Source organism: Psychrobacter sp. AOP5-GZ1-6, assembly GCF_052376345.1.
Taxonomy (GTDB): domain Bacteria; phylum Pseudomonadota; class Gammaproteobacteria; order Pseudomonadales; family Moraxellaceae; genus Psychrobacter.
Window position 1 is genome coordinate 1 of the sequence record NZ_JBQSVP010000007.1, and the last position, 57671, is coordinate 57671.

Below are 57671 nucleotides of genomic sequence, written 5' to 3' on the forward strand. Positions count from 1 at the left end.
AAATAAAATAAATACTTGGTAATAAGTTATATTTTTATCGATTTCTGTTTTGCCTTAACATAGCACAAGCATGTTATATTGTAATCTAAAATTATTATTTTAAATAAATAGCACTTCTAACGACAGAGTACCAATATGTCTTTTCCCCTCTTGCTCATTCTACTTAGCTTAATTGCGATCGTACCCATATTCTTTGTGATGAAGGAAAAATCTAAGCACACTCAAAATAACTCTATACAACGCCATCAAGAGTATTTAGCATCGGCGCATCATATCGCGGTTCAGTCTCAAGCAGAGTCAATTAAAGAGTCAGTAGGTAATGAACAAGATAGCACTCTTAGCGTAATTAATTTTTCAGCTCATCATCCATTTGTACAACTGCTATATAACGAGCAAGTGCCTAAGAATTTTCGAGTTACTATGGATGCTATTGGTCAGCAATACGAGTCCACGCATCACGATGAAATTACTGAATCACAGTTATTCACCTTCAATAAACTCATCGCTACCCGTGTGCCAGAATTGATTACTGACTATCTAAGCCTTGACCAAAGCTATGCAAAAACAGTCGTTATTGATACCGATCGACAAAATACCAGTTATGACATTGTATTAGAACAGTTGAACTCAATTTTAGATTTTTCGCAAAAGCTTAATACCCAAAGCCAAAGTGGTGTCGTTGACAAACTGCTTGCCAGTCGCCGATATTTGGACGATGTCTACAAAGAAAGCGGTATGGCAGCCGACAGTTTAAAGATAAAATAAATTGCTTTTGGCTCGTCATCAAACGCCTCTTACCTTACTCACTAAGATAGTGGACACTTATAACAGTCAATAATTAATACAAAAACTGACTCACATAATTTACTGTGCGTAAATAAAGCACGCTTATTGGATAAAGATCTACTCATGAATTATTTTAACTCACACTCGCCAACTGCCAAATTTTTCTATCGGATAGTACCTGTTGCTTTTTTTAGTGTCTTGCTACTGGCAGCTTGTCAAAAAGGCTCAGAACCTGAGTCAGATAATGACACACAGACCGAAACAGCCGTACAAACAACGCCCGTCACGACCAATATCAACGCCCCTGACACTGGTGCTGACGCTGATGCAAACTTAGACAACAATACCGACAATACGACAGCACAGCCAACAGATGCAAATAGTGATATTAGTTTAGAACAGTTAGAAGGTGACGTTGAGGCGAACAACTCAGCACCACCCACGACTGAGGTAAAACCTAACCCTGAGCAAGCGATCAAAGGGACACAAATCACCGATGTCCGTTATGAAAACGCAACAGGTGAAACGCTATCAGTGATATTCGAGACCTCAGCGGAAGGTACGCTAAATGCTATTGTCACAATGTCCAATAAACCAAAGATGACGCTAAGTGCACCAAAAGGCCAAGGTAATAACCCTACTTATCGCTCGAAGGATGGTAGCCTTGAGCTGGTCAGTCATGCTGGCGGTGGTACTATCGACCTTGTCCAAAATAACAAAGTCACTAGTTTTGATGCGGTCAGTGCAGAAGCAGAAGTCGTCACTGAGTAATGCCTAAGCCTTACTATTTATCAAAATCTGCTATAAAAAATTGCCATAAAAAAAGCGGCACACGTTAAATAATAGCGTGTACCGCTTCTGCTGCTGATTGTTTTGTTTTAGCCAAACCCAGTAGCTTTCCCAAATAGACTGACCAACCAGCTCATCATTACCCATAATCCCCAGCCAACCACCACAATGACAATCAATCCTAAAATATCAGGAATATGCAAATACAGCCAAGCAATAATAGGGATTCGCCAAAAGCGGCTGTGCTGCTGCTTGTCTTCTAATGACTGATGTAAGAATGGTCGATCCATGTGCATGGTTTCAGTGATGCCATACTCATCATGCAGATGCCCGTGCACGATACCCAAGGTTTTACGGCTCGGACGAATAAATATGTCAAACAATGTGCCAATACCAGGCACGATACCCACCACCATATCGATAAGCGCCAGTCTGACAGCAGGCGTCATCTTATGTGCAGGCACACCCAATTGACGACCCAACACAAATGCATAACTGGTCAAAGCCAGTCCCGCCAAATCACCTGCCAGCGGAATAGTCGATAGCGCAGCGTCCGCACCCATGCCTTGTTTGGTAAACGGTATCCGTACTAACGAATCCATGGTATTGGCAAATTTTGCCAGTTTACGCTCCGTTGCGATGACTTGCTCGCGTGTGAGGCCCTGCTCAGCCAATCGTGCCTGATAATCGATAGCAGACGTATTGGTATCAAAGATTTTTTTCGCTTTTAACCTTGATACCTTATTTAACTCATCCATTAACCGTTGTCCATATACAAGCGATGGCAATGAGCGCAAAGATGTAACGTCCCACCCAAATATTGGCCAAAAATGCCTGAAAGCAAGCGCGCGCGTTGTAACTAGCACAAGCACTGTTTTGCTTGGTAAACATCATGGCTACTAATGCCAAACCAAATACTGGCGTAATGCCTAAAGTGGTCGGTGAAAAATAATGCCATATGACCACGCCCATAATTAGCAAAAATAACGTCTGTAGTAGCGAGATGATAATCACATCATAGCGACCAAATAATATCGCCGTTGATTTTACACCAATTTTTAAATCGTCCTCGCGGTCAGCCATGGCATACTGTGTGTCATAAGCTACCGTCCAGCACATATAGGCGATAAACAACAACCAACACCAAATGTCAGGCGTGCCTTGTATCGCCACATAGGCCATCGGTATCGCCCAACCAAAAGCCGCTGCTAAAAACACTTGTGGCAAATGGGTGTAGCGTTTCATAAATGGATAAATAAACGCCAATACAACCGCACCAAGCGACCAATAAAACACAGCAATGGGTAGGAAGAATAGTAAACTGGCACTTAATAACACCAACACCAAAAATGCAGCAACGGCTTCCTTACCTGATAGGCGTCCATCCGCTAATGGTCGTCCCTTAGTACGAGTCACATGACCATCGACTTTTCGATCAGCGAAGTCATTAATGGCGCAACCAGCTGCCCGCATAAAAACCGCACCAAGCGCAAAGATTATAAATATCTTAAAACTCGGCAGTGCTGCTGGCGCGCCTTGTTGCTGAGCCTGACCCATCTCAGCCAGTAGCACACCCCATAATGTTGGCCATAACAATAGCTCAATGCCCACAGGTTTATCAAAGCGGGTCAATTGAATATAAGCTTGTAGTTTATCTTTAAATGTCATGGTTATTTATTATCATCAATAGAATATGTTATATACGCGCTCATAGTCTTTGCGAAAAGCGACTAAAATGACTGTTAAGTGATTTGGCTAGTTACTGAATTGTCTGGTTAATGAATTAGCTAGTTAATGAATTAGCTAGTTAATGAATTAGCTAGTTACTGAATTTGTTTCCACAATTGGTTGGCTTCTACTAGTGACATCTCAGGATACTGTTTGCGCAAAGCTTTCAGTGCAGGGACTTTATCTTTCTGTGATGCTTGCTGACGCAAAAAATCCAGCTGCTCTTGTGGATTGCTTAGCTCTTTTAGACGTGCTTCGAGCCGCAGGATTCGAGTACGCAAAATGATATTAATCAATAATAGCGCCGCACCCATCGCCCAAATAATTAGCGTTGACATTCCTTGCTCCTAAATCCATTTTTCTTGTAAACAATCACTATCAAACAGTCACTAGTAAACAGTTACTATCCAACAATCTCTAGTAAACAGTCACTATCAAGCAAAATAACCGTCAAAGCGCACTGCCTCATTATGCCAGCTTTCACTAGGTTGTTGGCTTGCTAAAAATGGGGCCTGCTGAGGACGTTTTACGACCACACGACCAGAGTGCTGTGTAGATTGACTAACGATAGATTGTGCTGACTTGAGCAGCTGACACTCTTCTTCTACTGTTGGCGGGCTTGCTAGTTGATGTAATGCTTGCATGTGCTTGCCCACTTTAGCACCTTTTCCTGTCTTGCTGTCTTGATAGCTGTCCTCTGGAAACATAGGATCCAGATATACGACATCAATAACCTTACTATCACTGGTCATTGGTTCCGCTTTGAGCATTTCAAAATAACTCAGCGCATCAATATTTACAATTTGTAGACGTGACATTAGCTTTTGCCAGTTCGGCAACGCACTCATACGCTGCTGCTCTACCAATAATAGCAATGCCATTAATGGTTGCTGCTCTAGCATGGTGACCTGTGCGCCAGTACTACCCAATATTAGGCTATCATGACCGAAACCAGCCGTCGCATCAATAACATTACTATCCGATGTGATCTTAGCAGCCTGCAATAGCAACTCGGACTTTCGTCCTGCACTCACCACACGGCGTTGTAGTTTGTCCCACTCTGGCGTCACACTCAGACCATCACTGAGCCATGATAGCTTATCTTTATTATCCAATAATAAGATAGGTTGAGTGGCGCTATGACTTAATTGCTGGCGACGTTTTTGTGTTAATTTATCGACAGACAACTCAGCGTTTAATATGATTGGTAATCGGTGCTGTTCTATCAATGCTTGCAACATATCCACTTGACTGTGCTGCGACTCGCTCACGTAGAGTAGCTGGCACTGCATAAAGGCGATAGCCTTATTAGAAACTGTATCCAACCTACTCATGACTACCCTCTTTACGACTGCTAATAACGCTATAAGTCATAGCAACAGCTAACCTGCCATTTGATAACCAAAGCCCCAAGCAGCGATCAAAACAAGCACACCTGTGATAATACGTAACCAAGCAAAGATGGTAAAATCACGACGGCTCACCCATGCCACAAGCAAACGAATACAAAGTAAAGCGACGATAAATGACACCACCGTGCCAACGCCCAGCACTAGCCAATCGTCACTATTGGTCAGTACGTCGCCATGTTTGATTAAATCTAATAGTGCCGCACCTACAATAACAGGAATACCTAAAAAGAATGAAAACTCTGCTGACGCTTTGCGCGAGACACCAAGCCACAGGGCACCAATGATAGTAGCACCTGAGCGTGATGTTCCTGGTATTAGTGCCAAGCATTGAAATAACCCAATCATCAACGCTGTTTTTAGGCTGACATCTTCAGCTTCATTTGCAATGACCGCTTTAGGACGACTCTCAACATAGAATATCAACAAACCACCAATGATGAGCATAATTGCGACAGTAATCGGATTAAATAAATAGGCTTTAATCTCATCAGCGAAGGTAAAACCAACGATCATTACAGGAATAGTAGATACAATCAAACTCAGTCCAAGTTGCCTTGGGTTATTCATGCCTTCTGCTTTACCCGTTAGCAAGCCCATGAGCGCTTGCCACAGTCTACCCCAATAGTCATAAATAACGGCCAAGATAGCACCCAATTGCACGACAACGACGAACAAATCGACTTTTTCTTTGGTCCAAAAACCCATCACATCTGCTGATAAAATTAGGTAGCCCGTACTAGAAATGGGTAAAAACTCAGTGATACCTTCAACGATACCCATGATGACAGCTTGAATTAATAAAATAATATCCACGGTGGCTTTCCTAGATACAAACCTATTGGTTAATACAGTTTTTAGTGTGTTGTTATATTTTGCATAGTACGACAAATGACTGAAAACAACTATGCTTTGCCTTGCTCTTTCAGCGTTTTCCAAGCTTGGTTACGTAAGTACTTTGGTAAAGCTTGTGACGCCTCTACTCCACCTATCGCCATAAATTGCGCGATACCGAGCTGACCGATGACCACCGCATCCGGTGACACGTATTCATGCCATGCTTGTGTATCATGCAAAGTCAATAAACCTGCGCCATTACCGACTACTGGGATATCAAGGTCAGTTTGGCTGTCATAATCCAGCAGCTGCTCGGTGCTATCATTATCAGCAATCAGTACTGGCTGCATAATGCCGGCTTCACTATCGATTACTGCGTACTGCCCAAAATACACTTGCTGCATACGAGCATCCAGCGCACTATAGACTTGTGTCAGACCATATTGGTTATACGCACGCTGCGCAATCGCCTGTAAGCTTGAAACGCCCACACAAGGAGTGTCATGTGCGACAGATAGCGCTTGTACTACCGCTGTATTGATTCTGATACCGCTAAAAGCGCCAGGACCACGGTTAAAGATCAAGGCCTGTATATCAGCCAGCTTTAACTGCGCTTCAGATAAGGCCGCATCGATCATGGGTAGAATCTGCTGAGTCTGCTGACGCTTACCAGTTTCGGTATGACTCGATAGTACCTGACCATCTACATCCAAAATTGCGATCGAGCACTGATCAAACACAGTATCCATTGCTAAAAACATCATCACCTCGGCTTGTACGCTTGGCATCATAAAATAGTGCCTATCATAGCATTTAGGACAAACAAATAAAATAGTGCCTATCATAGCATTTAGGACAAACAAATTTTATGACTTTCTACGTTTTTCATACTTTATCCATGCGTACTGAGTCAGAGTAGAGAAAAAGAAAAAGCCTCAAAACCATATCAGTTTTGAGGCTCCATCAAAAATTATAAGCAGTACAATCAGCTATGGTTTAAAAGCGGGTTTTAAACTTCTTTGGCGCTTGATTTTGCATTTCTTGCATTTGCTTTTGCATCTCTTCAGTGCTTGGCATGTTGTTTGGATCAAGACCCATCTGTTTTGCCATTTGCTCTGGGTTCACATCTTTTGCGCCACCTTGCTGACCACCACCGCCGAATAACGGACCAGCACCACCTGCTCCGCCGCCGCCCATCAAACCTTTCATAGACTTCATCATTTTACTGATGCCTTCCGGCTTAGAGATCATTTTCATCATTTTGGCCATCTGCTTATGCTGCTTTAGCAAACGATTCACGTCTTGAATCTCGCGACCAGAACCTGCAGCGATACGACGCTTACGGCTTGGATTAATCTTATCAGGGTTTTTACGCTCAAACGGTGTCATAGAATTAATCAAGGCTTCCATTTCACGCACTTTTTCTTCTGGCTTGGCATCTTCAACGGCTTTTTGCATATCAGAGCCACCCATACCTGGCATTTTATCTAAAAATCCTGCCATGCCGCCCATATTTTTCATTTGCTGAAACTGCGTTAACAGATCCTCAAGGTCGAATTCACCGCCCTTTTGCATCTTTTTCGCCATTTTTTCGGCTTTATCGCGGTCGATTTTTTGCTCGACTTCTTCAACCAAGCTCAGTACATCACCCATACCTAAGATACGCTGAGCAATACGCTCAGGATGGAACAGCTCTAGCTCGTCTAGTTTCTCACCGCGACCTAAAAACTTGATTGGCTTACCTGTGATGGCACGCACAGAAAGTGCAGCACCACCGCGAGCATCACCATCTGTCTTGGTCAGAATAACACCTGTTAATGGCAATGCATCATTAAAAGCTTTTGCGGTATTGGCCGCATCTTGACCGGTCATCGCATCGACGACAAATAGTGTTTCAGATGGACTGACGGCAGCCGTTAACGCCTTAATCTCATCCATCATCGTGTCATCAATATGTAGACGACCAGCGGTATCAATGATTAAAATATCTTGATACTGGATTTTTGCTTCTTCGATCGCACGTTGCGCGATATCGATTGGGTTTTCGTCAGTGCTTGAGTTCACAAACTTAGCATTTACCTGACCTGCTACTTGCTCAAGCTGCTTGATGGCGGCTGGACGATAAACATCCGCCGAAACCAACATGACTTTTTTCTTATGACGCTCTTGTAAGAACTTGGCCAACTTACCCGCGGTAGTCGTTTTACCTGCACCTTGCAAACCTGCCAGTAAATAGACAACTGGTGGCTTACCTGTCATTTCTAACTGTTGATTGGCACTGCCCATCATTTCCGTCAGCTCGTCATGGACGATTTTGACAAAGGCCTGTCCTGGAGCCAGCTCTTTTAGAACTTCTGCACCCAGCGCTTGCTCTTTAACACGTTTAACAAAGTCACGAGTGACAGGTAGCGCCACATCGGCTTCGAGCAAGGCCATGCGCACTTCGCGCAAGGTATCTTTGATGTTATCTTCGGTTAGCTGTCCACTACCCACGATATTTCGCAGGCTTGAGGATAGTCGTTCTGTTAAAGTATCAAACATAAATAACTCTCAGTTAAAAATAATTCTTAGTAAAACCTTTTGAAGGGTTTATAAACAATATTCGGGCATAGCATGAAATATTAGATCAGCATTTATAAAATAATGATAAAAACAGCATATTATCAACACTATAGCATCAAGTAGACTCAAAAATTGATAAGCTTTTTATAAAATTATTGATTCGCAAATATATTTTTAAGCCAGGGCATTGTGTTTGGTATACCCTAAGTCTTTATAAGTAATACGCAATATGGTACTCAATTGGCTGTCATTTTATGATAAATTAAACAATTATTCTAATCATTCCGATAATACCATTTTAGCATCAATCTGAGTGGCCGTTTTACACTCAGTATGAGACGAGGCTTTATGTCTGTGAACCTTGCATTCTTACTTGCTAGCCTAGCTTATCTCTTAGTCAGCGTTTACATTGGTTGGGCGTTAACTCGAGGTAAATCCATTCATAAAGGCATCAGTCTGGGATTATTAACAATCGGTATGATGGCACATGCAGTGCTACTTTATCCTTATGTCGTAACCCTTTACGGTCTGAATTTTAATCTATTTAATATCATTAGCCTGATCAGTTTGTTTTTCTTATTTTTCTATGTTCTGTTTTGTCTCTATCGCCCTATCATTAGCCTTGCTATTTTAGCAGCACCTACGGCATTAATAGGTATGACTGTTGGCTATATCGGTCGCGCCCCTTATCAACCTATTACCAATATCAGTGTTGGGCTTGAGGCGCATATACTACTATCTTTGGCGGCCTATTGTGTGCTGCTGATGGCCGCGGTGCAAGCGCTATTTTTACGCTTACAAATTCGTGAGCTAAAACATCACACGATCCATCGCTTTTGGGTCAATAAGCTACCCTCATTACAAAGCATGGAAAGCTTATTATTCGACATGCTATTGGTTGGCTTTGTCTTACTCAGTATTGCGCTAGGTATTGGCTTTATCTATGTACACGACTTGATGTCTCAACATATTGTTCATAAAACCGCGTTTAGTCTACTCTCATGGTTATTGTTTGGCACGTTATTAGTAGGTAGTTGGCGTGCAGGCTGGCGTGGTAAAAGGGCTGCCAATATCACTATTTATGCCTTTATTCTACTGGCTATTGGTTTTATCGGTAGCAAATTCGTTTTAGAAATGCTGTTATAAAACAATAAAAAGCATAGCGTTCAGCAGTTATAACCACTGACGGCTATGTTTTTATAAAAACTAACTGTCGAATGTTTTAATTAAAAACCACCGTCTTATTACCCGCTACAATCACACGATTTTGCACATGCCAATTGACCGCACGCGCCAATACATTACGCTCAATATCACGCCCTATAGCACGCAACTCAGTCACACCTTGACGATGCGTCACGCGATGCACATCTTGCTCAATAATAGGCCCTTGATCCAATTCAGCAGTAACATAATGCGCCGTTGCACCAATCAGTTTCACGCCTTTATCATAGGCCTGACGATAAGGGTCCGCTCCCACAAAGGCTGGCAAGAATGAGTGATGGATATTGATGACTTTCATCGGCCAACGCTTCACAAAATCAGATGATAATATCTGCATATAACGCGCTAATACGAGCAAGTCATTGCCCGCCATCAGCTCATGAATTTGCTCTTCTGCCTCTGCTTTATTGGCTTTGCTAACAGGCACATGATGAAAAGTGATACCGAAGTTTTCTACCGCTTGACGCAAATCAGGGTGATTACTAACCACACAAGTAATATCACAATCAAGCAGACCACGCTGATGCCGCCATAACAAATCTAACAACGCATGATCAAATTTCGATACCAAAATACCAACCTTGGTTTTGATCGCATTGTTATGTAACCGCCATTCCATATTATAACGTCTAGCCACCGTATGATTGAAGCTGGCTTTAAAATTATCAATGATATCGCTCAATCCTGCCAAGGCAAACTCTAAACGCATAAAATACTGACCGCCTTCATGAGCAGTGGAATATTGATCAAGCGTAATAATATTAGCACCATAACGATGAATAAACTCAGATACCGCTTGCACGATACCCGCCTGATCTTTGCACTTAATCAGTAATGTCGCGGTATCGATAGCAGCCGTTGTTGGCGTATTAGGAGAAGTACTACTAGGCTGCGTGTTCGATGGCGAAACAATATTTGTATTATCTGACATAGTAAACCCAATTAAAAAAATGAAACCTGCTACTAAAGCCAAATGCTAGAGCATAGTAAACTGGTTATTTTAGTCTTTTTTTTGAATCTTTGCTGAATGAGTTGGTTGTTTTTTATAACAATTGCATAAATAACAGGTTAACTGAAAAATAATCTTTACTATTAGATAATCAACAACATAGCCGCTGCATTTCGAGGTATAATAACCACCCTTAAAACCACAATAATCATAAAAATATTTGAGTATTCATCTCTTTTATGGTATAAATGTCGGCTTTAAAATTTTCTGAATTGGTACGCCTGTTATTTGCCTTTAGATAACAACAATGCCAACTCAACATTCATATAGTTTTGTTTGGTGCAAAGCTGCCGCTTGCTGTGTCCATGCCGCAAAAACGTGCAACTTGCCCAGACTGGTATGAGAAAAACTCATACCTCATAGATTAGGAGTTCGCCATGTCTCGAGTTTGCCAAGTGACTGGAAAGCGCCCTATGGTGGGTAATAATGTTTCGCACGCAAACAACAAAACCCGTCGTCGCTTTCTACCAAACCTTCACAACCATCGTTTTTGGGTAGAGTCTGAAAATCGTTTTGTACGTCTACGTGTGTCTACCAAAGGTATGCGCATCATTGACAAACTTGGTATCGATAAAGTGCTAGCAGATATGCGCGCACAAGGTCAAAAGATTTAAGTTGAGACTTGCAGCTTAGTGTATTGATAATTTTCAACCGTTAAGCTGCCATTCTGCTACCTTTTATATAGTTATTTTATATAATCACCTTGTGTAGCCACTTAACCTTTTAGATCCGTACCTATCGTTTGAAGACCCCTCATTTACAGGAAAGCTATCATGAGAGATAAAATTAAGTTAGTATCAACTGCTGGTACTGGGTATTACTATACCACTACCAAAAACAAGCGCACTATGCCTGGCAAAATGGAAATTAAGAAATACGATCCAAAAGTACGCCAGCACGTTGTTTTTAAAGAAGCTAAAATCAAATAATTTATTGTTTAAATAAATTATTTGTATAAAAAAGGGTTTATCAATTGATAAACCCTTTTTTTATTGCTCATTGATTTTAATTGAGGTATCCATTGTCACATCAGAATTTGTCACACCAAAATTGTGATTATCAAAATCACTTCTCTGTAATATCAATCAACTGTAATGCGCTGGCTCTTTGTCATAAACATGTGCATGCCACTGACTCATCTGCTTTTGCATAATGACTTGAATCGCCGCATGAATCATATGCTGACCAATCGCTTGCGTATCAGTACCCAGTATTTCTTTCAGTTTTTCAGAAAAATCTATCGTCATCAGTGGCGCTTCATCTTGTTCCGCATCACGCAATAACAACCTACCGTCTTCGGCTTCTACCAGCTCCAGTGTGGTTTCTTTCGCAAATCCTGCAAATTGGTCAGTACTCTCATTATCTACTTCTATATCATTATCGATATCATATGGCATTAATTTTTTCCTTATTATCCCGTCTAATTATGTATAAAGACAATTGCGTGTAAAAACTTAACCTCTTACAGCAATACGGGGAGATCATCGTCCTTATACAATGGACGCTTTGGCCATCAAATTCAAGTGCTGTCACATAAGTCTTCTCTATAGGTAACCACTTAAGCATAAAACTTATGAAAAAATCAGCGCCAGTAACGCAGTTTTCCTAAAGTAAATAAGAAAGCGACGAACATCCCCAAATAATAAACCAGTTTTAGCTCAAGAGTTGGATCGCGATATTTAAAAGGCAGTGCCACCGTGGCGGTAGCAGTAGGCAGTATCAACAGCATAATCAGCCAATTTTCCATGACATTGAGCCAACCTTGAAAGTCCGTACCATGACGCAACGAGGATAACCCTAGTAGCAAACATGCTATGATCAAACTAGTAAACAAACCATTTGGTAAGTCTTTTGGGTAGATAATATTGGCAATATTAGTAGGCATGATTCGCATGTGAAATTCCAGTCATGCTTATAGAGCATGACTTAGTGGTTAAAAAGTGTGTAAAAAACTTATAAAAACATCATATTAATTATGCAGCAGTATCAGTGATAGCATCATAAATAATCTGTATAGTTGGCAGCATGTCTAATTTATAAAGTACTGACTATAAAATCATTCAACTATAAGTGCCCATCAACCATAGCATCGAGATACAAGACGTTAAATAACCCAAACTAATCGCATTCCATCCCTCTATATGCATGCCTTTAATCTTGTTAACTATACGTGAGCCTACCCAAAAAAACAGGGGAATACCAATCATAAACGAGGGTACTATCACGGCTGCATGACGTACTACCTCTCCTACATCATCGCCTACCATCAAGCGAAAACCATACCCTGCTAGACTAAGCACAAGTGCAAACATTGCTAAGCCAATGGTAATACCTCTCGGTACCAAACTGCGTTGTATTGGCTGTTCCTGACGTTGCTGTGCTGAGCTTGTCTCTGATTCAGACGGCGTTGACAAGTCGGTTGAATTGTTTGTATTCATACTTCACCTTTGTGTAACTCGCTATCATATATCATTGTGAATCGTACTTCATAATGAACCATACTACGTCATTAATCGTGGGGCGTATTTGATGGCCATATATAAGCATATTTTTTGAGTGAGTTTTTGATGCGTCCATAAATCAGGTCAAAAAACATGCTATGTCATTTGGCTATAACTACTGACTACAATTACTTACCGTTAGCCAGTGCCAGCTCTGCGCGCATCTCATCAATAGCATTTTTATAGTCTTCTTGATTAAATATCGCAGAACCTGCAACAAACATATCAGCACCTGCTTCTGCAATCGCACGAATATTATTGGCTTTGATACCACCATCCACTTCTAGTCTAATATCACGACCGCTTGTAATAATACGCTGGCGAACTTGGCGAACCTTCTCTAAGGTACCTTCAATAAATGATTGGCCACCATAACCAGGGTTGACGCTCATTAGTAAGATTTGATCCACTTTATCCATGACATAATCTAAATAATGCAGCGGAGTCGCTGGGTTCAATACCAAACCACACTCTGCACCACCATCTTTAATCAATTGTAACGAACGATCAATGTGTCCACTCGCTTCTGGGTGAAAAGTGATAACGCTCGCACCCGCTTCTAGAAATTGCTCAATCATGCTATCAACTGGTGATACCATAAGGTGTACATCAATGGGAGCATCAATACCATAATCTCGCAATGCCTGACAAATCATACTACCAAATGTTAAGTTGGGTACATAATGATTGTCCATCACATCAAAATGAATTACATCGGCACCTGACTCTAATACCTTTTCAACATCTTCTCCTAAACGTGCAAAATCAGCTGAAAGTATGGATGGGGCTATTAGATATGGCTTAGAAGGGCTAATCATAGTAGAACTACCTAATTTATATGTAAATAAAGTACTGATAGAATAAAAGTTAGATGCTGGCTTATACACTATTATAAGCCTTTCATGCATCGATATTGAATAAAAAAACTATCGCGGCTTATACTGAGTTTTACAGTAAGCACGACCCACGCCAAAATCACGTTTCGCTTGATGTTTGGTCGCACGGCTGCTGACTCTCTGACGCCACAAGCGAAAAGATGATGGCTTTAGCGTTTGACGCATGAGCTTAATGACACCAGCTTCATTGAGACCGTAGCTATACTCTATTGCCCCAAATGGTGTTCTGTCTTCCCATGCCATCTCTATCACTCGTGAGTGTTGCGACTCATCAAGCACCTGCTCACCCTCGCTGTTGACGTTTTTTGCAATAAACGCTTCTGACTGGACTTGAGATATTTGGTCGTTATTTTCATGACTGGTCTGCTGCTTGTTCTTTAACGCTGCATCCATATCTGCTTGCATAGTCGCCAGCGCTGACTTCGCAGCGCTAGCGTCTGATTGCTGATCGCACACAGAACGCGTACTAGCATTAAATGCCGTTGAGTCTTGATAACTTGCCATAAATTTACCTTTTAAATACTCGGTTCTAGTTCTGACAGCATAGCGAAAATAGCTCGATATCAGTGCCTAGCTAAGTTGCGCCATGCGCCAATGATGTTCGATATGATCATCAATGATGCTCTGAATAAAGTAATAACTATGATCGTGACCCGCTTGATAGCGTAGGGTTAAAGGCTGTTTTACTTTTTCACAAGCTTGCTGCAATTTAGCAGTTTGTAGTTGACCTTCTGCTAAAAAATTGTCATCAGCACCTTGATCGACCAAAATACTCGAATACTGCTGACCAACTTCTTCAATCACTTTTGAGGCATCTGATTGTAACCATAGTGATTTATCATCACCAAAATATTCTGTATAGGCAGCCTCTCCCCACGCTGACTCACTGGCTGCACATACTGGCGATAATGCTGAGACACTGACAAATTTTCCTGGAAACTTAAAGCCTAATAACAATGCGCCATGACCACCCATAGAGTGCCCTGTGATACCAATACTTTGAATCGGGAACTCTGAACGTAGCAAATCATGTAGCTCATCGACGATGTAACTTTGCATATTAAAATGCTCTGCCCAAGGTGCTTGCGTGGCATCAACATAGTAACTAGCGCCTTGCCCAACAAAATAACGCTCATCGTTGGCCACATCATTGCCTTCACTACTGCGAGGAGAGGTGTCAGGTGCGATAAATATCATGCCAAGATCACTACATTTTTGTTGAAAATGTGCTTTGTGCGTAACATTGTCAGCATTACAAGTGAGGCCTGATAAATACAAAACTGCTGGGCAAAGACGGCCAGCAAGTGCTTCATCCGGTAGATAAACACTAAACGTCATTGGCGTTTTAGTCGTTGCCGATTGATGGCTATAATAATGTTGCTCTCCATCAAAACAGCGATTCACACTTTGTTGAGTGAGTTGTGAATTGGCAGACAAACTGTGATTGTAAGAATGATTCATGAGTAACGCTCCTTTTATCTAAAGAAAAACACATGATGACTTATAAAAGCTTCTATCAAAAAGCCTCTATAATGTCATCCCTTATAAATGAATAGCAGATACTTATTCCGTGGTTATGACTGTCGCCACCATTGGCGGACTCACCTCATTATTATCCCCGATAGGAATAACAGTCGTATTGGAGTCCTCAGTGATGCTAGCAACTGATGGTCGTGCTTTATCAAATAGTACTCGTTCAAACGCAGGTAAAGCCGTTTCCATAAGACTACCAATAAACATCTGCGGGTCTGACGATTCAAAACCCATCAAACTCTCTTTTTCACTGACACGTAGACGAGCATCTTTAAAGGCAGACTCAAAGCTGGTGTTGTCTCGCATGCTTTCAGCGAAAAACGCTTGACCAAAATAGGTCATCTCTGCGGTATTGGTACAGCCAAATGAAGCTTTTTCAGTAGCTGATGCTGTAATCACTACCGTGGTCGGAGATGCCAACTCATCGATGAATGATCCTGAATAACAAGCAGAGACCACAATCACCCGCCAACGAATGCCTGAATCATCTAAAGCAGCACGTAACCAGGCTGCATCTAAGTTTTCCATTGCTAATGGTGGATTGGCGAGTTGTATGATGTTCTCATTGCCATGTGAGGATAGTGTGAGGAATAATACATCTTCGTCAGCATTCATCTGCTGACCGATTCTTTTTAAACCGCGTAAAATACTAGTTTTGGTAGCGATTGGCTCATCTAGCCAGCTATAAGTATTATTGATTAATGATAGAGAATGGCCACTAGTACCAAAGCGTACATCAAATAACTCACGTACTTTATTAATTTCAGAACGGAAGACATTTTGATCCGAGAACCCTGCAACACCCATAAAGTACCAGTCGGTTTTTCCCAAGATACTTGGATCAATACTATTTAAAGCTTGTTGCAATAGACGTGGCTGCTCATATAATGCAGCTTCTTCTAAAACTGGCTCTATAGGAATCTGCTTAAATATGGGTTGGTCAGTAACATTACGCTGCCAAATTGTCAAAAGTGCAACAGCACCTACCAATACAATCACTCGCTCCCACCAAGGCAGCCGGAAACGATGGAAAAAAATCCATAGTAATGCCAATGTCTGCCATAAAAACAGCACTAAAAATAAAATGGGTAAAAATGAATAGCTCCAATCAGGCAGCCAACCATAACTACTCAAGTATTGTACTAAGCTTTGTAATAACGCTGACAATGTATCAGCGACCAACCATAACACCACTGGTACAAATACCAGTGCTTGATTGCCTGCACGTCGTGCCAAGATAATGCCACCCAACAGGATAATCATTGGCCAAATCAAATAGCTAACCAGCCCCTGCTCATTAAAGACACTACTATTTTCCGCAGCCAACCACGAAAACAGCACATTGCTACCAAGTGCTGATAGTGCAAACACAGCAAACTGCATAAAAGTCGGTTTGACCCAAGAAAACGCACGGGTTGACCCTACCAACATCCACAAAGTGGCAATAATATTGGCAGCGAAGTTGAGCGAAAAGCGCTGAAGCGATACAGTTTTTAACGACGCAAGTGACAAAGACTTAAACCTCTAGCCAGCCGAGAAAAATAAAGTGAGCCAATGATAAGTGTTTTACTATTTGTATCATCTGATATCGTTTATTGACTTTTCAACGAGTCAGATGGACAGCAAGTTTATATTTGATTCACTATGAAATGATTATAAGAGGTGAAAAGCAAAAACTGAAAACTAGGACTAACAGTCTAGCTTGCTAATCTATCTTAATTGTAACGGATTGTTAGTCTAGAGGATAAGACTGATTTGTAAAATTACTCATATGCAAATTAAAAATAAAAAAGAGGTCTTGCAAGCAAGACCTCTTTGTTGATGAAATAATAACCATTATTTCATCAATAGCTCATTAACACGTTTTAGATAAGCCGCTGGATCATCTAGTTGACCACCATCTGCTAATAATGCTTGATCAAAAATCACTTGAGCCAAGTCATCAAATTGCTCGCTACTTTCAAGTTTTCTGATTAATGGGTGCTCAGGGTTTACTTCGAGCGTTGGCTTGCTCTCCGGTACATCTTGTCCCATCTGTTTCAGCATTTGGATCATCTGTGGTGATAGCTCACCCTCACCCACAACCAAACAAGCTGGGCTATCAACCAAACGAGTGGATACTTTTACATCTTTAGCTCGTTCGCCTAGAGCAGATTTTAGCTTATCAACCACCGGCTTTAAGCTTTCTTCTGCTTTTTCAGCCTCTGCTTTTTCAGCTTCATCTTGCAAATCACCTAAATCCACTGCACCTTTGGCGATGTTTTGTAGCGGTGTTTCATCAAATGAGGTCAAGAAATTCATTGCCCATTCATCAACACGACTGGTCATCAAGATAACTTCGATGCCTTTCTTTTTGAACAACTCTAACTGAGGGCTGTTCTTTGCCGCTGCCAAATTATCAGCTGTTAGATAATAGATGGCTTTTTGGCCTTCTTTCATGCGACCTTTGTAGTCTTCAAAGCTAGTTTCAACTTTGTCACTTGTACTCGTCGCATAACGAAGCAACTTGGCAATACGTTCTTGATTGCCCATGTCTTCGCCTAAACCTTCTTTGATGACATCACCAAACTCAGCATAGAACTGAGCAAACTTCTCTTGCTTATCGCTGTCTTCGCTATTGGCCAAACTTGCCAATGTCGTCAGAATACGACGAGCGTTACCATCACGAATAGATTTTACATCACGTGACTCTTGTAGTAGCTCACGGCTAACGTTCAATGGTAAGTCGGCTGAGTCGATAACACCTTTGACGAAGCGTAGGTACATCGGCAGGAGCTGCTCGGCTTCATCCATAATAAAGACACGCTTAACATACAATTTCAGACCATGTTGCTGTTCGCGAGTATACAAATCCGCTGGTGCTTTTTTGGGGATATATAACAATTGAGTGTACTGAACACGACCTTCAACACGGTTGTGCGTCCAAGTAAGCGGTGCATCCATGTCATACGAGATGTTTTTATAAAAATCAACATACTCATCATCTTCAATCTCAGATGCTGAACGTGTCCATAATGCACTGGCTTTGTTGATGGTTTCCCATTCATCAGTCAATACCATCTCGCCACTAGCCGGCGTGTCATCGTTCTCATCTTCTTTTACGTCTTCTTGCCAGATTTCTTTACGCATTTGAATCGGTAAGCTGATGTGATCTGAGTATTTATTGACTAAACGCTTAATTTTACCACGATCTAAGTAGCTGTCTTCACCTTCAGAGTACTCTTCTTTGAGATGCAAAGTGATGGCAGTGCCGCGAGCGACCTTTGTGATAGGTTCTACTGTAAAGCTACCTGTACCGTCTGATACCCAGCGTACACCCTTGTCAGCAGGCTCTCCAGCTTTGCGTGATTCAACGCTAATCGTATCCGCTACGATAAATCCTGAGTAGAAACCCACACCGAACTGTCCAATTAACTGACCATCTTGCTTTTGTGATTCAGATAATTTATCCAAAAATGCTTTGGTACCTGACTTAGCAATTGTCCCTAAATTTTCAATAGCATCTGTTTCATTCATACCAATACCATTATCGGTAAAGGTAATGGTTTTCGCCTCTTCATCAAGATCGATACGAATTTTTAGCTCGCCATCATCTTCATAAAGGCTATCGTCATTATTTGCTTCAAAACGCAATTTATCGCAAGCATCCGAGGCGTTTGAGACCAACTCACGCACAAATATATCCGCATTAGAATATAGCGAATGCGTCACTAAGTGTAGCAACTGCGCTACTTCTGCTTCAAATGTATGTTTTTTTAATTCAGGGTTTAGGCCATCGGCTTGAGTTGCTTCACTCATAAAACACTCCTTTAAATTCCATTAAAAACTTATTATAAGTAACAGTAAAACACATCAAAAAGGCTCTAATAATATCAAAACCGCTCTAGCGTTAAATACTATTAAGCTGTTTATACTAATAGGGGCATAGGTGAAAATTTCAAGCTAAAAACATTTATTCAATAAAAAACACCACCCTAGTTCCCTAAGGTGGTGTCATTATATTGAAAATCAAAAGCTTAATGGCTTTCGTACCATGTCTACGTATGGTACCTATTAATTATAAACAGCTAGCAAGGTGACGCGCTGGATCTGAGTCACGAGCTGCCATTGCATCTTCAACGCTTAAACCTAATGCGTTAGCCACACCTTCACCATAAGCAGGGTCACACCAATTACAATTACGAATGTGACGATACTGAATAAAGTCAGGTACGCCAGCCATATTTCTTGCGGTATTTTCAAATAATACTTGCTGCTGCTCAGCACTCATTAAATTGAATAACGCACGGGGTTGGCTAAAGTAGTCGCTATCATCTTCACGAAAATCATAGTGTGCTGCATCACCATCAATTTTCAATGGTGGCTCAGCATAATCCGGCTGCTCCTGCCATTGGCTAAAACTATTTGGCTCATAGTGTGGACGACTACCATAATTATTATCGACACGTCCTTGACCATCACGGTGATTGCTCATCACTGGGCAGCGTGGTTTATTGACAGGAATCTGCTGATGATTAACACCAACACGATAACGCTGGGCATCGGCATAGTTAATCAAACGATTTTGTAGCATCTTATCTGGTGAGACACTGATACCCGGCACCAAATTACTTGGTGCGAATGCTGCTTGCTCAACATCAACAAAATAGTTATCAGCGTTTTTGTTCAATTCAAACTCACCAACCTCTATCAAAGGATAATCACCTTTTGGCCATACCTTAGTCAAATCAAATGGATGATAAGGAACGGTATCAGCCTCAGCTTCTGGCATGATTTGCACATAGAGCTTCCATTTTGGAAAATCACTATTTTCAATGGCATCATATAAGTCTTTTTGATTGCTTTCACGGTCCATAGCAACGACTTCGGCTGCTTCAGCATCGGTCAAATTTTTGATGCCTTGCTGAGTACGAAAATGAAACTTAACCCAAAAACGCTCGTTGGCTTCATTCCAAAAGCTATAAGTATGCGAGCCAAAACCATGCATGTTTCTATATGAGGCGGGGATACCACGATCACTCATTACCACGGTAACCTGATGAAAGGATTCTGGTAATAAAGTCCAAAAGTCCCAGTTGTTGGTCGCCGAGCGCATATTGGTACGTGGATCACGTTTTACGGCTTTGTTTAAATCTGGAAACTTACGTGGATCGCGTAAGAAGAATACTGGTGTGTTATTACCTACCAAATCCCAGTTGCCCTCTTCTGTATAAAATTTTAGCGCAAAGCCACGAATATCACGCTCAGCATCAGCAGCACCACGCTCACCTGCAACTGTACTGAAGCGCGCAAACATCTCGGTCTGCTTGCCCACTTCACTGAATATTTTGGCTCGAGTATATTGACTGATGTCATTGGTCACAGTAAACGTACCAAATGCACCAGAACCTTTGGCATGCATACGACGCTCTGGGATAACCTCACGAACAAAGTTACCTAGCTTCTCATTTAGCCAAATATCTTGCGCCAATAAGGGTCCGCGCTTACCTGCGGTCATGCTGTTTTGATTATCAGCAACTGGTGCACCATTACCCATTGTTAACTGTGTAGGTGCGTATGGACATTTTTTATCGCTCACGGGTCTTCTCCTTTGGATAGTAAATCATTTAAAGTACAAAACCTATTCTGAATAAGCTTCTATCAATATATCCAGAAGAGTAGTAAATTTTTTCGAAAAACGACTATCTGTTTTCATAGTAACCTTTAAGTGCAATAACATTGTTTTGTTAGAACCATTACAACCGATTACTATAAATTTGTAAAATAAATTAACTATATATTTTTGTTTTGTTTTACCAAACAATAGAGAAGGTTAAAAACTAGCGAGGCATCGGACGAATGGTCAGAATTTGCTCACTACGCCCAAAAGGCCCATGTACATCATGCAATACGGCACTGGTAAGCCCTATGCCGTCATCGCCGTACTGTTGTACAGCTTCGATACCGAGCCAACGGCCTTTCGGCACACGATGCATGTGAATTTGTAAATCAGTATTAGGAAACATCCACTCTAACCCTGATAAACCGAGACCGAGTCGCGGTACAACACCATTGGCAGTATCAACCATACCCACTAAATGCACCATATCATCAGTAAGCTGGCCCTCTACCATTTCTACATCATTGGTTATCCATACCATGCCTTTACCAGGTCGACGCTCAGGGTCAGCAACTAAGCGCACACTCTCAATAAAACCGCCCGGCCAGCCTTGCATATCATTCCAAACTGGCAAGTCTTCAGGTTTGTGTTTGGCTTTTCGATCTTCAATTCCTGCTATCGAGCTGGTGTCTTGAGTCATGAGTCGCCACGCGCGAGCAATGATAGCGTCACGGCCACGACTGCTCATTACCGCCTCAATAAGCTCAATCGTCTTGCCTGGACGAATACAACGCGTGGTAATGGTAAAATCATCAAGCGGTATCAGCCCTAAAATATCAAGGCTGATACGAGCAACACGGGTATTTGCTTGCGGGACATAGCCTGTGAGCTCAGCAGTCAGCAATCCTGTTGCTGGTGCCATGTGTTGCTCGTGCTCATTCCAAGCACCTTGTGCATGCTCAGTTGGCTTATAATAAGCAACAGTGACACCATCGTCCTGCTGTTCACGTTTGATAAATTGGTAATAAGCTGCCATAACTGTCCTATATTTCGTACTCTTTATTTTATTGCGTCAACTCTTGCTTTCTTATTATGAGAATATTACGAGCCTTTCTTATAAAAAATAATAAAACAACCATCAATACTACTAGAGCTGCATAAAAAAACGTTTTTTCTGCCATGAACTTCATCATGTTCATAAACAGCACAAATATCACTACCACAGTCACCAACATATTCATTTTTAATTGCTGATTAACTTCAGTCAGAGTGGCACTTGCTAAGACAAATCTACTCTTTTGCTTTTTCATTCTACTTTGCTCATAGTAGGTTGTTTTTGGTCAACAGCTTTTATAATAGCTGATTTTTGTTAAGGCATGTCATCATTTAGATGGTGAGATTTACAGTATCAAACACTGCCAATAAACGACATACCCTAAGCTCCTATATCTGACCTTACTTACCCACTTGGGTAATCGGGATGCGCAATGCTTTAGGCAGACTGAACGTCACATTCTCCTCAATACCTGACAACTCGCTAGGTAAATCACCACCCCAATCTTGTAGCTGCTGTAGTACTTCTTGAATCAATACTTCAGGCGCTGATGCACCAGCAGTCACACCAATACTCTGCACGCCATCCAACCAACTGCTATCCATTTCACGGGCATTGTCAATCAAGTAAGCGCGACAATCCATACGCTCTGCTAACTCACGCAGACGATTAGAGTTTGATGAATTTGGTGAACCAACGACTAAAACCACTTCACAGCGACTGGCCAAATCTTTTACCGCATCTTGACGGTTTTGAGTGGCGTAGCAAATATCATCTTTACGTGGACCTTGGATACTAGGAAATTTGTCACGTAATGCATCAATGACACGTGCTGTATCATCCATAGACAATGTCGTTTGCGTGACAAAAGCTAAGCGCTCATCGTTTTGCACGGTCAATGCGGCGACATCACTTTCATTTTCGACCAAATGAATATGTCCACCATGACGGCGATTAAAGCGTCCCATGGTGCCCTCGACTTCTGGATGCCCAGCATGACCAATCAGTACCGCATCCATGCCCTCTTGTGCAAACTTGGCCACTTCAATATGTACTTTAGTGACCAAAGGACATGTCGCATCAAATACCGTCAAATCACGACGTTCTGCCTCATCTTCGACCGCCTTTGATACTCCATGGGCGGAAAAAATGACGATTGAACCATCCGGCACTTCGTCAAGCTCTTCAACGAAGACGGCACCACGATTGGCCAAGTCAGAGACGACAAATTTGTTATGTACCACTTCATGGCGGACATAAATAGGTGGTTCAAAGCGTGTCAATGCTTCGTTTACAATCGCAATCGCTCGATCCACACCAGCACAAAACCCACGTGGATTGGCAAGATAAATTTGCATAAAAGGGCCTATCATTAGATAATTTATAGTTAAAGCTTATTTTAAAGGCTTCAATTCAAACATTGGGACGAATTTATTATGCTACTTTAGCATAATTTTCTTTCATTACTCTTGAAAATAGTAGTGTACTAAAGGCAGTAATATGTACATCGCTGATACGCCAATAACACGTTGCAAGAGTGGCTTTACGTAAAATAAAAACCATCAAAGCAGTTTATAATGACATATTCATTATGGTTTTCATTGCCTTGTATGATGGCGATTTTTCTTTTTACCAGTCTTTAATTTCTATCAGAACACATTCCATTAGGACAAATTGTATGACAGGTTCATTGTTTATTATTACCGCAGCCTCCGGTACAGGTAAAACCTCACTGGTAAAGCAATTACTTGCCACCACCAATGACTTAACCGTCAGCGTCTCACACACAACACGTTCACCGCGTCCTGGCGAGATTGACGGTCATCATTATCACTTTACTGATATAAACACGTTCAAAAATGCTATTGATGAAGGCAGTTTTTTAGAGCATGCCGAAGTTTTTGGTAACTATTACGGTACTTCCGAACAAAGCGTACGTTCACAACTAGAGGCAGGCGTTGATGTCATTTTAGAGATTGACTGGCAAGGTGCATTACAAGTCAAAGAAATATTTACAGAAGCAACAATGGTTTTTATTCTACCGCCAAGTATTGCCACTTTGCGTCAACGCTTATCAACTCGTGCACAAGATAGTATAGAGGTTATTGAGCAGCGTTTGGCAGGTTCAGTCAATGAGATGTCACAGTATGTGAACGCTGATTTTGTAATTATTAATGACAACTTTGAAGTGGCTCTGACAGAATTAAAAGCTATCATCGTGGCTGATAGACAAACTTTAAAACGTCAACAGCAGCGCTATCATCGTACTATTAGCAACTTACTCGGTAATAAAACAGATGCAAAAAGCGAGCACTAGAATCAAATTATCTGCTAATTGAACGCATCGAGATAAAAAGCAACTACGCGCTTGAGCAAAAAATGCTATAATGTCTAGCTATTCCCCTTTTATATTTTTGATATTATTTTTATTGAGTAGCGGGCAAGGTCCGTCACTAATAAAAACAACTGAGGTAGCTATTTATGGCACGAGTGACGATTGAAGATTGTTTGGATAATGTTGATAATCGCTTTGAGCTGATTTTAGTGGCAAGCAAGCGTGCACGTCAATTGGCCAAAGGTATCGCTGAGCCAATGGTTGACGTTGATAACGACAAGCCTACTGTATTGGCATTACGTGAAATTGCGGCTGGTAAAATCACTCGCGATATCATCAATCAGCCAGAGCACAACTTTGCGACCAGTTCACTAGATTTAGCGCTATCAGGCGATCATAGCTTTTAATGAATGACTTGCTAAGATAAGGTATAGTGATAACATCTTAATAATAAAAACCACAGCATAGTCTGTGGTTTTTATTATTATAACGATAGCATTTGGGCTGTTTTAATCATGATTGATACTTCACAATCTCACATTCGCCTAGAATTTATAAATTTTTATCATCCCGACTCGCTTAGCAGTTGACATTGAATGTGATTTACGATTAATTAGAGGATTACTCATTCATTTTCAGCTTTTTCTCAAAATTTTTAGTATTCCAGCACTCACTCAGTCACCATTTACCTCGATAGACAGTCAGGCAGATAGGTAATGAAAAACAGGATCGTTACTTTATGAGTCAAACCTTACCCAAACTCAGTCATCACCTAGTCGATGACGCTCAATACAACTTGCTACGTTCAGTAGGTTATCTCACTGCTAATGAACGCTGTGACATTATTGATGCCTGTGAGTTCGGTGACATTGCGCATATTAAAGACAAGCGCAAATCAGGGGAACCTTATATCACTCACCCGATTGCAGTCGCTGAGATACTGGCAGGTTTTCGCTTAGATCGAGACACTATCATTGCCGCAATTTTGCATGATACCGTCGAAGATACTGAAGTGAGCGACGAACAACTTGAGGAGCGCTATGGCAAAGTAGTGGCAAGATTGGTCGATGGTGTGACCAAGCTAAAATCATCCTCACACAATAAACAACAAAATAAAGCCGCCACTTTTCATAAGATTTTGACAGCCACACTTGCTGATCCGCGTGTGCTAATCATCAAGCTTGCTGATCGCTTACATAATATGTCTACACTTGATGCGGTACGTCCCGAAAAGCAGCGTGCCACTGCACAAGAAACATTGGACTTTTATGTGCCATTTGCGCGTTTAATGGGTCTCAACGACATTGCTGACTATATTGAGGTACTTTGTTATCGAAATCTTGACTCTGACATGTACAACAAACTGTCTGATAAATTACTGCAGCATGGTCTAGGACGTAACTTTCAGAGAGAAGCCATTCATCGCTACTTGAGTATTGTGCTCAATAATTTAGGATTGAATGGACTGGTCACTGTCTTGGACAATCGCGTGGTGATATACCGTCAGTTTTTCCGCAATCGTGGAGAAATCAATGCTCTACTACGTCATTATGCTTTTGAAATTGTCTTAGATAATGTCGATGCTTGTGACAAGCTGGCTTATTATTTGATCAAAAAGTATCAGATTGATGATACACATATTGCTGATAATATTCGTCGGCCGCTACCCGGCGGAAATCAATCGCTGACGCTAATCTATGAGCGTGATAACGATGTGGTCAAAGTAACTATTTTAACCAAGCAAATGCAGAGCGCAGCAAGGCTTGGCGTTATTGGTGCAGAGCACGCCTCCGATGTCAGTCAATCCGTCATTCAAGCCTCCTTGCGTAATATGAAAGACTTGGTCGATGAAGACAATTTAAATGAACAGAGCCCCGATTTTTCCGCAGCCGTCGCTACGATTAATGAGCTCATGGATTACCTACATTCCAGCAAAATAATCTGTTATAGCCCAAAAGGCCGCGCCTATGAACTACCACAAGGTGCAACCGCGCTAGATTTCGCTTATGCCGTCGGACCTATGGTAGGTAATGTAGCCATTGGCGCTAATATAGAAGGTAAAACAGCCAAACTCGGTACAGTCGTAAAAAATGGGCAGCTTGTCGAAATTGAAGTTGATAAACACTCAGAACCCAAAGCAGAGTGGCTAGGTTTTGTGGTGACCAATAAAGCTCGCGAAGAGATTTTGCGATGGTTTAAAGACCTATCTGCTGCAGACAAAAAACTTCACGGTCAGCAAGCATTAGCTAGAGCGCTAAGAACCTATCAAAAAAACCTAGATGATCTAACAGAAAGTGACTGGAAAAACCTAACAGAATGGCGTGGACTAACAGAAAAAGACGCACTGTTTGAACAAATAAGCTCCGGTACACTACTACCACAGCTCATCGTGACTCGCTTATTCAGTGATGAAGTACGTGACTTGCAAGCACGGGAACATAGCGAGGACATGACCCAACCACAGCAGTTAATCGTTAACACATCTGGAGTAGAACTAGACTTTGCCAACTGTTGCCACCCCATTTATGGCGACCCTATCGTCGGTCACCTATCACGTCATGGCTTGGTCGTACATCGACACAAATGCTTCTCCTTAGATGAGATTCGCAAAGACAATCCTTATCAGGTAATTCAGCTACGCTGGCGCAGTGATGAAGCAGTCAAACAAGGCAGCCCAGATGAATACGATATAAAAAACACTGGAAAAATTCGCTTTCATGCTTATTTGAAGCTATCTATCGCCCTCAGCGACGAACAAATCACTGAAGTTATTTATCATTTACGTCAGTTGAATATGGGTATTGAAGCCGTCGATGTCCGAAGTAGTGATACCATCATTCATATCATTGTCCGTAGTCGCAATCATTTAGCACAGGGTATTCGAGAGCTACGTTCATTACTTGGTTTTCCGAATATCATGCGTCTGTATCAACTATAGTAATCACCATGATCTATCATCAATAACCACTTAATAAAATGATTAATATTTGATGTGGCAATTTTAGAAAACGTAAAAATAATGATAAACTGACTCACTTAATTGTTGATACAAAAAATTGATGCATACCATCATTTGCATAGGTAAGTTTGGATTTTACTAAATGATGATATGCAACTATCTACCAAACCAGAAAAGTATAAAAAGGAAAAAAACATGACTCGTCAAACTATTCAAACTGATAAAGCGCCTGCGGCCGTTGGTACTTATTCTCAAGCGGTAAAAGTCGGCAACACTGTTTATATTTCAGGTCAATTGGGCTTTGATCCTGATACAATGGAGCTAAGAGAAGGCTTTAAAGCACAAGCAGAACAAGTATTTGAAAATATCAAAGCTATCTGTGAAGCTGCTGGTGGCAGTTTAAATGACGTGGTTAAATTCAATGTGTCGTTAACTGATTTGAGTGATTTTGCGGTATTGAACGAAGTATTCGTTGCCAATTTAAGCGAGCCGTATCCTGCTCGTGCTGCCGTCCAAGTAGCAGCATTACCTAAAGGTGGTGTGGTCGAGATTGAGTCTATCTTATACATCGAATAGTAATAGTGAGTGACAGTACTTAGCTTCGAAAGACCTTAAGTACCTAAGCCCATTTTAAAATAAGCCCAAATTAAGCCCAAATATAGTTATTTGGGCTTATTGCTATCATACTTCATCATCTACGCTTCATTACTTATGCTTCATCACTTTCGCTTCGTCATCGCATGTATTTTGCACTTACTTTTACCATTCGCACCAGTATATTATTCAACCATTGATAAGCTATAGGGGTATTCTATGTTGGTACAAGTTGCTCTGCCTGTGCCCCTCTATCGGGTATTTGATTATAGCCTGCCAGCAGATATCCATACGTTACCAAATACCGCACCGACTCCCATGCCACCTCTTGGCAGCCGCGTCGAAGTGTCATTCGGTCGTCAAACTTTAATCGGTATTGTGATTGCTCATATTTCTGAAGCTGATAGCAGCGTGCCCATCAATAAGCTCAAACCTATCAATAGGTGTTTGGATGCTGAACCAATTTTAGATGACAACATGCTCAAGCTCGCCGCTTGGTTATCGCGTTATTACCATTATCCTCTTGGTGATGTTTTCGCGGTTATCTTGCCTACTCTCGTTCGTCAGGGCAAACCATTAGATTTGCTGATTACACATTGGCGGATTTTACCGCATGTCAGTGACGAAGATTTCCGTACCAATGCAAAAAAGCAGAAACAGCAATTTGATATGCTCAAACTGCATGGTGAGCGCGGCGCAAGTGAAGATGTTTTATTACTGGAGGGAATGCAGCGTAGCTTTTTAAAAACATTGGAAGAAAAAGGCCTCATCGAGCGCTATATTGAACCGAAACAAAGCCCTTCACCTGTCAAACTCGCAAAAATGCCGCTTGATCTCAACGATGAGCAACAGCGTGCCGTTGACGCCATTGTCGCTGCCCATAACTCTGAGCGCTATAGCGGATTTTTACTGAACGGCATTACTGGTAGCGGCAAGACTGAAGTATACCTACAGGCGATGCAGGCAGTATTAGAAGCTGGTAAGCAAGTCTTAATTTTAGTGCCAGAGATCGGATTAACACCGCAGACTCGCGCACGTTTTGCCAGTCGGTTCTCAGCACATATTGTGTTGCTGCATTCTGGATTGAACAACACGCATCGCTTACAAGGATGGCAAGATTGCCGCACAGGTCATGCACAAATCATCATCGGCACACGCTCATCACTGTTATATCCATTTGCCAATTTGGGGCTAATCGTCGTCGATGAGGCACATGATGGCTCTTATAAACAGCAAGATACATTGCGTTATCATGCCGCTGACGTTGCACTATACCGAGGGCTACAAGCCAATATCCCTGTAGTGCTTGGTACGGCTACGCCTTCTCTTGAACACTTAAAACTGGTTGATGACGGCAAGCTCCTAGAATGCCAATTACTAACCCGTCCAGGCAATGCCAATCCTGCCACCATGCAACTCATCGATGCTCGCCTACAGAGCACCCATCAGCAAACACAAGACGATGGCGCACGCTATGACACAGGTTTGACCGATACCTTGATTGGCGCGATTCGAGAAACGCTAGAGGCAGGCAATCAGGTCTTAATATTTTTAAACCGTCGCGGCTATGCCCCTGTTTTATTATGCGAAGCCTGCGGCTGGCAGGCAGATTGTCCACGCTGCGATGCGCATTTGACCGTTCATTATAATAGCCAGTCCCAACACAACACTTACGCCGGTAGCTCTTATTTAAAATGCCATCATTGCGACTGGCAGTCCTATATTCCAACAGTGTGCCCTGATTGTGGTAGTCAAAATTTAGATACCAAAGGGATGGGCACGACAAGACTAAGCGAAAACCTACACGCTATTTTTGCCAATCCGCAAACCAGCAAAGAGCTATATCCTATTATTCAAATCGATCGTGATACCACTCGACGTAAAGACAGCTGGGAGAATATCTATCAACGCATCAATGAAGGCAAGCCTGCCATCCTAGTCGGTACGCAAATGGTCGCAAAAGGTCATCACTTTCCTAATGTCACACTCGTTTGTTTGCCTAATGCTGATCGTGGATTTCTATCAGCAGATTTTCGCTCACCTGAGCATACCGCACAGCTTATGATCCAAGTAGCGGGACGCGCTGGACGTGGTGATAAGTCTGGGCAAGTACTGATTCAAACCTTGCAGCCTGATAATGAGCTATTATTAAAGCTGGTAAAAGACGGATACCTATCCTTTGCTCGTGAATTGCTGCAAGAGCGTAAAATGATGGGCTTACCACCTCATACTCATGCCGCATTGATACGCTGTGAAGGCAAAACACTTGCAGCCCCCACCCAAGCGCTCAAAGATGCGATTAGCATTCTACCAAATGCACACAGCCTCGCTGTACTGGGTCCGATCGATGCACCAATGAGTAAAAAGAACAGCCGCTATCATGTTCAGTTACTACTGTTAGCCAAAGAGCGCAGGCAACTACACTATGTATTAAACCAATGGTGGCAACCAGTGCTTGCCTTGCCCAGTGCCAAGTACCTTAAACTAACTTTGGATATCGACCCTGTCGGTTGGTAACCTCAGCGTCTTGCATTTATACAAATCACAGCCTGCTGTTTTCGATAAATAGTATCTGACCTGCATTATTGTACCTCGTCGTTACAGTTTCTAATACCCGACTATGTTAGATTCATAAATGATCGCTTGATGTATCTTGCAAGAATTTATTATTTACTTTTTATAAAGTCTATTCGCAAAAATACTAAACTGATATTCGTTACTTAATCTAAATTAAAGCAAGCTTGAGTATTGTTGTTATGAATCAAAAAAATTCAAACCCTAAACAAGACAATCATTCTCATCAGAGTGATACTGTTAATGTGTCTAATCATCTGCATAAAAATGATGAAAGCAGCTACATTCATGACCATCAAGCCACTCAAAATCACGGTCATGATAGGCACTTAGAGCGAACAACAGCCCCGCGAGACACTAAAGGTTATCAACGCACCTTACTGTTCAGCTTTATCATTATCACTGGCTATATGTTTATTGAAGCAATCGGTGGCTGGCTGACTGGCAGTTTGGCGCTATTATCTGATGCTGGTCACATGCTCAGTGACGCCGTGGCACTTGGTGCCACTTTGATGGCATTTAAGATTGGTGAAAAAGCAGCTACTCACCAAAAGACGTTTGGCTATAAGCGCTTTGAGATTTTAGTCGCGACAGTCAATGGTGCGACGCTGGTCATGATTGCGCTAATGATTTTTTATGAAGCGATTAAACGTTTCAATTCACCGCCTGAAATTGCTACCCAAGGCATGCTTATCGTGGCCACTATCGGTATGCTAGTCAATATTTTGGTCGCTTGGATGATGCATCGCGGCAGTCGCGATGGAGATACGCATGGTCAAAGTCACAGTGGTAGTCACGAGGATAGTCAAGGGAAAAATGAGGGAAAAGAACCAGTCAACCTTAATATGCAAAGTGCTTACCTGCATGTATTAAGTGACTTAATGGGTTCAGTTGCCGCTATTGTTGCGGCGCTTTTAATGATGAGCTTTGGCTGGGTTTGGGCGGATGCAGTGGCCTCAGTGATTGTCGCCATACTGATTTTATTTAGTGGTTACCGCGTTGTGCGTGATTCCGTACATATTTTGATGGAAGGCACGCCAGAAGGCATATCCTTGGTGGATGTCGAAGAAAAACTACTTGCCCATCCGCAAGTGCAAAAAGTCCATGATTTGCATATTTGGAGTATTACCAGTGGTCTAAATGCCTTATCTTGTCACGTTGTTGTCGATGGCGAGATGAATATTCATGAATCAAGCATATTGATTGCCAATTTAGAACAAAGCTTGCTCACGCTTGGTATTCATCATGCGACCATACAGGTAGAAAGCGCATCGCACCCTCAGACTGAGGCACATAGCGATGCGCTGGTCTGCGATATCTCAGAACAACAAACAAATAATAACAGTCACATTGGTCACAATCATTAAGCATGAGACATTGAAAATCAGACATTCAACATTGAAAATACTATCCTTCATTTAAATATCCATTTAAACGTCGCCTATGATTGGCGATGTTTTATCAAGTGACGGCAATAATAACGCCGTATGCACTAAATTAGTCAAAGCGCTGTTATTAACCGGATACCTAACCCCAATTCTAAGAACGTCATTAGAATACAAAAATCTCATGCATCAGTCATGATAGGTGTCAAATAAGCGGGGGCCATATTTTACGCATGCAGCAACCAAAATCCCACTGCTAGCGCCATTCCTGCCACGATCATTCTTAATATTATTTCACCACATACTTTCAATCAGTCACGCCATTTATGACGGGTAGCGAAGGACGATTGTTCATCAGAAACACTCCTAAGCAGTGAGTCTCGATAATTCATTCAACGCTGTCTATTGAGAGGTATATCAACCACTCAAAGTAAGTAACTATGGATAAATGAACAGACTGTGTCTTGAATCAATTTATATCACACTGGCTTTTTTCATTGTAATAGCTTGTTAAAAATGATGGAAAATTCAGCCACGCCGCCATATTTTTAATATAAATTCTGTATACTTAGGACTTAAAGACCCTACTCATAACCAATTGATGACCTTTTGCCATGTCGAGACGCTCAGCTCCTTTCGTTGCTCCAAGCTACATTGATGACCCTATCTCAGCAGAGGGTAAAAAGCATGCCAAAGTATTGCTATCAACACTGCAAGAAGACATTGCCAGCTTTCGAGATGAGCAGTTTCCACCTGATGTTTTGCGCCAAATTCGTGATATGCCTATTTATGAAGGCAACTTGGCAGAAGTACAGGCTTACGAGCAACGCTGGCACAACTTGATTGACCGTGCCATGGCATTTTATCCTGCAGCCAACTTACCGCCAGACTATCTACCGCTACCAGCTAGCCTTGAGATACCCCAGTTTATCTATCATGTTCAGAGATTACACCTGACCAAGACCCGTGCCAAAGAATCTAAAAGCTTTGGCTCAGTCGGAGCTCTGACTGATAAGTGCGGTGATTATAGCGCTGAAGAAGTCGCACGTATGTCCGCCGTGTTTGACAGCGATGATGAGGCACGCTTAGTGGCACATCGTGAGTTTATTGATTTGCGTGCTTATGTATTTTGCCGCGACAGTAAAGGTGAGATGCTAGAGCCTGAACGGGTACGCTTTTATCGTACTGGTCTCATCGTCCATGCTCTACCTGACTTTAAAATAGTCGATAGCAGACAGACTCCGCGTAAGCGCCGTAATGACGCTTATAACAATCCACTTGCCGATAATGGTATTTGGAAGATTTATCGTAAAAAATAACATACGTTAACGCCATATCGTTTTTACTATAACCACTTTATATTGTTTTTTTATTATCACACCTTCTTATTACCACTACTTAAGGATATCAAATGCTCGCTGCCGCCGCCGGCTCACCAAATTTAATGTTACAAGCTACAATCTTCTTAGGAGCCGCCCTGCTCTTTGTACCCCTTGGTAAACGATTTGGTATTGCGACGGTCTTAGGTTATCTCATTACAGGTCTCATATTAGGCCCCAGTGGCTTAGATGTAGCGGGTGATGCTGAGAGCTTATTACACTTTTCTGAGTTTGGTGTGGTTATGCTGCTATTTATCATTGGTCTTGAGCTTCAACCCTCACGACTATGGGCATTACGGCGCTCTATATTTGTACTTGGTGGATTGCAAGTCGGCCTAACTGGCTCACTTCTGATGTTACTTTTGCATCAGTTTTTTTCCTTACAGCTAGACACTGCTTTTATTGTCGGATTTGGTCTGGCTCTCTCTTCTACTGCTTTTGTACTGCAGATATTAACTGAAAAACAGCAGCTTGCAAGCACGCATGGTCGAGAAGCCTTCACTATCTTATTATTCCAAGATATTGCCGTTATCCCCTTATTAGCCGTCATTCCTTTTTTATCAGGAGTGCGTGAACAAAGCTACGACTTGATTTATTTTGGTAAAGTATTTGCCGTATTTGCTGGGCTGATTTTTGCTAGTCGCTATGTTGTTCGACCCTTCTTTAAATTTGTGGCATCAAGTGGTGCATCAGAACTACTAACTGCAGTCGCTCTATTTATTGTGATGGGTGTGTCTATTTTAATGGGTCAAATCGGGCTATCGATGGCATTAGGTGCATTCTTAACGGGTGTCTTGTTAGCAGATTCCGAATATCGTCACGAACTAGAAGCCAGTATTGAACCTTTCAAAGGACTTTTATTGGGCTTGTTTTTTATGTCGGTTGGTATGCTGACCGATGTCAACCTCATTTTAGCCAAGCCAGTCTTTATTATCGGCTGTGCAGTGGCATTAATATTTATCAAGTTTGGTGTTATTACCTTAATTGCAAAAGTATTAGGCAATCGCTGGCCAACCAGCTTTAGGCTAGGTGTGACACTCGCACAAGGGGGTGAATTTGCTTTTGTCTTATTCAGTGTCGCCACTGCACAAAATGTCCTGCGTCCTGAGCTTGCCAACACCCTAAACCTGATTGTTACCATCTCAATGGCGCTCACACCACTGGCATTTTTATTATTAGAAAAAATCGGTGAGCCCTTATTTGCCAAGAGCAAACCAAACCGCGAATACGATACGATTCCAGATCATGAGCATCAAGTCATTATTGCCGGTTTTGGCCGTGTCGGTCAGATCATCGGTCGTGTACTACGGATGCATGATATTGAATTCACCGCTATTGAACGCTCTGCAAACCGAGTAGACTTCGTCCGTAAGTTCGGTAACCAAGTTTACTATGGTGACCCAAAGAATCCTGAAATCTTACGCGCCGCTGGCATCCAAAAAGCACGTGTGTTTATTCTCGCTATCGATGATCTAGAACGCTCTATCACTACCGCTCAATACTTACGCAAAAACTATCCAGATATAATTATCTTGGCACGAGCGCGTGATCGCCAGCATTATTATCGCTTACGTGAAGTGGGTGTGCGCCATATTTGGCGTGAGACTTATTTGTCTTCTTTAGATATGTCACGTGAATCACTACAACTACTTGGTATCTCTCCAGAAAAAGCACGCGAGACAGTGCAAACGTTCCGCGACTATGATGATGACTTGATTGAACGTCAGCAAGCCATTTATGATGATGAAGCCAGCATGATTGAATCGGCACAATCAGCCATGGCAGAGCTTGAAAGCTTATTTGATGAAGACATTGGTAAAGCACGAAAAATGGACTTAACTGACTTTTATGACGCATTAAAGAGCCAAGCAACACCAGTCGATGAAAAAGATGATATCGTAACAGACGCTAAAAAATAATAGCGTGAAGCCCTAGTCAGGCAAGCAGCTTGGCGGGGCTTTCTGGCTGTTCAGCGACGTCATACAGCTCCAATTTTCGCTGTCTGGTACATGGTAAAACACCAATGTCTGATCATTCAGATAGCGTATCGGAAACTTGATGTTCTGGATCGTCGCAATCACGGCACAATCTGTTTCTACTCCAGCAGTCGTGGTATTAATATCAATACTTACTTGCTCAGTTTCCATATCCAAAGGCAAATCAACCGGACATTCTCCTGTTTTCTGATAGAGCAATGCTACACGATTTTGTGTCGTTTTAACCGTGTCATAAGCATCAAATACCACTTCATTCGCTTTTGGCTTAGCGACAATCGGTAAAAACTGCACCTTAATCACCATCAAGGTAAAAGCAAAAAAACCAAACCCCAAACCTAAACCAAACAAACTCACGCCACCCTCTCGTCTCAGGTGTGATTTCTGAGCAGCTTCATCTCTCGGATAATCCTCGATAGCATCCGCAATCTCACGTCGGGCCATTCGATAATAATAAGCATCCGTCCAACGTGCGACCATAAATGACCAAAATATCCAGATAATTGCAGCAATACCGATACGCGTAGCCATTTGATAAGCATTGGGAATATAAGACATTGCCACAAACTCAAAAGCCACCAATACCAATGCAACATTAAGCTGAATAAAAGACCAACCTGCCACACTATATACAATGGCATCCATATATCGTTTACGGTAGAGTAGCCACGGAAACGTCATAAAAAATGCTGCCCAGTGCCACTTTGGTGACAGATAGCCTTGCTTATCAAACTGCTCAAAGCGTTTCAAATAATAGTGCTGGCTACGATGACCAATAAACCATTTATCGAGTTGTTGACGCTTAGCAGAAGACAGCTTGTCCTGATAAAACGGTGGTGGCGAATCTGTCTCAATAAATAACATAGTGATAAGCCTTACTTGCTATAAATAAAAAATAAAATCAATTAGGGCATACTTGATCGTTCGACCATGGCAGTACCTATTTGTGAATAGTCAACACGCCCTAGAACTATTATATGATAATGCTAAAACCTGCGCATAAAACAATAAAACGGTAGCAAAATAGTGTACTCAATCGTCTAGATATGTACACTTGATTAAAAGAGTATTGTCCGTTCACAGGCGTATCGATTTAACTTATAATGAGCGTACCTCACCCATTCTATTAAGCCTTGTCAAACCTATGAGTCAACATCCTAATATGAACGATAACATCGATAGTACCAATACTACTGATGATACAGTAGCCTCTAGTACCAATACTGAAGAAAGCAAACATATTCGTATCGTCAATACGTTTATGAAACGACGTACGCACATGAATAAAAACGCCGAATTGGCACTGACCGATCCAGCATTTGCTGAATATTTGGTCAATAACAGTTTTGGTGATGGCGATCTAGAAGGTATCCATAACCTAAGAACGCTATTCACTGATAGCCCTAATGGTAGTGACGCACCACTTACTCTAGAGATTGGTTTTGGGCTCGGCGATTCATTTATAGAAATGGCAGCAGCAGAGCCCACTCGCAATTTTGTGGGCGTTGAAGTACATGAACCTGGTATTGGTAAATGCGCTTATATGGCAGGTACTCAAAACTTACATAATGTTAAAATCATTAACGGTGATGCCATTCAATTGCTCAAGCAGTTACCAGAAAACCATATCGATCGTATTCAGCTTTATTTCCCTGACCCATGGCAAAAAAAGCGCCACTATAAACGCCGCTTTGTCAGCCCTGAGCGCATGGCGATTGTCACGCGTAGCTTAAAACAAGGTGGTTGGTTCCATACAGCGACAGACTGGGAACATTATGCTTTTTGGATGGTTGAAGTATTAGATGCGTTTTCGGGGTTAACCAATCAAGCTGGTGCAGGTAACTTTACTGACCGCCCTGACTTTCGTCCAATGACCAAATTTGAGCGTCGAGGTCTAGAGCGTGGACATGGCGTATGGGATTTAATCTATATCAAAGACTAGGGGCTGTATAGAATTGAGAAAACATTGAAAAAAATAAGCAACACCTTACTCTAATGTTTACCACAACAAAGAAACAAGGCGTCACTTATGGCTCGCACCAAGCTCAACGATGAACATTGGCACAAGCTATTTATTATATTGCGACAAATTAACGTATATAACAAGCCCAATCTAAGACGTACCGTTGAAGGCATGTTGTACCGCATACGAGTAGGCTGTCCATGGCGAGACTTACCTTCTTATTTCGGTCATTGGTCTAGCATATATCATCAATACCGTTATTGGCGTAAAACCGGTAAATGGCAAAAGCTCATGAAAATAATCACAGCAAACTATGATAGTGAATGGTTATTTATAGACGGTAGCGTGGTCAAAGCTCATCAGCATAGTACAGGCGCCGCCAGTCATCTTGATGAGGCCATTGGTAAAAGTGTTGCAGGTAATAGCAGCAAACTGCACTTAGTGGTCGATGCTTGTGGTAACCCTATACATGTTGAGCTGTCAGGTGGGCAAGTACATGACTCTAAGATGGCAAAGACGTTGATAGATAGCACGATTAATAACCAGACTAAAGCGGTGATTGCAGACAGGGGCTACGATAGTAGCGATATTAGAGAGTGTATCTTCACGCACTGTGCTCAGTCAGTCATACCTGTTAAGTCGAACTCTAAAAGCTGTAACGACACACTAGATTGGTATTTGTATCGTTGCCGTCATTTGGTAGAAAACGCTTTTGCTAGATTGAAACATTTTAGGGGCATTGCCACGCGATATGATAAGCTCAAAGATAGCTATGCAGCAGCGGTAATGCTCGCTTGTGTCTTTATCTGGTTGCCCCTGATTTGAATTCTATACACACCCTAATATCAATCGCATACTTTTAATAATATCTAAAGAAGCGGCTAATATATTTAGCCGCTTTTTTAGATTTATAACTCACTATTTACTACTTAACAAAGTCAAATGTGATAAATCCTCAGCGTTAAGCCTTATTTTAAAAGCCTTTATCATTTCTTTGAAAAAAAATTATAAAATATTAGTACGTGAAACATAGTTAATTATGATATGGTTTATTAAAGAATATCTATCCATGCACATGAAAAAATGACATTATCACCTTGCTGCACCCTACTCATAATCCACGCAAACATCGATGCTATAAGGGCTTGGTGAGTTCTCCCCATAACCTGTGGATAACCCTGTGTATAAGTAGCTACTTGACAAGAAATCCCCTAGATAACTTAAAGGATAAGGTAAAATCGTTCATTTTTTATACAATTAAAATATTGATATAAATCAATTACTTATACACAACATACAATCATTAAAAAAAATTTTAATATTTTAAAAAAAATAATTTTATTGTCATCAATGTTTCACAATCAATGAATATCAAGAATTTTTTCGCTGTGAACAACTTCTAAATCTATTGACAAACCCTGCCATTATATAGTTCGAAATTATGGTTGATTTCATAATTTATCTATACGAATCATGACCGATATACGATACGACACCTAGTGTCGCCTATCGTTATTTCACCCTCTAAATACTCACTTTGATTTGTTATAATTATTTCATCTTATGAATAGTGAGTTAAAGAGTATTTTGTCATGAATCTATAAAATCTAGCGAGAAATTTACGTTAGCAGGCTTATTTATGAACTTATTTTTACTTATCTCGCTATTTAATTTTACTGTATAGTAGACTGATATAACTTTATACAAAGTCGTATGTATAACTTGTTTGTCTTAGCTAGGCGATGAACGTTGCTTGCTATTAACGTTTCATACTACTTATTCGGCATTCGACTTAAGCAATATTCAGCACGAATAAATCATTATTTTTATAATACGAATATGTGATGTGCAACACTACAATTGATAACTTTTACTTTATGATTGAACACAAGGAATCTAGTATGGACGACAATAAAGCCAAGGCACTCAAAGCAGCATTAGGTCAAATTGAAAAGCAGTTTGGCAAAAATACGATTATGCATTTAGGCGATGACTCAGTCGCTATGGATGTAGATGCAGTTTCTACAGGATCACTTGGGTTGGACATCGCCCTTGGCATTGGTGGCTTACCAAAAGGGCGTATTATTGAAATCTATGGCCCAGAAAGCTCAGGTAAGACGACCATGACTCTACAAGCTATTGCAGAATGCCAAAAGCAAGGGGGTACCTGTGCCTTTATCGATGCTGAGCATGCACTAGACCCTGTCTATGCACGCAAACTTGGCGTGAACACGGATGAGCTACTACTGTCGCAGCCTGACAACGGCGAACAAGCCCTTGAAATTACCGATATGCTAGTACGCTCTGGTGCTATCGATATGATCGTTATTGACTCGGTGGCAGCATTGACCCCTCGTGCTGAGATCGAAGGCGAGATGGGTGACTCACATATGGGCTTGCAAGCGCGCCTAATGAGCCAAGCACTACGTAAAATCACTGGTAACGCTAAACGCTCTAACTGTATGGTCGTCTTTATTAACCAGATCCGCATGAAAATTGGCGTTATGTTTGGTAGTCCTGAAACCACTACTGGTGGTAATGCGCTGAAGTTCTATGCATCAGTTCGTATGGATATTCGCCGTATTGGCGCAGTTAAAAATGGTGACGAAATTATCGGTAACCAAACCCGTGTCAAAGTTATCAAAAACAAAATGGCACCACCCTTCCGTCAAGCTGAGTTTGAAATCACTTACGGCGAGGGTACCAACCACTTAGCCGAAGTCATTGACTTAGGCGTTGAAATTGGCGCAGTTGGTAAAGCAGGCTCTTGGTATAGCTATGGTGATGAAAAAATCGGTCAAGGTAAGGCCAATTCGGTACTTTTCTTAAAAGAAAACCCGGCAATCGCTCAAGAAATCGAAGATAAGATTCGTGCTGAAAAGCTTGGCTCAAAAAAGAACGCCAAAGATGAAGATGCTGAAGAAGCCAAAGAAAAGTCAGAGGCTAAACCTGCACAATAATATAATATTCAATAATTTCTATCGATTATCATGATTTATTATGAAAATTAAAACCTTAGCTGAAATACTCGCTGAATCAGATTCTGATTCAGCGAGTACCCCTCGTACTAAACCAAAAAAACATACTAAGTTTTCTAAGCAGTCACATAGAGATGAGCCAAAAAAGCCCCGTAAAACTGGTAAACGCTTTGTAAATTCAGATAAAAACCGCTCTAAAACCAATAGATCAACACATAACCTCTCAGCAACTAACCACTTGGAAGATAGTGATTCAGTTATCAATGAGGATATGTCTGACATAGCATCAAACGACTCACCCTCCTCTGCCAACCAAAAAACATCTAAACCAAAAAAGTATAAAAAACGTGAAAAACGCTTCCATCCAGCGGCTAACTTTAGCCCTGAACCTAGCAACGTGCCTGCTTATCAGCAACCAAAAGCACAAAGCATTAAAGAGATGCTAGAAGAAGTTAAGCAGGGTGCTCTTTGTACTGAAGAAGAAGGATGTGATAACAGTGATGGTGATGGCGCTGAAACTGGTACTATTTCTCACCAAGGTGAAACAAATAAACAGACCGACAACCTGCCCGCTGCACTCAAAGCCTATCTACGTACACCTGAACAACGTCAAGCAGAAGTAGATGAAGTTAAAGCCGAAAGCCGGTTACGTTGGCTAGCATTTTATTACTTGTCGCGCCGTGAGTATGGCAAAGCCGAGCTCAAGCAGAAGCTCATTGATAAAGGGCAAGAGCCAGAGAAAATTGATGCGTTGCTCGATGAGTTTGAAGAAAAAGGCTACCAAAGTGATTATCGAACAACATTGATGTTAATCCGTGAAAATATTCGCAAAGGCCGTGGACGCGGTCGTATTAAGCAAGAGTTTTATCGCAAAAGCATTGCTATGCCCAGCAATATTGATGAGCTAATAGATATGGCAAATGCAGAGTCAGATGAGTTTAGTGAGTTTGTAGATGATAGTGATGACAATCTTGTTGAAGGCGTAGACTGGCTAAAACTCGCCGTCATCGCTCGCACTAAGAAGTACGGCGATGGTGTACCGCTCGAACAAAAAGACAAAGCTCGCCAGTTACGGTTTTTACAATACAGGGGGTTTAATACGGACATCTGCTTTGCCGCGCTCAACTATACGTTAGAGACGTTAGATGAGCGCTTTTAATCAGTGTTATGGCTCATCTTAATTGAGTTACTCATTAATAATAGCCAAGCACTTTCCACCAAATTAGACCAGCACCTATCCAAATGACTAAGTTCACCACACTCATAACCGCACCAACACCCCACCACTCTTTTAGTGTCACATAGCCTGAGTTAAAGATAACGGGTGCTGTACCAGTTGCATAATGGGTCAATGTCATCATGATATTGCCTGCCGCAGCTAAGATTAAGGCGTATAACATAGGCGGCGCACCTAATGTCAGACCTACGGCATAAAATGCTGCAAATAGCGCAGTTATATGCGCAGTGGTACTAGCGAAAAAGTAATGGATATACAAATAAACCAAAGTCAAAATTGTTACGGCGCCTATCCAGCCTAAACCAGTTATACCAATTAGAGACTCAATATTGCCTGAGAACCAACTAATCAACCCAAGTTTATTTAAATAAGTCGCCATCATAATCAGGGCACCGAACCATACAATAGTGTCCCATGCTGACTTCTCTTTTAAAATATCATCCCAGGTCAATACGCCTGTCAATATTAATGTCGTCAGACCAACAAAAGCAGTGGTAGTAGCATTAACACTATACTGGTCACCCAAAATCAATGCCGGAATATTTGCCCACAAAATCAACATAAGCGCGAACACACCAAGCATAATTTTCTCTTGTGAGCTTACGTTGCCCATTTCTTTTAGATTGTCTTTAGCAAAATGTTTGGCATCGGGTGTTGCTTTGACCTCAGGCGGGCAAATCATATAGATGACTAACGGCATAACTATCAAGCAGAGCAAACCCGGTATAAACATTGCCACCGCCCACGTTGTCCACGATAACTGAATGTCACCACCTGTCGCTTTATTGACCAACTCTACAACTAAGGGGTTGGGCGCAGTCGCTGTGATAAACATACCAGAAGTAATTGGATTGGCATGGTAATTAACCATAGCCAAGTAGCGACCAATTTTGTTTTGTGTACCTTCCTCTGGAGTTGAATGAAAGCTTTGTGCAATGGACTTCATAATCGGATGAATAATACCACCACCACGCGCCGTATTAGAAGGTGTAATTGGCGCTATCATCAGCTCTGCAGCAGTTAAAGAATAAGCCACACCGATGGTTTTTTTACCAAAAACAGAGATAAAATAGTAAGCAATACGACGACCCAAACCTGTTTTTATCAAACCACGTGATATCATAACTGCAATACCAATCAGCCAAATGAGAGGGCTTGAATAACTTGATAACGCATCACTAATGGCTTGTTTTGGGCTATCACTAGTTACACCTGTGAGTGCCACTAGGGTAACTGCAATAATAGCAATTGCACCAATAGGTAACACCTTCCCTATGATAGCGACGATGGTGGCGATAAATAATGCCAACATATGCCATGCTTCTGGTGTGACACCAGTAGGTACCGGAATAACAAACCAAATTATCAAACCAACTAAAATGGCAATCGCTGCTTGGATAGGCTTAAATGGCATAGGTCAAAATCCTTATGCTATTAAATTATAGCTATTGGAAAACATGCTTTAGCTAACAAGAGCTAAATGCAAAAGTGATGTACTCATACTAATTATTTTATAAGATATATATGTCTAGTGTTCTATTGATTACTGTTTTTAACATATCTCTTTAGATTATAAAATGAGTAGATAATGAAAGTTTTGGATAAACACAGTAAGAGATTGCAGGTATGGGTAATAAAAAAGAGTGCGTCTCATGAGGCACTCTTTTTTATTGCAGTCTTAACTTATGATATTGGTATTTGAAACAGACTATTATTTTCAAACATCTACTCTAAAAACCAATTGAAAAATTTACTTAAAAGCATTCAGCCGACTAGATAGCTGATTGATAATTTGATCAATCTCTTCGTTGGCCTCACCCTCATTATCCAAGTTGCCATTTGGCGTTAGTTGATTCATAACCTCAGGGAGCAACTCTGCAAGACCTTGGCGCACCTCTACATCATTGGTACCTGTATGCGCGGCTACTTTCTGAATTTCATTTTCATCAAATAAACGACTGATGTCATCAGGATCAAGGTTATCGTTGGTTTCTTGACTACTCATCCAAGAACGCGCTTTGCTTTCGTGACCCATCGCAGTGATTTTTGATAATGCACCACTCAAACCGCCATTACGCTTAATCCAGCTGAGCACCATAGGCATAAGTGCCGCGATCAGCATACTTTTCCCGCCCATACTACCTTGCTGCTGCTGATTGCTACCTAACACGCTTCCTAAGATATCTCCCAAACCACTAGCACCGCTACCGCTCTGACCACCAGCAAGACCACCGATGATATCATCTAAACCAAAACCATTATCTGCTTGGCTACTTGGCTTTTGTGTATTATTACTAGTCTGAGCCATTCCACCCAACACGCTACCCAACACACCACCTAAGCCAGCAGTATTGTTTGAACCCGTACTATGATTAACGGTATTACTTTGGTTATCTTCTGGATTCATCGCACTACGGGCGACTTGGCTCACTAAATTACCTAATAAACTCATACACTACTCCTGTTCTGCTCATATTATTTATTGTTAAAAATTTGGGCGTGTCCTCATACTTTATTCAGAAAGACGCAGCTGAAAAAATCCGCCATGTATTAGCAAAATACATTCAGAAAATAGCCCTCTATTATCTTTTAGTAACACTTACATTAGCCAAAATACGCAACTCTCTCCATTGGTCAGCACTTACTTGGTCGCGAAATACAGTTACTGATAAAGAACGCTGATACGGCTCTACGATATTGAATTCAAAACTCATTACCCACCGATAAGCATGCACAGTAACCAATTGTGCCTGCCATAGCTCATCACCATGAGCAGTGCGAATCATCAGCTGCCAACCTTTATCAGTACGCTGACTAAGCGGCGGTTGGCTCATATGCAGCGGCATAGGTCTTGATAATATCAGATAAACAATAACCATCACTGTGACTATCACAATAAGCACATACTGCCACAACATTAACGTAGCAAACCATGCAATTATCATCATCACGCTCGCTAAACCAATATATAGCAGCAAGCGCAAGTAACTGGTAGGCTGAATAGCAGTGTCAATGCGTAGAGATGTCAACGAGGTCATAGTCAAGTACCAGTACAAATATGAAGCTATTATGCAAATCTAAAACTCATACTGCCTGACCAAGTATCAAGCCAAGCTTTTTGTATGACGCCATGTCTTTATTTTATTAACTAAAGCCCATACGTCATCATTTTCTGGACGATCTTGATTGGTAAAATAATCCAACAAGTCAGGGTCTTCGTGCGTCAGCATTTCTGCAAATGTAGCTTGTTCAGCAGCATCTGCGGTTAGGTATAACTCTTTGACATAAGGGTCAATATAAAAATCTAACTCTTTTAGTCCGCGGCGCGCTTGATAAATAATACGACGCTGTTCATTGGTTGGTTCTGGCTGATTGGTCATAAAGCTACCTTTAATGATTAAATTTATTTTTTATATTATATTTAAGCGATGTGCTCATCTAACGCTGGTACTCAGACAGCTGATGCCAGAGCGCAATTGATTGCTGCATCATCGCCACATTATGGGTTCGAATGATACTGGCACCTTGTTGTAACGCAAAAATGCCAGCTGCTGTACCTATCATATCTCGTTCTGCTGCTTGAGTCATCGCAACTGCTTTAACGCCACTGTTGGTTAATACTTCTGCTAAAAAACGCTTGCGTGAAATACCAAACATCATCGGTAAACCAAGTGCCTGTAAGCGGCTCAATTGACTTAGTAATGCGCAGTGATGCTCATAGTTTTTAGCAAAACCAAAACCTGGGTCGATAACCAGTTTGTCACGCTTGACACCGATGCTAGTCACTTCATCAACACGAGCTAATAACTCGGTACTGACATCGTTTATCACATCATTGTACTGTGCCAAACTATTCATTGTTGTGGGCTCACCGCGCATGTGCATGAGCATAACTGGTATATTAAGTTCAGCAGCTAATATGGCGGCACCCTCACGTTTAAGCGCTCTTACATCGTTCCAGATATCAGCACCTGCTTCGAATGCAGCTGCCATGACCGCTGGATTACTGGTATCAATAGACAGCCAAATATCATGACCGAAATTTTTTCGTATAGCTTTGACAACTGGTATAACACGCTTTATCTCATCACTAGTGGCTACCACATCAGCATTTGGACGAGTAGATTCACCACCAATATCAATAATAGTGGCACCTTCCGCTATCATTTGCTGACAATGATCAACTGCCTTATCTATAGCAGTAAACTGTCCTCCATCTGAGAATGAATCTGGTGTAACATTGAGTATGCCCATAATATGCGGCTGCGACAAATCTAAAGTTTTATCACGGCTAGATATTTGGTAAGTGGGTAAAGATTGGAATAGTGACATCAATAATCCATCATAAGTAAATATGTAATGTGGTTTTAATTCTTACTAGGTACTCTCATGATACCAGTAAATCTTATACTGTTCTAAACCCTTAATAAAATGACAGCAATAAAAAAGCCCTTTATGAAAAAGGGCTTTTTTAATTAACGTATTAAATCTAACTTCAATGTCTGTAAACTTACATCGCAGGTAATGGCGGCGGTGTTGGGCCTGTCGTTTTCACATCATTTTTTGACAGATTTACTTCATTGGGCTGATAGACTCTTGGTGGGCGTGGCTCTTCACCTGCTAATATATCTTGCAACTGATCACGGTCAATCGTTTCCCACTTCATCAATGCCTCAACCATAGCATGCATTTTCTCTTGGTTACCTTCGATAAGCTCACGAGCGATATCATACTGCTCTTCTAGCATACGACGTACTTCTTCATCCACTTTTTGCTGTGTGGCTTCAGAAATCGTACGATTACTAGAGCCAAAATAGCCCTGTGAACTATCTTCATCTTCGTACACCATAACACCAAGTGCATCAGACATACCATATTTGGTAACCATAGCTCGCGCCATTTTGGTTGCACGTTCAAAGTCGTTTGAGGCACCCGTTGACATCTGATTGATAAAGACTTCTTCAGCGATACGACCACCGAATAAGATTGCAATATCATTTAACATCTTAGATTTATACATGCTAGTTTGATCATGCTCAGGCAACTGCCAAGTAACACCAAGAGCAAAACCACGCGGCATAATCGTTACTTTATGTACCGGATCTGTGCCAGGTAGCAACTCAGCGACTAAGGCATGACCTGACTCATGATAAGCTGTTGCACGGCGCTCTTCTTCACGTATAACCATAGACTTACGCTCAGGACCCATATAAAGCTTGTCTTTCGCATCTTCAAAGTCATTCATATCGACACTAGTCTTGTTGCGACGCGCCGCAAACAGTGCTGCTTCGTTAACCAAGTTGGCTAGCTGTGCACCACTGAATCCAGGTGTGCCACGAGCAAGTGCATTGGCGTCCACACCAATAGTGTTTGGTAGCTTCCTCAAGTGGACTTTTAAGATTTGCTCACGGCCTTTGATATCTGGCAAGCCAACTTGTACCTGACGATCAAAACGACCTGGACGTAGCAATGCTTTATCAAGAACGTCTGCACGGTTAGTCGCGGCAATTACAATAACGCCTTCATTACCTTCAAAGCCATCCATCTCAACCAATAGTTGGTTCAGCGTCTGCTCACGCTCATCATTACCGCCACCCATACCAGAGCCACGATGACGACCGACTGCGTCAATCTCATCAATAAAAATGATACATGGTGCGCTTTTTTTCGCTTGTTCAAACATGTCACGTACACGAGATGCACCAACACCAACAAACATCTCAACAAAGTCAGAGCCTGAAATTGAGAAAAATGGTACTTTAGCCTCACCAGCAATGGCTCGTGCCAATAGTGTCTTACCAGTACCAGGTGGGCCTACCATCAAAATACCACGTGGAATGGTTGCACCAAGTTTGGTAAATTTATCTGGATCACGTAAAAAGTCAACGACCTCTACCACTTCTTCTTTGGCTTCTTCACAACCAGCTACATCTTCAAAATCGACATTAATCTGGTCTTCAGTCAGCATTTTAGCTTTAGATTTACCAAAGCTCATTGGGCCGCCACCTTTGCCGCCAGCACCACCTTGCATATTACGCATGAAGAATAAGAACAGTCCGATGATCAATAGAATCGGGAAACTGGCGATCAGTAGTTGCATCAATACGCTTTGACGCTTTGGTGCAGTCCCTTGAACTTCGACTTGGTTTTCACGCAGCAATGGCATAAGCTCGTCATCTGACACAGCAGGTCTAATGGTCTCAAAAGATGAACCATTTTTCTTCTCGCCAGTGATCTCTTCACCGTCGATTTCAACACTGGCTACTTGGTTTTCTGACACAGCGGTCACAAACTCAGAGTAGTTAAGGCTATCCGGCTCAGATGATTGATCAAAGCCGCTAAACACCAGTACTAAAACGCCGATTACCACCAGCCACAATAAGGTATTTTTTACCATGTCGCTCACTAGTTATTCCCATCCCTTACTTATTGGTGTGTTTATTAAACACGTGACGTCTATAAACGTAATACTCATTTTTGATAACTTTTTCAACACTAGAATCTTATGACCCATAACTTATGCATATTAAACTATTTATCAAAACAGATATAACATATGATAAATATCAATAACATATGACTCTATCATAGATGAGCTTATCAAGCGCTTATTGTCAGACGACTTTGCCTAAAACAAAGTTAATATACCATGATATGTGGTACTAACCTGCATAATTCAAGCAGATTTCACTATTATTCAATCAACGATTGTAATGAGTTTAATATATCAATTAGATATATTTTATGGTGACACAATATCTCATTTGCAATAGTAGTAACTCATCGCAGTCCAAACTACTTAATAGCTACCCAAAACATCTCTTTTGATCGTGGTCGTGAAGCGCCTGGTTTGATACTACGAATTTTACTAAAATCATGCTGCATCTGCTTGCGTAATTCTTGCGTTCCTTCACCTTGAAACACTTTCATAATAAGCGCGCCACCTTCTGGTAAGGTTGCTAAAGCAAAGTCCACTGCCAATTCACATAAGTACATCATACGTGGTTGATCGATAGCACTGTTACCGGCTGTATTCGGTGCCATATCAGACAACACCACATCAACTTGTCTATCACCAACCTCTGCCATGATGTTATCAAACACCTCTGCTTCACGAAAGTCGCCTTGAATAAAGGTAACATCAGGCAACGTATCCATAGCCAAAATATCAGAAGCAATCAAGATGCCTTGCTCGCCTACCAACTGACCAGCTACTTGCGACCAACTACCAGGAGCACTACCTAAATCTACGACTGTCATACCTTTTTTAATCAGGTTAGTTTTTTCATTGATCTCTAATAATTTATAAGCAGCACGGGCACGATAGCCTTCTTTTTGAGCCTTTTGCACATAATGGTCATCAATATGCTCTTTCATCCAAGCGCTGCTACTCTTTGACAGCTTTTTATTTTCGATACGCGTGGCCAAAATACCTGCTCCTATTACATTACAAAACATGAATACATATTCATTCAATAGCCATTCATTTATCAAATAGATTTTTTAGATGAGCTCAATGATTTTAAAGCAATCATCAATCAGGTCATAAACTTATTTTATAGTGTCAAACTGATCAAATTCTATGGGTTAAAACACTGTTTTATAAGACAGTAGCGTTTATAATGTGACTAAATATTTAGTTTAACATTTTCATCACGTAAAATCGTGCAAAATCCTGCTGATATCATGCAATCTGACTATAGATTATCTATAATGGTCACCAACTGCTTTTAATAGCACTGTCTTTTATTTTTACCAACACCTAGGAACTCTATGCAACTCGATAATGCTACAATCAAACGCCTAAGAGGCATTGGTCACGAACTCAAACCAATTGTGATGATTGGCAATAAAGGTATCACTCCGACCATTACTGAAGAAATCGATCGCGCTTTATCGGATCATGAACTTATTAAAGTAAAGCTGCCAGCAGGAACAAAAGAAGAGCGTGACATCGTGGGAGCTGAACTTGCAGCAGCAGCGAATGCGTCTTTGGTTCACTCTATCGGTCGTATGGCATTGTTATTACGCCAAAACCCAAATGCCAACCCGAAACTGTCTAACCTCGCACGTCACGCGTAGTATTTCTTTTATATCCACTTAATGTGCATTTTACTATCCTAAATGATTTATAAGACAGATAAATCATTTAGGTAGTACATAAAAGCCGCGATGCAATTTTGCTCGCGGCTTTTATGCTATATATATATATCCTATTTCATACTTATCGCTTACCCTAAATAGAATTTTTTATAAAAATGAAAGCAGTTAGCAGATAAGATATTTTATGATTCTTATTTTTAAATGTTGGACGTTATCAAATTATGAGCCAAACTTTTCATTTATGCTTAGCAAATGACACAATAGTAGCTGATGCAAAACAGCTTAATAGCACTATAGATGAACTAAAAAATATTCGTATTGCTGTTAGCCTTACAGTGATCCACCAACCAGTAATGTGTTTACAGTTTAATTATCAAATTAGCTTACCTACTCCATCTTTGATAAGCCAACTCAACTGGCCAACCTGGAAGGTAGAGCAAGTTGGCTTTGCTGACTACTTATGGGAGGAGACTTGCCTTGAGTGCTTTATCGCTGGCGATCTAATTAATAATAATCGTATAGATAAAAACACATCACCCTATATTGAAATCAATGCCAGTCCAGACGGTCGTTATGCACTTTATCAATTTGAAAGCTACCGCAAGCCCGTAATTCTGCCACCTACGCCTCTGATGCTAACAGACAATAAAACACGTGCTTCTATTGATTGGAGCGGCTATATCAAACCAGCCATAACCCTAACACAAACTAAGACATCTGAACCTTCATCGAAAACCTCCAAACCTATTGATTTTGAACAAAGCTTCAATATACCTATAACCCAAGTATCTAATAACAAATATGCCATGTATGGCACGCCTATCGAGTACATACACCCCTGTGTTATTTTATGGCTAAATAAAACTGCTCTATACTTTGCAGTCTCTCATCCGACACCGCCTGATTTTCATAATTGCCATTACTGGTCAAAAGGTGAAATTTAACTCGGCTAGGCTGTACTCTCATTCGAATAATGGTTGTAACAACTAGGACACATCTTAGGTTATTAAAACCACCTTTTCTAATCAATACTCAAGCAACAAAAAGCCTAACACTCTCAATTAAAACCTGCTACTCAAAATAAAAAACTCAGTAATGTTATAAACAACATTACTGAGTCTAGAGAAAGTGTTCAATTGAATACACTCATATGCGTAGCTAACTGACTACTAACTATTTGTCAGCCATAGCAAGATAGATACCACGATTTGATGCATCATCAACGTATTTTGAATCACGCCATGTCGTATAATTATGATGACCACTGTATGGGCTTATACTGTTTTGACGGAAGTCAGATACCCAGTCATTACCATCAAATATTTGAATATGACCATGTGGACGTCTTGAGGTTCGATCGTAAACAACCACATCACCGACTTGTGGTTGCGTATCGTTACTAATTTTAGTAAAACCAGCTTGCGCTAGCGTGCCACGAGAGGCGTATTGATAGGCTGAAGGATTAGGCGTAAATTCATAACCAGCTGATTGCAGTGCTTTACGTACATAACGAGCACAATAACCAGAACTTCTAGATAAAGCAGCTCGCGATGCATTTGCTGCTGCAATAGCAGGCGCTGAATAACGATCAGGAACAAGACTTGCTTGCTGCTGACGCTGCTCATAAGACAAACGGCTGGTCAACGAAGCAAGCTGATATTCTTTTTGCTTAGCATGTGCGCTTAAACTATCGATGGCTTGGCTGATCTCATCATTACTATATACATGAGCACCACTTTTAGTGCTATAGATGTTGCTACTAGAAGCGTAGTTCGCAGTAGGAACAGTGGATCTACTATGACTCAAGGTATTATTTGGCTGAAAGGTGGTTTCGACAGCACCATTTGCCTGTGCTATACCCATTCCCAATACTGACAAAATTAATAAAGCTTGTTTCATAAATTTACTACCTATTGTTAATACCAGACCGCTCGTCATCCATAACGAAGCATCAATTAAGTTAGGAGGATATAATCATTAAACAAACATGATAAAATCCTAATTACAACATTTCGCTCTTTCTTCTGTAATGACTAATACAGATATAAATATCTGACTAGTCAGCTCTCACACAAATCGTTTAACATATATCTCTTTAGCATATCTGTTATGAGTATCGATTTTGTCACCTATTAGATGAGTCATTACGATGTCAAAAAAACAACCTAATCGGCTTGCCCAGCTTATCGATCACCAAGCTTTTGCTGGTAGCGCACTACCTCAAACACTTGCTGATAATATGCGTCTATATATACAAACGACCAATGAGGTAAAAGAGCTATTGGTAGACTGTCTACCTGAGGAAATCCTCAATACCTGTTGGGTCGTAGGTTTCACTTCTGAACAGTTAATACTCAGTGTTGGCTCAATAACTGCTGCGAATCACATCCGTTATCTACAAAATGCTTATTTGCAAGTACTAACAGAGCAATCAATTACATTTAAACAACTCAAAAAAATCCGCGTCGTAGTCGTTAGTAAATCGAATAATAATCACTCATCTAAGCAAGCATCAACACTCTCAACAGAATTTTCTAAGGCTGATAAAGCTAATGAAAATCAGGTGCTTAGCCAAAACATAAAACGGACTATATCACAGGCTGCAGAGCATGTCACCACTGATGAAAACCTCAAAAAAGCACTATTACGCTTAGCAAAACATTAAAAAGACTCGGCTGTTTAATGTAAAGTTATGTAAATAAGAATGTAAAAATCGAATAAAAACAATGGAAGTTTGTAATGGAGCAAATAAAAAAAATCATCTGTTGGCTCTATTCATAATATGAATAGAGCCAACAGATGATTTAAAAACTATCTACAGCTTTTGCATACTCTAGCTTAGAGTAAAGCTATCAAAATAATATTGAGTGTGTATTCATATTTTTTAATATTATAAAGATGTAATTATAGACGCCGTATGTAATATTGCGTCAATGTTTCGATACTTCCTGTATATTCCCCTCTTCACGCTTCAACAACTAGCCCTTTCATCGGTAAATATTCAATAGGACAGGTTACATTGTCATCAAAAGTTACAATTTCAAAGTTATCATGGTTAGATAAAATCTCTCGCACCAATAAGTTATTTAACGCATGACCAGATTTGTAAGCGTTAAAACGACCTATAATTGGATAACCAATCAAATATAAATCACCCAAGGCGTCTAAAATTTTATGGCGAACAAACTCATCATTAAAACGCAAACCTTCTTCGTTAAGAATGTTTGCCTCATCAATAACAATAGCATTGTCCATACTGCCACCCAATGCCAAGTTATTCTGACGTAGTGCTTCAATATCACGTAAAAAACCAAAAGTACGTGCCGAGCTCAATTGCTCAATGAAGTTTTGCGTAGAAAACTGTAGTTGTGCATGTTGAAAGTCTTTATCGATGGCAGGATGATCAAAATCAATTTCAAAATTCAACTCAAACCCTTCATAAGGGCGCAACTCTGCCCATTTATCATCCACTTTCACTCGTACTGGTCGTACAATCTTAATGAACTTTTTTGCAGCTTCTTGTTCACACAACCCAGCATCAAGTAACAGTGCAACGAAAGGCGCTGCACTACCATCCATAATAGGTATTTCAGCGGCAGAAACACGGATTAAAAGATTATCGACTCCAAGTCCAGCAATCGCACTCAGCAAATGCTCGACCGTACCAACCCGTGTACCACCAAATACAAGATTAGAGGACATCATGGTATCTTGTACCAAAAAAGCACTGGCTGGAATAGCTTGACTGCCTTCGATATCAGAACGCTCGAAAACAATACCAGTATTCACTGGCTGTGGATGAAACTCCAAGTCAACAGGCTGACCACTATGAAGACCTGTACCTGTCACAGCTATCGCAGTTTTTATAGTTCTTTGGTTCATGACTGTCTTCTCACATATTTTGTTACAATTGCCATAGTGTACCATTACAGACCACTAGTTCGCCACAGTTAAAACCTGCTATTTTTCTTATCTCCTTGATTGATAACACTTATCACACCAAGCTGAAACTATTTTCATGATCTAAAAACATAATTATTCCTATGTATGTAGCCATATTAAAGTCGATATTTATTATCGAGATATGTCTTATGCTACTACTCGTTAATAATTAGTGGTTCTTAAAATGCTACCTCTATAGTCAAAGAAATCTAAAATGGGTACAAGGTAATCGACTACAGATTGTACAGGTAATATATCTAAGAAGGTATAACACCCTAGCAACTTAGTAGTTCACCGACTATATCTATTACAAGGATCATAGAATAACGCTTTTGCAAACAGATATACTTTATCTATAACCACAAAAAAGCCAGCGATTAACGCTGGCTTTTGCAGTTCATGATACCTAAAAATACTATTTATTTTGTTGGCGTTTTAGATAATCTTGAATACTGTTGGTTTTAGTTTTAGGCTGCTCTTGTGATGGGTTCGAACGAACAGTACTATCTTGATACATCTTAGCTTGAGACTGTTTTTGGCTATTTAGCGCACTGGTATGCAAGTTAGGATCAACTGGCTGAGTACTGTTCACAGAAGGTACAACTTGTTCCGCTACTTCAGGATCCTTACCGGCGTTTTCATCTAAAGTCAAACCTGTTGCAATAACAGTCACATGTAAATCATCACCCATTTTTTCATCAATGACTGAACCATAAAAAATATGAGCATCATCAATATCAGTAATCTCTTCCACTATTATGCTGATTTTGCTCATTTCATCTAGCGATAACGACTCAGAAGAAATAACGTTAACCAATAGACCCTTAGCATTCTCTAAACGCAAATCATCAAGTAATGGTGATCTGATGGCTTTTTCCGTCGCTTGACGTGCACGATCGTCCCCACTTGCACGGCCAATACCCATCATTGCATGACCTTTAGCAGTCATCGCAGTACGAATATCGTTGAAATCGATATTAATCATACCTTCGCTAGCGATGGTTTCAGCAATACCTTGCACCGCATGCAGTAGTACATCATCCGCTTTTTTAAACGCGTCTTGCATAGAAATATTGCCGTACACACTCATTAATTTATCATTTGGAATAGTAATGATAGAGTCAACGAAGTTAGTTAGCTGCTCGATACCGGCTTTCGCCGCCTTGATACGCTTACCGCCTTCAAATTTAAATGGTGTGGTCACAACCGCTACCGTCAATACTTCCATTTCCTTAGCAATACGAGCAACCACTGGTGCTGCACCTGTACCTGTACCGCCACCCATACCAGCCGTAATAAACACCATATCTGAATGTTCGAGTAATGCACGGATAGATTCTTCTTCGCTTTCTGCCGCTTCACGACCAACTTCTGGGTTTGCACCTGCACCTAGACCACGGTTGGTTTTTGCACCCAGCTGTAGTTTATGCGGCGCAGTTAGACGATCAAGTGCTTGTTTGTCCGTATTGGCACAAACAAACGTTACACCTCTAATTCCTTGTTGTACCATATGTTCAACTGCATTACCGCCACCGCCGCCAACACCGAATACAGTGAAGCTCGCTTGGCCGTTATTTTGAAGCTGGTTATCATCTGGCATGGTGTATTTTGACATAAAAAAGATTCTCCAGTTGCAGATAGCGTGATGATTAATACGTGGTAACGCACTCATATGGCGCACTATCGACATACTATATATAAATGTATTTAAATAAAATAGGGCTATGGCTTAATATTTTAGCGTAGATGACAATAGGTCATCATTACACAAATCATTACTTTTTATATTACTTCATTTTTTGCTTAAATAATTTAAGTCTATTCTACAAAGTGCTAGCTTTCTTGGCATTTTATCAAGAAACACTATAGTATTTTTTTTAGTACACTCGCAAAACGTTGCCCCGCACTTTGAAAAATACTCGTGACTCTATTTTCCTGAAGGGCTTCAGGTTCGCTTTTTTCACTACGACGGAACTGCTCGCTTTGACTATATAGTAGTGTACCAAATGCCGTTTGATAAGTACGATCGTTAACCTGAATATTCAACTGCTTGAATGATTCATCATTATCAAACTGGTTATACGCACTAATTGCAGGATGCGTATTGGTCAACACGACTGGCATTTTGAGTAGTTTCTTAGCAAAAGGTATCATACCTTTGATCACGCTACCGCCACCAGTAAGAACGATACCTTTATCAATATAGCCAATTAAGTCGGCCTCATGTAGCTGACGAGCAACTTCCGTAAATATTTGGATATAGCGAGCCTCAATAATACGAGCTAAATTATAAATATTGATATTGATCTCGTCACCTGACCCTTGTGGTTTAAAGAGAAAGAATGAGCTGGGATCAACACTATGTACATCAGCAGTACCATGAGTCTTTTTGAGCTTTTCAGCTTCAATCATTGAGATACCAAAGTCAGCAGAAATATCCATAGTAACTTCATGGCTACCAGTCGCAATACAATGGGTAAATATCAGTTTATTTTCTTTATAAACACAAATGCTGGTGGTGCTCGCACCAATATCTACCAAACACACACCCTGTTGGCGCTCATCGCTCATTAGGCTATATTCAGCACTGGTCACAGCATCAAAAACGATATGATCAATACCAACGTCACAACTTTGCAGTAACTTCTGAATATTTTGGCGACTAGATACTGGCATCATCATCATGTGATACATCACAGTAATATTATGTGCCATTGTCTCAATAGCATCATCAACTATAAAATCTTGATCGTTAACATAAATACCTTGCTGACAACAATGCATCAAGTAATAGTCTGATGGTAGATCTCGTGACTTAGCGTTTGACAAAGCTTGTACCATATCTTTAGCACGTACTACGTCATCCTCTACTTGCACTTCACCTGCACTATTTTTACTAAATAACTCAGGTGTTGCCAATGTCAGCCACACACTATGTACACGGCAATTGGCTGTATCTTCTGCTTCTTGAATAGCTTGCTTAATAGCTCCCTGCAAACGTTCTCGATGCTTTATTTGACCTTGATAAAAATCACTATTTTTAACTTGTCCCACGCCCAAAATGCGGATGTCTTTTGCAGAGACAACGCTACCGATAACGACATAGACTGCCGTGGCACTTAGATGGACAACAACCAGATTTTCAGTATTTTTCATGGTACCAGACAAATTATTATCGCTAAACAGGAGACCAAATGACGTCTCCATTAGATCATTTAAAAAAGCGCTATCAATACACTATAATGTAGTGTATTCAGTGCTAAATACTATCGAAACTGCTAAAACTAAAAAGTTTCATCGTTCTTTATTTTCTACTATCTATACTCTTTCATATATCTATAGCGCTACTATTTTTTAAGAAATAGTAAAACCATTTTTATAACGCAAATCTACCGATTGAATCTCATCTTGACGCTCGCTTAGTTGGTTACTAAGCAACTGACTCAAATTTAATAGTTTTTGTGCGGTATTTTCATTATCTACAATAATACGTAGCCCACTATCAAAACGAATCAACCATGTCATTCTTGGTGACAAAATAATATCTTCGACTTGCATACCAAGTGGCGAATACCAATCATTGACTTGCTGCATTTGCTGCATAATAACTGGTGCTTGACGTATTTCACCTTGCAAAGTAGCAAATTTTTCTTGCCTCAAGTCTCTGCTATCTGCAGGAACGAATACAGCACCTTTTGCATCAACCAAACGCTCTGTACCAAAATTAGCCACTGCTTGTTTCGGTAATGCAGTCACAACAATACCACGCTGCCAATCACGAGAAACGCTTACTTGGTCAACCCAAGCCAGACCAATGGATATATCTCTCAGTGCCTGCAGATCAGAGGTAAAAAAACTACTCACCTCTTGCTGATCCATTATTTGTTGCAATGAGCGATATTGAACGTCTGTCAAACCTTCATGATTGACATGAATAGCAGCTGGCGGCGCATCACGTAATGCTTTCCCACCCATAATCAATATTAGGACTAGCAATCCTAGTACCATGGCCATAAAAAAATATCTGACCGTGTTTGGTACTTGAAGCTTGTTTTGTGGGCGACGGGTTTTATCACTCATCAAGTCAGTTACCTTGTTGACAGTTTGAGCCATAACGACCTTTACCCCTATATTTGCATAATAATGATCATGCTAATTATTAATTTGAGTATGCCTATAGTGCGCAGAAGCCTATTGAGTCGATATATTATCAAAGTCTTTGACTAAAACAATTTATATGATGCTATTAAACACATTTAAACGTAACATTTTTCTTAACTTACGGCTTATATTCACAAAAT

Annotated in this window: 53 protein-coding genes; 20 read left to right on the top strand and 33 right to left on the bottom strand. The window is 40.9% G+C overall.

Translation table 11 applies throughout. The features are described from left to right. Nucleotides 1–135: 135 nt before the first annotated feature. Nucleotides 136–765 (top strand): hypothetical protein, encoded by a 630-nt coding sequence (locus ACT3RN_RS02055; RefSeq protein ID WP_192518998.1) that lies wholly within the window; start codon nt 136–138, stop codon nt 763–765. Between the two features lie 144 nt (nt 766–909). Then, complete coding sequence (locus ACT3RN_RS02060; protein ID WP_192518997.1) at nt 910–1557, top strand: hypothetical protein; 648 nt, start codon at nt 910–912, stop codon at nt 1555–1557. A 107-nt stretch (nt 1558–1664) separates the two neighbouring features. Here ACT3RN_RS02060 and ACT3RN_RS02065 read toward each other — a convergent pair whose 3' ends face one another. The 7 genes from ACT3RN_RS02065 to ffh form a co-directional block, all read right to left on the bottom strand. Continuing rightward, a complete protein-coding gene (locus ACT3RN_RS02065; protein ID WP_192518996.1) occupies nt 1665–2333 on the bottom strand; it encodes a DUF4112 domain-containing protein in 669 nt (222 codons plus the stop codon). Further along, complete coding sequence (gene ubiA / locus ACT3RN_RS02070) at nt 2326–3243, bottom strand: 4-hydroxybenzoate octaprenyltransferase (RefSeq protein WP_192518995.1); 918 nt, start codon at nt 3241–3243, stop codon at nt 2326–2328. The genes ACT3RN_RS02065 and ubiA overlap by 8 nt, the downstream gene beginning before the upstream one ends. A 155-nt stretch (nt 3244–3398) precedes the next feature. Next, complete coding sequence (locus tag ACT3RN_RS02075) at nt 3399–3641, bottom strand: hypothetical protein (RefSeq protein WP_192518994.1); 243 nt, start codon at nt 3639–3641, stop codon at nt 3399–3401. A gap of 96 nt (nt 3642–3737) precedes the next feature. Next, nucleotides 3738–4637 carry a class I SAM-dependent methyltransferase gene (locus ACT3RN_RS02080; protein ID WP_192518993.1) on the bottom strand — a complete coding sequence of 300 codons (900 nt, stop codon included), beginning with the start codon at nt 4635–4637 and terminating at the stop codon, nt 3738–3740. Nucleotides 4638–4685: 48 nt separating this feature from the next. Beyond that, entirely contained in the window at nt 4686–5528 is an 843-nt protein-coding gene (locus tag ACT3RN_RS02085; protein WP_192518992.1) for an undecaprenyl-diphosphate phosphatase, read from the bottom strand. Between the two features lie 89 nt (nt 5529–5617). After that, complete coding sequence (tsaB, locus tag ACT3RN_RS02090; RefSeq protein WP_192519001.1) at nt 5618–6310, bottom strand: tRNA (adenosine(37)-N6)-threonylcarbamoyltransferase complex dimerization subunit type 1 TsaB; 693 nt, start codon at nt 6308–6310, stop codon at nt 5618–5620. A 235-nt stretch (nt 6311–6545) separates the two neighbouring features. Next, complete coding sequence (gene ffh, locus ACT3RN_RS02095) at nt 6546–8090, bottom strand: signal recognition particle protein (RefSeq protein WP_192518991.1); 1545 nt, start codon at nt 8088–8090, stop codon at nt 6546–6548. 369 nt (nt 8091–8459) lie between these two features. Between ffh and ACT3RN_RS02100 the strand changes: the two genes are divergently transcribed. Continuing rightward, a complete protein-coding gene (locus ACT3RN_RS02100; protein WP_413038441.1) occupies nt 8460–9257 on the top strand; it encodes a cytochrome C assembly family protein in 798 nt (265 codons plus the stop codon). A gap of 76 nt (nt 9258–9333) precedes the next feature. On the opposite strand, the gene purU is transcribed toward ACT3RN_RS02100, so the two are convergent. Then, nucleotides 9334–10266, bottom strand: a complete 933-nt coding sequence (gene purU, locus ACT3RN_RS02105; RefSeq protein WP_225739130.1) for a formyltetrahydrofolate deformylase — start codon at nt 10264–10266, stop codon at nt 9334–9336. 455 nt (nt 10267–10721) lie between these two features. Between purU and rpmB the strand changes: the two genes are divergently transcribed. Further along, nucleotides 10722–10958 (top strand): 50S ribosomal protein L28, encoded by a 237-nt coding sequence (gene rpmB, locus ACT3RN_RS02110; protein ID WP_192518989.1) that lies wholly within the window; start codon nt 10722–10724, stop codon nt 10956–10958. A gap of 159 nt (nt 10959–11117) precedes the next feature. Continuing rightward, a complete protein-coding gene (gene rpmG / locus ACT3RN_RS02115) occupies nt 11118–11273 on the top strand; it encodes a 50S ribosomal protein L33 (protein ID WP_192518988.1) in 156 nt (51 codons plus the stop codon). A gap of 156 nt (nt 11274–11429) precedes the next feature. Here rpmG and ACT3RN_RS02120 read toward each other — a convergent pair whose 3' ends face one another. The 12 genes from ACT3RN_RS02120 to ispH form a co-directional block, all read right to left on the bottom strand. Further along, nucleotides 11430–11741, bottom strand: coding sequence for a hypothetical protein (locus tag ACT3RN_RS02120; RefSeq protein ID WP_192518987.1), 312 nt, complete (start codon nt 11739–11741; stop codon nt 11430–11432). A gap of 185 nt (nt 11742–11926) precedes the next feature. Further along, a complete protein-coding gene (locus ACT3RN_RS02125; protein WP_192518986.1) occupies nt 11927–12238 on the bottom strand; it encodes a hypothetical protein in 312 nt (103 codons plus the stop codon). Between the two features lie 166 nt (nt 12239–12404). Then, entirely contained in the window at nt 12405–12782 is a 378-nt protein-coding gene (locus ACT3RN_RS02130; RefSeq protein ID WP_225739129.1) for a hypothetical protein, read from the bottom strand. A 191-nt stretch (nt 12783–12973) separates the two neighbouring features. Next, nucleotides 12974–13663 (bottom strand): ribulose-phosphate 3-epimerase, encoded by a 690-nt coding sequence (rpe, locus tag ACT3RN_RS02135; protein WP_192991914.1) that lies wholly within the window; start codon nt 13661–13663, stop codon nt 12974–12976. 108 nt (nt 13664–13771) lie between these two features. Then, complete coding sequence (locus ACT3RN_RS02140) at nt 13772–14020, bottom strand: TIGR03643 family protein (protein ID WP_318779518.1); 249 nt, start codon at nt 14018–14020, stop codon at nt 13772–13774. Between the two features lie 291 nt (nt 14021–14311). After that, a complete protein-coding gene (gene fghA / locus ACT3RN_RS02145; protein WP_192518983.1) occupies nt 14312–15202 on the bottom strand; it encodes an S-formylglutathione hydrolase in 891 nt (296 codons plus the stop codon). 102 nt (nt 15203–15304) lie between these two features. Then, a complete protein-coding gene (locus ACT3RN_RS02150; protein WP_192991915.1) occupies nt 15305–16786 on the bottom strand; it encodes a C13 family peptidase in 1482 nt (493 codons plus the stop codon). Nucleotides 16787–17110: 324 nt separating this feature from the next. Further along, nucleotides 17111–19072 carry a molecular chaperone HtpG gene (htpG, locus tag ACT3RN_RS02155; RefSeq protein ID WP_192991916.1) on the bottom strand — a complete coding sequence of 654 codons (1962 nt, stop codon included), beginning with the start codon at nt 19070–19072 and terminating at the stop codon, nt 17111–17113. A 259-nt stretch (nt 19073–19331) separates the two neighbouring features. Then, nucleotides 19332–20810 (bottom strand): catalase, encoded by a 1479-nt coding sequence (locus tag ACT3RN_RS02160; protein WP_225739131.1) that lies wholly within the window; start codon nt 20808–20810, stop codon nt 19332–19334. Nucleotides 20811–21093: 283 nt separating this feature from the next. Continuing rightward, nucleotides 21094–21909: a thioesterase family protein gene (locus tag ACT3RN_RS02165; RefSeq protein WP_192518979.1), complete on the bottom strand. Its 816-nt coding sequence runs from the start codon at nt 21907–21909 to the stop codon at nt 21094–21096. 28 nt (nt 21910–21937) lie between these two features. Further along, complete coding sequence (locus ACT3RN_RS02170) at nt 21938–22183, bottom strand: hypothetical protein (protein ID WP_192518978.1); 246 nt, start codon at nt 22181–22183, stop codon at nt 21938–21940. Between the two features lie 145 nt (nt 22184–22328). Further along, a complete protein-coding gene (ispH, locus tag ACT3RN_RS02175; RefSeq protein WP_192518977.1) occupies nt 22329–23285 on the bottom strand; it encodes a 4-hydroxy-3-methylbut-2-enyl diphosphate reductase in 957 nt (318 codons plus the stop codon). Between the two features lie 320 nt (nt 23286–23605). Here ispH and gmk point away from each other — a divergent pair, with 320 nt between their 5' ends. The 8 genes from gmk to ACT3RN_RS02215 all read left to right on the top strand — a co-directional run bounded on the left by gmk (nt 23606) and on the right by ACT3RN_RS02215 (nt 35072). Further along, nucleotides 23606–24244 carry a guanylate kinase gene (gene gmk / locus ACT3RN_RS02180; RefSeq protein ID WP_192518976.1) on the top strand — a complete coding sequence of 213 codons (639 nt, stop codon included), beginning with the start codon at nt 23606–23608 and terminating at the stop codon, nt 24242–24244. Nucleotides 24245–24408: 164 nt separating this feature from the next. Next, the gene (gene rpoZ, locus ACT3RN_RS02185; RefSeq protein ID WP_192518975.1) at nt 24409–24669 is read left to right on the top strand and encodes a DNA-directed RNA polymerase subunit omega; all 261 of its coding nucleotides are present in this window, start codon (nt 24409–24411) and stop codon (nt 24667–24669) included. 332 nt (nt 24670–25001) lie between these two features. Continuing rightward, the gene (locus ACT3RN_RS02190) at nt 25002–27200 is read left to right on the top strand and encodes a RelA/SpoT family protein (RefSeq protein WP_192518974.1); all 2199 of its coding nucleotides are present in this window, start codon (nt 25002–25004) and stop codon (nt 27198–27200) included. Nucleotides 27201–27416: 216 nt separating this feature from the next. Next, nucleotides 27417–27797: a RidA family protein gene (locus ACT3RN_RS02195; RefSeq protein ID WP_057761400.1), complete on the top strand. Its 381-nt coding sequence runs from the start codon at nt 27417–27419 to the stop codon at nt 27795–27797. 237 nt (nt 27798–28034) lie between these two features. Next, nucleotides 28035–30332, top strand: a complete 2298-nt coding sequence (locus ACT3RN_RS02200; protein WP_192518973.1) for a primosomal protein N' — start codon at nt 28035–28037, stop codon at nt 30330–30332. Nucleotides 30333–30571: 239 nt separating this feature from the next. Then, the gene (locus ACT3RN_RS02205; protein WP_192991918.1) at nt 30572–31756 is read left to right on the top strand and encodes a cation diffusion facilitator family transporter; all 1185 of its coding nucleotides are present in this window, start codon (nt 30572–30574) and stop codon (nt 31754–31756) included. Nucleotides 31757–32388: 632 nt separating this feature from the next. Further along, a complete protein-coding gene (locus tag ACT3RN_RS02210) occupies nt 32389–33093 on the top strand; it encodes a hypothetical protein (protein ID WP_192991919.1) in 705 nt (234 codons plus the stop codon). A 92-nt stretch (nt 33094–33185) separates the two neighbouring features. Then, nucleotides 33186–35072: a monovalent cation:proton antiporter-2 (CPA2) family protein gene (locus ACT3RN_RS02215; RefSeq protein ID WP_192519757.1), complete on the top strand. Its 1887-nt coding sequence runs from the start codon at nt 33186–33188 to the stop codon at nt 35070–35072. A 12-nt stretch (nt 35073–35084) separates the two neighbouring features. Here ACT3RN_RS02215 and ACT3RN_RS02220 read toward each other — a convergent pair whose 3' ends face one another. Continuing rightward, on the bottom strand, nt 35085–36011 hold the full coding sequence (locus ACT3RN_RS02220) for a DUF2628 domain-containing protein (RefSeq protein ID WP_192519758.1): 927 nt from the start codon (nt 36009–36011) through the stop codon (nt 35085–35087). A 280-nt stretch (nt 36012–36291) separates the two neighbouring features. Here ACT3RN_RS02220 and trmB point away from each other — a divergent pair, with 280 nt between their 5' ends. The 4 genes from trmB (at nt 36292) to ACT3RN_RS02240 (ending at nt 41247) form a co-directional block, all read left to right on the top strand. Beyond that, nucleotides 36292–37089, top strand: a complete 798-nt coding sequence (gene trmB / locus ACT3RN_RS02225; protein ID WP_192519766.1) for a tRNA (guanosine(46)-N7)-methyltransferase TrmB — start codon at nt 36292–36294, stop codon at nt 37087–37089. A gap of 87 nt (nt 37090–37176) precedes the next feature. Beyond that, nucleotides 37177–37935 carry an IS5 family transposase gene (locus tag ACT3RN_RS02230; RefSeq protein WP_444518446.1) on the top strand — a complete coding sequence of 253 codons (759 nt, stop codon included), beginning with the start codon at nt 37177–37179 and terminating at the stop codon, nt 37933–37935. A 1076-nt stretch (nt 37936–39011) separates the two neighbouring features. After that, on the top strand, nt 39012–40070 hold the full coding sequence (recA, locus tag ACT3RN_RS02235) for a recombinase RecA (RefSeq protein ID WP_192519759.1): 1059 nt from the start codon (nt 39012–39014) through the stop codon (nt 40068–40070). Nucleotides 40071–40110: 40 nt separating this feature from the next. Beyond that, nucleotides 40111–41247 carry a regulatory protein RecX gene (locus tag ACT3RN_RS02240; RefSeq protein WP_192992067.1) on the top strand — a complete coding sequence of 379 codons (1137 nt, stop codon included), beginning with the start codon at nt 40111–40113 and terminating at the stop codon, nt 41245–41247. 34 nt (nt 41248–41281) lie between these two features. Here ACT3RN_RS02240 and ACT3RN_RS02245 read toward each other — a convergent pair whose 3' ends face one another. From ACT3RN_RS02245 to ACT3RN_RS02275, 7 genes are all read right to left on the bottom strand, one after another. Continuing rightward, nucleotides 41282–42739, bottom strand: coding sequence for an anion permease (locus ACT3RN_RS02245; RefSeq protein WP_192992066.1), 1458 nt, complete (start codon nt 42737–42739; stop codon nt 41282–41284). A gap of 336 nt (nt 42740–43075) precedes the next feature. Then, entirely contained in the window at nt 43076–43777 is a 702-nt protein-coding gene (locus ACT3RN_RS02250; RefSeq protein WP_192519762.1) for a YidB family protein, read from the bottom strand. 130 nt (nt 43778–43907) lie between these two features. Next, complete coding sequence (locus ACT3RN_RS02255; RefSeq protein WP_192519763.1) at nt 43908–44363, bottom strand: protein YgfX; 456 nt, start codon at nt 44361–44363, stop codon at nt 43908–43910. A gap of 66 nt (nt 44364–44429) precedes the next feature. Then, nucleotides 44430–44705: an FAD assembly factor SdhE gene (locus tag ACT3RN_RS02260; RefSeq protein WP_192519764.1), complete on the bottom strand. Its 276-nt coding sequence runs from the start codon at nt 44703–44705 to the stop codon at nt 44430–44432. Nucleotides 44706–44763: 58 nt separating this feature from the next. Further along, on the bottom strand, nt 44764–45657 hold the full coding sequence (folP, locus tag ACT3RN_RS02265; protein ID WP_192519566.1) for a dihydropteroate synthase: 894 nt from the start codon (nt 45655–45657) through the stop codon (nt 44764–44766). A 178-nt stretch (nt 45658–45835) separates the two neighbouring features. Further along, complete coding sequence (gene ftsH, locus ACT3RN_RS02270; protein WP_319020966.1) at nt 45836–47731, bottom strand: ATP-dependent zinc metalloprotease FtsH; 1896 nt, start codon at nt 47729–47731, stop codon at nt 45836–45838. Nucleotides 47732–48120: 389 nt separating this feature from the next. Continuing rightward, on the bottom strand, nt 48121–48753 hold the full coding sequence (locus ACT3RN_RS02275) for an RlmE family RNA methyltransferase (RefSeq protein WP_192519568.1): 633 nt from the start codon (nt 48751–48753) through the stop codon (nt 48121–48123). A gap of 345 nt (nt 48754–49098) precedes the next feature. Between ACT3RN_RS02275 and ACT3RN_RS02280 the strand changes: the two genes are divergently transcribed. Next, nucleotides 49099–49407, top strand: a complete 309-nt coding sequence (locus ACT3RN_RS02280) for a YhbY family RNA-binding protein (protein ID WP_192519565.1) — start codon at nt 49099–49101, stop codon at nt 49405–49407. A gap of 242 nt (nt 49408–49649) precedes the next feature. Continuing rightward, nucleotides 49650–50372 carry a hypothetical protein gene (locus ACT3RN_RS02285; protein WP_192992065.1) on the top strand — a complete coding sequence of 241 codons (723 nt, stop codon included), beginning with the start codon at nt 49650–49652 and terminating at the stop codon, nt 50370–50372. Nucleotides 50373–50601: 229 nt separating this feature from the next. On the opposite strand, the gene ACT3RN_RS02290 is transcribed toward ACT3RN_RS02285, so the two are convergent. Beyond that, the gene (locus ACT3RN_RS02290) at nt 50602–51327 is read right to left on the bottom strand and encodes a CHAP domain-containing protein (protein WP_192519563.1); all 726 of its coding nucleotides are present in this window, start codon (nt 51325–51327) and stop codon (nt 50602–50604) included. A 250-nt stretch (nt 51328–51577) separates the two neighbouring features. On the opposite strand from ACT3RN_RS02290, the gene ACT3RN_RS02295 reads away from it, so the two are divergent. After that, complete coding sequence (locus ACT3RN_RS02295) at nt 51578–52093, top strand: hypothetical protein (RefSeq protein ID WP_192519562.1); 516 nt, start codon at nt 51578–51580, stop codon at nt 52091–52093. 299 nt (nt 52094–52392) lie between these two features. Here the strand turns inward: ACT3RN_RS02295 and lpxC are convergent, their stop codons facing one another. From lpxC to ACT3RN_RS02315, 4 genes are all read right to left on the bottom strand, one after another. Beyond that, nucleotides 52393–53310 (bottom strand): UDP-3-O-acyl-N-acetylglucosamine deacetylase, encoded by a 918-nt coding sequence (gene lpxC, locus ACT3RN_RS02300; RefSeq protein ID WP_192992064.1) that lies wholly within the window; start codon nt 53308–53310, stop codon nt 52393–52395. Nucleotides 53311–53785: 475 nt separating this feature from the next. Continuing rightward, entirely contained in the window at nt 53786–54985 is a 1200-nt protein-coding gene (gene ftsZ, locus ACT3RN_RS02305) for a cell division protein FtsZ (RefSeq protein ID WP_192992063.1), read from the bottom strand. A 248-nt stretch (nt 54986–55233) separates the two neighbouring features. Further along, nucleotides 55234–56526, bottom strand: coding sequence for a cell division protein FtsA (gene ftsA / locus ACT3RN_RS02310; RefSeq protein ID WP_226945089.1), 1293 nt, complete (start codon nt 56524–56526; stop codon nt 55234–55236). A gap of 198 nt (nt 56527–56724) precedes the next feature. Beyond that, nucleotides 56725–57483 (bottom strand): cell division protein FtsQ/DivIB, encoded by a 759-nt coding sequence (locus ACT3RN_RS02315; protein WP_192992061.1) that lies wholly within the window; start codon nt 57481–57483, stop codon nt 56725–56727. Nucleotides 57484–57671 lie beyond the last annotated feature (188 nt).

Excerpts from the sequence above, each read along its gene's own strand:
- ACT3RN_RS02100 (WP_413038441.1), top strand. The coding sequence starts at position 8,460 with ATGTCTGTGAACCTTGCATTCTTACTTGCTAGCCTAGCTTATCTCTTA.
- htpG (WP_192991916.1), bottom strand. The coding sequence starts at position 19,072 with ATGAGTGAAGCAACTCAAGCCGATGGCCTAAACCCTGAATTAAAAAAA.
- ACT3RN_RS02080 (WP_192518993.1), bottom strand. The coding sequence starts at position 4,637 with ATGAGTAGGTTGGATACAGTTTCTAATAAGGCTATCGCCTTTATGCAG.
- ftsZ (WP_192992063.1), bottom strand. The coding sequence starts at position 54,985 with ATGTCAAAATACACCATGCCAGATGATAACCAGCTTCAAAATAACGGC.
- purU (WP_225739130.1), bottom strand. The coding sequence starts at position 10,266 with ATGTCAGATAATACAAATATTGTTTCGCCATCGAACACGCAGCCTAGT.
- rpoZ (WP_192518975.1), top strand. The coding sequence starts at position 24,409 with ATGGCACGAGTGACGATTGAAGATTGTTTGGATAATGTTGATAATCGC.
- recA (WP_192519759.1), top strand. The coding sequence starts at position 39,012 with ATGGACGACAATAAAGCCAAGGCACTCAAAGCAGCATTAGGTCAAATT.
- ACT3RN_RS02280 (WP_192519565.1), top strand. The coding sequence starts at position 49,099 with ATGCAACTCGATAATGCTACAATCAAACGCCTAAGAGGCATTGGTCAC.
- ACT3RN_RS02240 (WP_192992067.1), top strand. The coding sequence starts at position 40,111 with ATGAAAATTAAAACCTTAGCTGAAATACTCGCTGAATCAGATTCTGAT.
- ACT3RN_RS02120 (WP_192518987.1), bottom strand. The coding sequence starts at position 11,741 with ATGCCATATGATATCGATAATGATATAGAAGTAGATAATGAGAGTACT.
- ACT3RN_RS02065 (WP_192518996.1), bottom strand. The coding sequence starts at position 2,333 with ATGGATGAGTTAAATAAGGTATCAAGGTTAAAAGCGAAAAAAATCTTT.
- ACT3RN_RS02165 (WP_192518979.1), bottom strand. The coding sequence starts at position 21,909 with ATGGCAGCTTATTACCAATTTATCAAACGTGAACAGCAGGACGATGGT.
- fghA (WP_192518983.1), bottom strand. The coding sequence starts at position 15,202 with ATGAATCATTCTTACAATCACAGTTTGTCTGCCAATTCACAACTCACT.
- ACT3RN_RS02255 (WP_192519763.1), bottom strand. The coding sequence starts at position 44,363 with ATGACCTCGTTGACATCTCTACGCATTGACACTGCTATTCAGCCTACC.
- rpe (WP_192991914.1), bottom strand. The coding sequence starts at position 13,663 with ATGATTAGCCCTTCTAAGCCATATCTAATAGCCCCATCCATACTTTCA.
- ACT3RN_RS02210 (WP_192991919.1), top strand. The coding sequence starts at position 32,389 with ATGTCGAGACGCTCAGCTCCTTTCGTTGCTCCAAGCTACATTGATGAC.
- ACT3RN_RS02125 (WP_192518986.1), bottom strand. The coding sequence starts at position 12,238 with ATGCGAATCATGCCTACTAATATTGCCAATATTATCTACCCAAAAGAC.
- ubiA (WP_192518995.1), bottom strand. The coding sequence starts at position 3,243 with ATGACATTTAAAGATAAACTACAAGCTTATATTCAATTGACCCGCTTT.
- ACT3RN_RS02220 (WP_192519758.1), bottom strand. The coding sequence starts at position 36,011 with ATGTTATTTATTGAGACAGATTCGCCACCACCGTTTTATCAGGACAAG.
- ACT3RN_RS02260 (WP_192519764.1), bottom strand. The coding sequence starts at position 44,705 with ATGACCAATCAGCCAGAACCAACCAATGAACAGCGTCGTATTATTTAT.
- ACT3RN_RS02170 (WP_192518978.1), bottom strand. The coding sequence starts at position 22,183 with ATGAAAAAGCAAAAGAGTAGATTTGTCTTAGCAAGTGCCACTCTGACT.
- ftsA (WP_226945089.1), bottom strand. The coding sequence starts at position 56,526 with ATGAAAAATACTGAAAATCTGGTTGTTGTCCATCTAAGTGCCACGGCA.
- ACT3RN_RS02215 (WP_192519757.1), top strand. The coding sequence starts at position 33,186 with ATGCTCGCTGCCGCCGCCGGCTCACCAAATTTAATGTTACAAGCTACA.
- ACT3RN_RS02195 (WP_057761400.1), top strand. The coding sequence starts at position 27,417 with ATGACTCGTCAAACTATTCAAACTGATAAAGCGCCTGCGGCCGTTGGT.
- ispH (WP_192518977.1), bottom strand. The coding sequence starts at position 23,285 with ATGCAAATTTATCTTGCCAATCCACGTGGGTTTTGTGCTGGTGTGGAT.
- lpxC (WP_192992064.1), bottom strand. The coding sequence starts at position 53,310 with ATGAACCAAAGAACTATAAAAACTGCGATAGCTGTGACAGGTACAGGT.
- folP (WP_192519566.1), bottom strand. The coding sequence starts at position 45,657 with ATGTCACTATTCCAATCTTTACCCACTTACCAAATATCTAGCCGTGAT.
- ACT3RN_RS02075 (WP_192518994.1), bottom strand. The coding sequence starts at position 3,641 with ATGTCAACGCTAATTATTTGGGCGATGGGTGCGGCGCTATTATTGATT.
- ACT3RN_RS02230 (WP_444518446.1), top strand. The coding sequence starts at position 37,177 with ATGGCTCGCACCAAGCTCAACGATGAACATTGGCACAAGCTATTTATT.
- ACT3RN_RS02200 (WP_192518973.1), top strand. The coding sequence starts at position 28,035 with ATGTTGGTACAAGTTGCTCTGCCTGTGCCCCTCTATCGGGTATTTGAT.
- ACT3RN_RS02245 (WP_192992066.1), bottom strand. The coding sequence starts at position 42,739 with ATGCCATTTAAGCCTATCCAAGCAGCGATTGCCATTTTAGTTGGTTTG.
- rpmG (WP_192518988.1), top strand. The coding sequence starts at position 11,118 with ATGAGAGATAAAATTAAGTTAGTATCAACTGCTGGTACTGGGTATTAC.
- rpmB (WP_192518989.1), top strand. The coding sequence starts at position 10,722 with ATGTCTCGAGTTTGCCAAGTGACTGGAAAGCGCCCTATGGTGGGTAAT.
- ACT3RN_RS02130 (WP_225739129.1), bottom strand. The coding sequence starts at position 12,782 with ATGAATACAAACAATTCAACCGACTTGTCAACGCCGTCTGAATCAGAG.
- ACT3RN_RS02295 (WP_192519562.1), top strand. The coding sequence starts at position 51,578 with ATGTCAAAAAAACAACCTAATCGGCTTGCCCAGCTTATCGATCACCAA.
- tsaB (WP_192519001.1), bottom strand. The coding sequence starts at position 6,310 with ATGTTTTTAGCAATGGATACTGTGTTTGATCAGTGCTCGATCGCAATT.
- ACT3RN_RS02190 (WP_192518974.1), top strand. The coding sequence starts at position 25,002 with ATGAGTCAAACCTTACCCAAACTCAGTCATCACCTAGTCGATGACGCT.
- trmB (WP_192519766.1), top strand. The coding sequence starts at position 36,292 with ATGAGTCAACATCCTAATATGAACGATAACATCGATAGTACCAATACT.
- ACT3RN_RS02250 (WP_192519762.1), bottom strand. The coding sequence starts at position 43,777 with ATGAGTTTATTAGGTAATTTAGTGAGCCAAGTCGCCCGTAGTGCGATG.
- ACT3RN_RS02055 (WP_192518998.1), top strand. The coding sequence starts at position 136 with ATGTCTTTTCCCCTCTTGCTCATTCTACTTAGCTTAATTGCGATCGTA.
- gmk (WP_192518976.1), top strand. The coding sequence starts at position 23,606 with ATGACAGGTTCATTGTTTATTATTACCGCAGCCTCCGGTACAGGTAAA.
- ACT3RN_RS02205 (WP_192991918.1), top strand. The coding sequence starts at position 30,572 with ATGAATCAAAAAAATTCAAACCCTAAACAAGACAATCATTCTCATCAG.
- ffh (WP_192518991.1), bottom strand. The coding sequence starts at position 8,090 with ATGTTTGATACTTTAACAGAACGACTATCCTCAAGCCTGCGAAATATC.
- ACT3RN_RS02160 (WP_225739131.1), bottom strand. The coding sequence starts at position 20,810 with ATGGGTAATGGTGCACCAGTTGCTGATAATCAAAACAGCATGACCGCA.
- ACT3RN_RS02315 (WP_192992061.1), bottom strand. The coding sequence starts at position 57,483 with ATGGCTCAAACTGTCAACAAGGTAACTGACTTGATGAGTGATAAAACC.
- ACT3RN_RS02060 (WP_192518997.1), top strand. The coding sequence starts at position 910 with ATGAATTATTTTAACTCACACTCGCCAACTGCCAAATTTTTCTATCGG.
- ACT3RN_RS02290 (WP_192519563.1), bottom strand. The coding sequence starts at position 51,327 with ATGAAACAAGCTTTATTAATTTTGTCAGTATTGGGAATGGGTATAGCA.
- ACT3RN_RS02285 (WP_192992065.1), top strand. The coding sequence starts at position 49,650 with ATGAGCCAAACTTTTCATTTATGCTTAGCAAATGACACAATAGTAGCT.